This window comes from Achromobacter sp. Marseille-Q4954 (assembly GCF_943737025.1).
Taxonomy (GTDB): domain Bacteria; phylum Pseudomonadota; class Gammaproteobacteria; order Burkholderiales; family Burkholderiaceae_B; genus Achromobacter; species Achromobacter bronchisepticus_A.
Genome location: NZ_CALSFQ010000002.1, coordinates 1014152 through 1069612, shown reverse-complemented (window position 1 = coordinate 1069612; position 55461 = coordinate 1014152). Strand labels below are relative to the sequence as shown.

General features: G+C 64.4%; 55 protein-coding genes (2 of these 55 only partly in view). 23 read left to right on the top strand and 32 right to left on the bottom strand.

The genetic code is table 11. The features are described 5' to 3' along the window. The 14 genes from NGK62_RS22980 to NGK62_RS22915 all read left to right on the top strand — a co-directional run. Nucleotides 1-131, top strand: the 3' end of a protein-coding gene (locus NGK62_RS22980; protein ID WP_251880510.1) for a flagellar hook capping FlgD N-terminal domain-containing protein. It extends 568 nt beyond the left edge of the window; the window shows 131 of its 699 coding nt (coding positions 569-699); its start codon lies beyond the left edge, outside the window; its stop codon occupies nucleotides 129-131. A gap of 71 nt (nucleotides 132-202) precedes the next feature. Continuing rightward, nucleotides 203-1666, top strand: a complete 1464-nt coding sequence (locus NGK62_RS22975; RefSeq protein ID WP_251880508.1) for a flagellar hook-basal body complex protein — start codon at nucleotides 203-205, stop codon at nucleotides 1664-1666. Between the two features lie 37 nt (nucleotides 1667-1703). Beyond that, nucleotides 1704-2468, top strand: coding sequence for a flagellar basal body rod protein FlgF (locus NGK62_RS22970; RefSeq protein ID WP_059374449.1), 765 nt, complete (start codon nucleotides 1704-1706; stop codon nucleotides 2466-2468). A gap of 65 nt (nucleotides 2469-2533) precedes the next feature. Further along, nucleotides 2534-3319: a flagellar basal-body rod protein FlgG gene (gene flgG, locus NGK62_RS22965; RefSeq protein ID WP_054456673.1), complete on the top strand. Its 786-nt coding sequence runs from the start codon at nucleotides 2534-2536 to the stop codon at nucleotides 3317-3319. Further along, the gene (locus tag NGK62_RS22960) at nucleotides 3319-4008 is read left to right on the top strand and encodes a flagellar basal body L-ring protein FlgH (RefSeq protein ID WP_175180787.1); all 690 of its coding nucleotides are present in this window, start codon (nucleotides 3319-3321) and stop codon (nucleotides 4006-4008) included. Before flgG ends, NGK62_RS22960 begins: the two co-directional genes overlap by 1 nt. A 2-nt stretch (nucleotides 4009-4010) precedes the next feature. Beyond that, the gene (locus NGK62_RS22955; protein ID WP_059374452.1) at nucleotides 4011-5147 is read left to right on the top strand and encodes a flagellar basal body P-ring protein FlgI; all 1137 of its coding nucleotides are present in this window, start codon (nucleotides 4011-4013) and stop codon (nucleotides 5145-5147) included. A gap of 5 nt (nucleotides 5148-5152) precedes the next feature. Continuing rightward, on the top strand, nucleotides 5153-6130 hold the full coding sequence (gene flgJ / locus NGK62_RS22950; protein ID WP_118934107.1) for a flagellar assembly peptidoglycan hydrolase FlgJ: 978 nt from the start codon (nucleotides 5153-5155) through the stop codon (nucleotides 6128-6130). A gap of 70 nt (nucleotides 6131-6200) precedes the next feature. Next, nucleotides 6201-7868: a flagellar hook-associated protein FlgK gene (gene flgK / locus NGK62_RS22945; RefSeq protein ID WP_251880506.1), complete on the top strand. Its 1668-nt coding sequence runs from the start codon at nucleotides 6201-6203 to the stop codon at nucleotides 7866-7868. Nucleotides 7869-7915: 47 nt separating this feature from the next. Continuing rightward, complete coding sequence (gene flgL, locus NGK62_RS22940; protein ID WP_251880504.1) at nucleotides 7916-9160, top strand: flagellar hook-associated protein FlgL; 1245 nt, start codon at nucleotides 7916-7918, stop codon at nucleotides 9158-9160. Nucleotides 9161-9302: 142 nt separating this feature from the next. Further along, a complete protein-coding gene (locus NGK62_RS22935; RefSeq protein WP_251880502.1) occupies nucleotides 9303-11192 on the top strand; it encodes a methyl-accepting chemotaxis protein in 1890 nt (629 codons plus the stop codon). Nucleotides 11193-11290: 98 nt separating this feature from the next. Then, on the top strand, nucleotides 11291-13150 hold the full coding sequence (locus NGK62_RS22930; RefSeq protein WP_251880500.1) for a methyl-accepting chemotaxis protein: 1860 nt from the start codon (nucleotides 11291-11293) through the stop codon (nucleotides 13148-13150). A gap of 29 nt (nucleotides 13151-13179) precedes the next feature. Further along, the gene (locus NGK62_RS22925) at nucleotides 13180-13647 is read left to right on the top strand and encodes a hypothetical protein (RefSeq protein WP_118935242.1); all 468 of its coding nucleotides are present in this window, start codon (nucleotides 13180-13182) and stop codon (nucleotides 13645-13647) included. A 139-nt stretch (nucleotides 13648-13786) separates the two neighbouring features. Further along, the gene (locus NGK62_RS22920; RefSeq protein ID WP_187774047.1) at nucleotides 13787-15520 is read left to right on the top strand and encodes a methyl-accepting chemotaxis protein; all 1734 of its coding nucleotides are present in this window, start codon (nucleotides 13787-13789) and stop codon (nucleotides 15518-15520) included. Between the two features lie 295 nt (nucleotides 15521-15815). Further along, a complete protein-coding gene (locus tag NGK62_RS22915; RefSeq protein ID WP_251880498.1) occupies nucleotides 15816-17411 on the top strand; it encodes a methyl-accepting chemotaxis protein in 1596 nt (531 codons plus the stop codon). Between the two features lie 53 nt (nucleotides 17412-17464). On the opposite strand, the gene fliR is transcribed toward NGK62_RS22915, so the two are convergent. The 13 genes from fliR to fliF all read right to left on the bottom strand — a co-directional run bounded on the left by fliR (nucleotide 17465) and on the right by fliF (nucleotide 28826). After that, nucleotides 17465-18253: a flagellar biosynthetic protein FliR gene (fliR, locus tag NGK62_RS22910; RefSeq protein ID WP_059380382.1), complete on the bottom strand. Its 789-nt coding sequence runs from the start codon at nucleotides 18251-18253 to the stop codon at nucleotides 17465-17467. 34 nt (nucleotides 18254-18287) lie between these two features. Continuing rightward, nucleotides 18288-18557 carry a flagellar biosynthesis protein FliQ gene (gene fliQ, locus NGK62_RS22905; protein ID WP_008163193.1) on the bottom strand — a complete coding sequence of 90 codons (270 nt, stop codon included), beginning with the start codon at nucleotides 18555-18557 and terminating at the stop codon, nucleotides 18288-18290. A gap of 19 nt (nucleotides 18558-18576) precedes the next feature. Beyond that, nucleotides 18577-19368 carry a flagellar type III secretion system pore protein FliP gene (gene fliP, locus NGK62_RS22900; RefSeq protein WP_059380381.1) on the bottom strand — a complete coding sequence of 264 codons (792 nt, stop codon included), beginning with the start codon at nucleotides 19366-19368 and terminating at the stop codon, nucleotides 18577-18579. 27 nt (nucleotides 19369-19395) lie between these two features. After that, nucleotides 19396-19719 carry a flagellar biosynthetic protein FliO gene (gene fliO, locus NGK62_RS22895; RefSeq protein WP_251880496.1) on the bottom strand — a complete coding sequence of 108 codons (324 nt, stop codon included), beginning with the start codon at nucleotides 19717-19719 and terminating at the stop codon, nucleotides 19396-19398. A 10-nt stretch (nucleotides 19720-19729) separates the two neighbouring features. Then, entirely contained in the window at nucleotides 19730-20272 is a 543-nt protein-coding gene (fliN, locus tag NGK62_RS22890) for a flagellar motor switch protein FliN (protein WP_059380379.1), read from the bottom strand. Beyond that, complete coding sequence (fliM, locus tag NGK62_RS22885) at nucleotides 20265-21272, bottom strand: flagellar motor switch protein FliM (RefSeq protein ID WP_118935218.1); 1008 nt, start codon at nucleotides 21270-21272, stop codon at nucleotides 20265-20267. The genes fliN and fliM overlap by 8 nt, the downstream gene beginning before the upstream one ends. 2 nt (nucleotides 21273-21274) lie before the next feature. Continuing rightward, entirely contained in the window at nucleotides 21275-21901 is a 627-nt protein-coding gene (gene fliL / locus NGK62_RS22880) for a flagellar basal body-associated protein FliL (RefSeq protein WP_059380377.1), read from the bottom strand. Nucleotides 21902-22071: 170 nt separating this feature from the next. Further along, nucleotides 22072-23475 carry a flagellar hook-length control protein FliK gene (locus tag NGK62_RS22875; protein WP_251880494.1) on the bottom strand — a complete coding sequence of 468 codons (1404 nt, stop codon included), beginning with the start codon at nucleotides 23473-23475 and terminating at the stop codon, nucleotides 22072-22074. Between the two features lie 24 nt (nucleotides 23476-23499). Next, a complete protein-coding gene (gene fliJ, locus NGK62_RS22870) occupies nucleotides 23500-23949 on the bottom strand; it encodes a flagellar export protein FliJ (RefSeq protein ID WP_118933647.1) in 450 nt (149 codons plus the stop codon). Beyond that, entirely contained in the window at nucleotides 23942-25432 is a 1491-nt protein-coding gene (gene fliI / locus NGK62_RS22865) for a flagellar protein export ATPase FliI (protein ID WP_251880492.1), read from the bottom strand. The genes fliJ and fliI overlap by 8 nt, the downstream gene beginning before the upstream one ends. After that, complete coding sequence (gene fliH, locus NGK62_RS22860; RefSeq protein WP_118933648.1) at nucleotides 25429-26172, bottom strand: flagellar assembly protein FliH; 744 nt, start codon at nucleotides 26170-26172, stop codon at nucleotides 25429-25431. The genes fliI and fliH overlap by 4 nt, the downstream gene beginning before the upstream one ends. After that, nucleotides 26165-27175, bottom strand: a complete 1011-nt coding sequence (gene fliG / locus NGK62_RS22855) for a flagellar motor switch protein FliG (RefSeq protein WP_054456694.1) — start codon at nucleotides 27173-27175, stop codon at nucleotides 26165-26167. The genes fliH and fliG overlap by 8 nt, the downstream gene beginning before the upstream one ends. Beyond that, complete coding sequence (gene fliF / locus NGK62_RS22850; protein WP_251880490.1) at nucleotides 27165-28826, bottom strand: flagellar basal-body MS-ring/collar protein FliF; 1662 nt, start codon at nucleotides 28824-28826, stop codon at nucleotides 27165-27167. The genes fliG and fliF overlap by 11 nt, the downstream gene beginning before the upstream one ends. A 330-nt stretch (nucleotides 28827-29156) precedes the next feature. On the opposite strand from fliF, the gene fliE reads away from it, so the two are divergent. Further along, nucleotides 29157-29489 (top strand): flagellar hook-basal body complex protein FliE, encoded by a 333-nt coding sequence (gene fliE, locus NGK62_RS22845; RefSeq protein WP_054456696.1) that lies wholly within the window; start codon nucleotides 29157-29159, stop codon nucleotides 29487-29489. Nucleotides 29490-29584: 95 nt separating this feature from the next. Here the strand turns inward: fliE and NGK62_RS22840 are convergent, their stop codons facing one another. The 7 genes from NGK62_RS22840 to NGK62_RS22810 form a co-directional block, all read right to left on the bottom strand. Next, entirely contained in the window at nucleotides 29585-30388 is an 804-nt protein-coding gene (locus NGK62_RS22840; protein WP_118933650.1) for a flagellar brake protein, read from the bottom strand. A gap of 24 nt (nucleotides 30389-30412) precedes the next feature. Further along, complete coding sequence (locus NGK62_RS22835; protein ID WP_118933651.1) at nucleotides 30413-30730, bottom strand: EscU/YscU/HrcU family type III secretion system export apparatus switch protein; 318 nt, start codon at nucleotides 30728-30730, stop codon at nucleotides 30413-30415. After that, nucleotides 30730-32091 (bottom strand): flagellar hook-length control protein FliK, encoded by a 1362-nt coding sequence (gene fliK, locus NGK62_RS22830; protein ID WP_251880488.1) that lies wholly within the window; start codon nucleotides 32089-32091, stop codon nucleotides 30730-30732. Before fliK ends, NGK62_RS22835 begins: the two co-directional genes overlap by 1 nt. Further along, nucleotides 32088-32441 (bottom strand): flagellar protein FliT, encoded by a 354-nt coding sequence (locus NGK62_RS22825; RefSeq protein WP_251880486.1) that lies wholly within the window; start codon nucleotides 32439-32441, stop codon nucleotides 32088-32090. The genes fliK and NGK62_RS22825 overlap by 4 nt, the downstream gene beginning before the upstream one ends. 46 nt (nucleotides 32442-32487) lie before the next feature. After that, a complete protein-coding gene (gene fliS / locus NGK62_RS22820; protein WP_059380368.1) occupies nucleotides 32488-32916 on the bottom strand; it encodes a flagellar export chaperone FliS in 429 nt (142 codons plus the stop codon). An 18-nt stretch (nucleotides 32917-32934) separates the two neighbouring features. Next, complete coding sequence (gene fliD, locus NGK62_RS22815; protein WP_251880484.1) at nucleotides 32935-34308, bottom strand: flagellar filament capping protein FliD; 1374 nt, start codon at nucleotides 34306-34308, stop codon at nucleotides 32935-32937. Nucleotides 34309-34452: 144 nt separating this feature from the next. Further along, nucleotides 34453-34830, bottom strand: coding sequence for a flagellar protein FlaG (locus NGK62_RS22810; RefSeq protein ID WP_251880481.1), 378 nt, complete (start codon nucleotides 34828-34830; stop codon nucleotides 34453-34455). Nucleotides 34831-34972: 142 nt separating this feature from the next. Here NGK62_RS22810 and NGK62_RS22805 point away from each other — a divergent pair, with 142 nt between their 5' ends. Further along, nucleotides 34973-35710 (top strand): IclR family transcriptional regulator, encoded by a 738-nt coding sequence (locus NGK62_RS22805; protein WP_118933657.1) that lies wholly within the window; start codon nucleotides 34973-34975, stop codon nucleotides 35708-35710. A gap of 34 nt (nucleotides 35711-35744) precedes the next feature. On the opposite strand, the gene NGK62_RS22800 is transcribed toward NGK62_RS22805, so the two are convergent. Genes NGK62_RS22800 through NGK62_RS22790 form a run of 3 tightly spaced genes read right to left on the bottom strand, consistent with a single transcriptional unit; the run spans nucleotide 35745 to nucleotide 39102 of the window. Next, nucleotides 35745-36911, bottom strand: coding sequence for an acyl-CoA dehydrogenase family protein (locus tag NGK62_RS22800; RefSeq protein WP_118933658.1), 1167 nt, complete (start codon nucleotides 36909-36911; stop codon nucleotides 35745-35747). Next, nucleotides 36911-38140, bottom strand: a complete 1230-nt coding sequence (locus tag NGK62_RS22795; protein ID WP_251880479.1) for a CaiB/BaiF CoA transferase family protein — start codon at nucleotides 38138-38140, stop codon at nucleotides 36911-36913. The genes NGK62_RS22800 and NGK62_RS22795 overlap by 1 nt, the downstream gene beginning before the upstream one ends. After that, entirely contained in the window at nucleotides 38137-39102 is a 966-nt protein-coding gene (locus NGK62_RS22790) for a Bug family tripartite tricarboxylate transporter substrate binding protein (protein WP_502803188.1), read from the bottom strand. Before NGK62_RS22790 ends, NGK62_RS22795 begins: the two co-directional genes overlap by 4 nt. A gap of 78 nt (nucleotides 39103-39180) precedes the next feature. On the opposite strand from NGK62_RS22790, the gene NGK62_RS22785 reads away from it, so the two are divergent. Then, nucleotides 39181-40266 (top strand): IS5-like element ISPst12 family transposase, encoded by a 1086-nt coding sequence (locus NGK62_RS22785; protein WP_011913346.1) that lies wholly within the window; start codon nucleotides 39181-39183, stop codon nucleotides 40264-40266. Between the two features lie 245 nt (nucleotides 40267-40511). Here the strand turns inward: NGK62_RS22785 and NGK62_RS22780 are convergent, their stop codons facing one another. Next, entirely contained in the window at nucleotides 40512-40928 is a 417-nt protein-coding gene (locus NGK62_RS22780) for a cupin domain-containing protein (protein WP_118933660.1), read from the bottom strand. Between the two features lie 164 nt (nucleotides 40929-41092). On the opposite strand from NGK62_RS22780, the gene folC reads away from it, so the two are divergent. From folC to purF, 4 genes are all read left to right on the top strand, one after another. Beyond that, nucleotides 41093-42403: a bifunctional tetrahydrofolate synthase/dihydrofolate synthase gene (folC, locus tag NGK62_RS22775; RefSeq protein ID WP_118933661.1), complete on the top strand. Its 1311-nt coding sequence runs from the start codon at nucleotides 41093-41095 to the stop codon at nucleotides 42401-42403. 63 nt (nucleotides 42404-42466) lie between these two features. Next, a complete protein-coding gene (locus NGK62_RS22770; protein WP_118933662.1) occupies nucleotides 42467-43282 on the top strand; it encodes an SPOR domain-containing protein in 816 nt (271 codons plus the stop codon). Further along, nucleotides 43282-43770 carry a CvpA family protein gene (locus NGK62_RS22765; protein ID WP_054456710.1) on the top strand — a complete coding sequence of 163 codons (489 nt, stop codon included), beginning with the start codon at nucleotides 43282-43284 and terminating at the stop codon, nucleotides 43768-43770. The genes NGK62_RS22770 and NGK62_RS22765 overlap by 1 nt, the downstream gene beginning before the upstream one ends. Before the next feature lie 30 nt (nucleotides 43771-43800). Further along, complete coding sequence (gene purF, locus NGK62_RS22760) at nucleotides 43801-45321, top strand: amidophosphoribosyltransferase (protein WP_251880477.1); 1521 nt, start codon at nucleotides 43801-43803, stop codon at nucleotides 45319-45321. A gap of 114 nt (nucleotides 45322-45435) precedes the next feature. Here the strand turns inward: purF and NGK62_RS22755 are convergent, their stop codons facing one another. The 8 genes from NGK62_RS22755 to NGK62_RS22720 all read right to left on the bottom strand — a co-directional run bounded on the left by NGK62_RS22755 (nucleotide 45436) and on the right by NGK62_RS22720 (nucleotide 53953). After that, entirely contained in the window at nucleotides 45436-46944 is a 1509-nt protein-coding gene (locus NGK62_RS22755) for a tripartite tricarboxylate transporter permease (protein WP_251880475.1), read from the bottom strand. A 12-nt stretch (nucleotides 46945-46956) separates the two neighbouring features. After that, a complete protein-coding gene (locus NGK62_RS22750; RefSeq protein WP_251880938.1) occupies nucleotides 46957-47379 on the bottom strand; it encodes a tripartite tricarboxylate transporter TctB family protein in 423 nt (140 codons plus the stop codon). Between the two features lie 387 nt (nucleotides 47380-47766). Further along, nucleotides 47767-48288: a YgjP-like metallopeptidase domain-containing protein gene (locus NGK62_RS22745; protein WP_088140243.1), complete on the bottom strand. Its 522-nt coding sequence runs from the start codon at nucleotides 48286-48288 to the stop codon at nucleotides 47767-47769. Nucleotides 48289-48380: 92 nt separating this feature from the next. Next, a complete protein-coding gene (locus NGK62_RS22740; RefSeq protein ID WP_251880473.1) occupies nucleotides 48381-48866 on the bottom strand; it encodes a disulfide bond formation protein B in 486 nt (161 codons plus the stop codon). 51 nt (nucleotides 48867-48917) lie between these two features. Continuing rightward, nucleotides 48918-49631, bottom strand: coding sequence for a MarC family protein (locus NGK62_RS22735; protein WP_059380355.1), 714 nt, complete (start codon nucleotides 49629-49631; stop codon nucleotides 48918-48920). A 75-nt stretch (nucleotides 49632-49706) separates the two neighbouring features. Continuing rightward, entirely contained in the window at nucleotides 49707-52313 is a 2607-nt protein-coding gene (locus tag NGK62_RS22730) for a [protein-PII] uridylyltransferase (protein ID WP_251880471.1), read from the bottom strand. An 18-nt stretch (nucleotides 52314-52331) separates the two neighbouring features. Further along, the gene (gene map, locus NGK62_RS22725; RefSeq protein ID WP_059380353.1) at nucleotides 52332-53153 is read right to left on the bottom strand and encodes a type I methionyl aminopeptidase; all 822 of its coding nucleotides are present in this window, start codon (nucleotides 53151-53153) and stop codon (nucleotides 52332-52334) included. Nucleotides 53154-53560: 407 nt separating this feature from the next. Then, entirely contained in the window at nucleotides 53561-53953 is a 393-nt protein-coding gene (locus NGK62_RS22720) for a hypothetical protein (RefSeq protein ID WP_251880469.1), read from the bottom strand. 46 nt (nucleotides 53954-53999) lie between these two features. Here NGK62_RS22720 and rpsB point away from each other — a divergent pair, with 46 nt between their 5' ends. Both rpsB and tsf read left to right on the top strand, forming a co-directional pair. Beyond that, nucleotides 54000-54749 carry a 30S ribosomal protein S2 gene (gene rpsB, locus NGK62_RS22715; RefSeq protein WP_054456717.1) on the top strand — a complete coding sequence of 250 codons (750 nt, stop codon included), beginning with the start codon at nucleotides 54000-54002 and terminating at the stop codon, nucleotides 54747-54749. Between the two features lie 178 nt (nucleotides 54750-54927). Further along, a protein-coding gene (gene tsf / locus NGK62_RS22710; RefSeq protein ID WP_059380352.1) for a translation elongation factor Ts crosses the window boundary here: on the top strand, nucleotides 54928-55461 show its 5' portion. Its footprint extends 345 nt past the window's final position; 534 of the gene's 879 nt are visible here — the first part of the coding sequence; its start codon is at nucleotides 54928-54930; the stop codon falls past the right edge of the window.

Genomic DNA, 55461 nt, shown 5'->3' with positions numbered 1-55461 from the left:
AGGTGAACGCAGAAGTCCTGAGCTACGGCCAGGTCAAGAGCGTGGCGTACTCCACTGAAGGCCTGAGGCTGGATCTGGGCCTGGATGGCCAGACCAGCATGCTGGACGTGCGCAAGGTGATCGGCGCCTGAAGCGTGCGCAATGTATCGGTGCCGGCGCATGGGCGGCGGCTTCCCCTAGTTAAAGATTAGCGAGAATAAACATGGGTTTCGGACAAGGATTGAGCGGCTTGAACGCCGCAGCGCAGAACCTGGACGTCATCGGCAACAACATCGCCAACTCTGGCACGGTCGGCTTCAAGTCCGCCACCGCCTCGTTCGCCGACGTCTACGCCAGCTCGCGCGTCGGCCTGGGCGTGAAGGTCGCGGCCATCAACCAGCGCTTTACCGTGGGCACGGTGAATGGCGGCGGCGGCGAGTACGACATCGCCATTGACGGCGCCAAGGGCATGTTCCGCGTCACCGACCAGAGCGGTGCGGTGATGTACACCCGCAACGGCGAATTCCTGGTCGACAAGAACAACTTCATCGTGAACGCTCAGGGCTATCGCCTGACAGGCTATCCGCCGGGCTCGGTTGGAGCCAACCCGGTGGAATTGCAGCTGCCCACTGCCAACGTGGCGCCCAAGGCGACCGCAGCCGGCACTACCGTTGCCAACCTGAACGCCAATGCCAAGGTTATCTACGAAACCAATACGACGACGGATCCTGGTTCCGATGGCACTGTCACGCTCAATGGTTTGCCGTACACGTTTACCAGGAACGGGACGGGAGCGTTGGTATGGGCCGGAGCTGCCCCGGCCGACGGCACATACACGAACGGCGCCAATAGTGTCACTATCACTGGCGGAGTAGTCACCGGCGATATCAAGACCATGGCCGGTTACAGCGAATACGTGGCCCCCACCGTGGAGGTCGGCAAGCCGTTCGATCCGAAGCAGTCCAGCACCTACACGAACGCATCGCCGATGACGGTGTTCGATTCGCTGGGCAACTCGCATCAGGTCATGCAGTACTTCGTGAAGCGTCCTTCGACCGGTCCCGATATCAGCAACTATGACGTCTATTACACGATAGATGGCAAAGCCATGGCGCCGACGACCGAAGCTGGTGGTGTATGGGGCAATCCGCAGAAGTTCACCTTCAACAAGGCGGGTGTGATGACCAGCGCGCCAGTGGTGAACCTGTCGTTTGCAACCCCGGGTGAAGGCGCTGCTCCGGCCGATCCCATCAACATCGCAATGAACTACGCGGGCACCACGCAGTTTGGCAGCGCCTACACCTTGGTGGCCAAGCCGGACGGCTACGCATCCGGTGAGTTCAGCGGCATCAACATCGGCGGCGACGGCAGCCTGGTGGCAAGCTACACCAACGGCCAGACCCAGGTCGTCGGTACCATCGTGCTGGCCGACTTCTCCAACCTGCAGGGTCTGCAGCCCGTGGGCAACAACGCCTGGACGGAAACCTCCGCGTCCGGCCAGCCCATCTTGGGCCAGCCCGGCACCAACGGCCTCTCCAAGGTCGTGGGCCAGGCCACGGAGTCGTCCAACGTCGACATGAGCAAGGAACTGGTCAACATGATCATTGCCCAGCGCACCTACCAGGCCAACTCGCAGACCATCAAGACCCAGGACGAAATCATGCAAGTCCTGATGAACTTGAAGTAAGCCCGGCAGGCACGAGACGACACCGACGGAATAGGCAATGGACCGTATCATCTACACCGCCATGAATGGCGCGGCGCGCATCACCGAGCATCAGGCCGCGCTTTCCAACAACATGGCCAACGTGAACACGGCGGGTTTCCGCGAGCAGATCGCGCTGTACCGCTCCGTGCCGGTCACGGATGGGACGAGCCTGCCCACGCGTGTTTCGACGGTGGCGTCCACGCCGCGCAACAGCTTCCAGATGGGCAATATGCAGACCACGGGCCGGGATCTGGATGTGGCGCTGTCCAGCGAGCGCGGCTGGATCGCTGTGCAGACGCCGCAAGGCGAGGCCTACACTCGCGCCGGCAGCCTGCAGGTCGGCATCAATGGCCTGTTGCAGACCTCGCTGGGCCAGCCCGTGCTGTCTGACCAGGGCGGTCCCATCGACGTGCCCGACCAGGCTGCGCTGACGATCACGGCGGACGGCACCATTACCGCCATCGGCGCTGGCGACGCGCCGAACAACATCCTGAACCTGGGCCGGATCAAACTGGCCAACCCGCAGAACGAGCAGCTGGTGCACGGCGACGACGGCGTATTTCGCATGGCGCCCGTCAATGGCCAGCCTGCGCCTCCGGTACCCGCCGACCCCAGCCTGCGGCTGTTGTCGGGCGTACTGGAAGGCAGCAATACCAATCCGATGGCGGCGATGGTAGGCATGATCGCCAACGCCCGCCGCTTCGAACAGCAGATGCAGGTGATCCAGCAGTCGGACCGCAACGCCGAACGCGCCAACGGCATCCTGTCGGTAAGCGCCTGATACGGCAACTGAACTAGAAACAATTTTTGCGCGCGGCCGGGCCGCGACACCAGGAGTACTTCATCATGATGCGTTCGTTGTGGATCGCCAAGACGGGCCTGGAAGGTCAGCAGACCTCCATGGACGTGATTTCGAACAACTTGGCCAACGTTTCGACCAATGGCTTCAAGCGCGGCCGCGCCGTGTTCCAGGACCTGATGTACCAGACGCTGCGTCAGCCCGGCGCCCAGGTCGGCGACGCCACCCAGCTGCCGTCGGGCCTGCAACTGGGTACTGGTGCGCGCGTTGCCGCGACCGAGCGCATCCACACGGCGGGCAACCTGAACAACACCGGCAGCGAGATGGACATCGCCATCAACGGCCGTGGTTTCCTGCAGGTCGAACTGCCTGACGGCACCCAGGCCTACACCCGTGACGGCGCGTTGCAGCGTGACCAGAACGGCCAGTTGACGACCGTCAGCGGCTACGTGATCCAGCCGCCGATGAACATCCCCGACAATGCGCTGTCGATCTCTATCGGCAACGACGGCATCGTTTCGGTTACGCAGCCCGGCGCCGCCGGCATCAACGTACAGATCGGCCAGCTGCAGATCGCCACGTTCATCAACCCCACCGGGTTGCAGAGCGTAGGTGAAAACCTGTATCTGGAAACCGACGCTTCGGGACCCGCCAACCTGTTGCAGCCTGGCGTGGATGGCGCCGGTTCGATCATGCAGAAGTACGTTGAAACTTCCAACGTCAACGTCGCCGAAGAACTGGTCAACATGATCACCACACAGCGCGCGTACGAAATGAACAGCAAGGCCGTCAAGACCTCGGACGAAATGCTGGCTCGCCTGACTCAACTGTGATGTCCATGTCTGTCCTGCGCCTGGTATCGAGTGCGGCCCTGGCTATGCTGGTGGCCGGTTGCGCCATGATCCCGCCCGAGCCCATCGTGACCGGGCCGACGACGGCGGCGCCGCCGCCGCCGCCCACGCCCATGGCGCAGCCGACGGGCTCGATCTATCAGCCGACGACCTACGGCAACTATCCCTTGTTCGAGGACCGCCGGCCGCGCAACGTGGGCGACATCGTCACTATCGTCCTGAACGAGAAGACCAATGCTTCCAAGAACGTCGCCACCAACACTAACCGTAGCGGCAGCGCCTCCCTGGGCATCGCCGCCGCGCCGTCCTTCATGGACAGCTGGGCCAACGCCAACCTGAACACCGACGCCAAGGGCGGCAATGTGTCGCAGGGCAAGGGTGACAGCACGGCGAACAATGCCTTTACCGGCACCATCACCACCACGGTGGTGGGGGTGATGTCCAATGGCAACCTGCAGGTCGCGGGCGAAAAGCAGATCGCCATCAACCGGGGCAGCGAATTCGTGCGCTTCTCCGGCGTGGTCGATCCGCGCTCCATCACCGGCACCAACACCGTGTCGTCCACGCAGGTGGCCGACGCCCGCATCGAGTACCGCAGCAAAGGCGTCATGGATGAAGTCCAGACCATGGGCTGGCTGCAACGCTTCTTCCTGATCGCTTCGCCGTTCTGAACATGAAACAACCGAATCCGATATCCGCCTTGGTGTCCTTGTTGGCGCGCGTCTGCATTTCGGTCGGGCTGGTGGCCGGCGCGGGCGCGGCACACGCCGAACGGCTCAAGGATCTGGCTTCAATCCAGGGCGTGCGGGGCAACCAGCTGATCGGCTATGGCCTGGTCGTGGGCCTGGACGGCAGCGGTGACCAGGTGCGGCAGACGCCGTTCACGCAGCAAAGTCTGACCAATATGCTGTCGCAGCTGGGCATCACCGTTCCGCCCGGCAGCAATATGCAGTTGAAGAACGTGGCCGCGGTCATGGTCACGACCACGCTGCCGGCTTTCGCCCGCCCGGGGCAGACGCTGGACGTGGTGGTGTCGTCCATGGGTAACGCCAAGAGCCTGCGCGGCGGCACGTTGCTGATGACTCCGCTCAAAGGCGCCGACAGCCAGGTCTACGCCATCGCCCAGGGCAATATCCTGGTGGGCGGCGCGGGCGCCTCCGCCGGCGGTTCCAGCGTGCAGATCAACCAGTTGAACGGCGGACGCATCAGCGCCGGCGCCATTGTCGAGCGCGGCGTGCCCACCACGTTCTCGCGCGACGGCTACGTTTACGTGGAACTGAACAACACCGATTTCGGCACGGCGCAGAATGTGTCCATGGCGTTGAACCGCAAGTTCGGCCAAGGCACCGCTACCGCCCTGGACGGGCGCGTGGTGCAGGTCCGTACGCCGATGGACCAGGCGTCGCAGGCGCGTTTCCTGTCGCAGCTCGAAGATTTGCAGGTGACGCGCGCGCCCACCGTGGCCAAGGTCATCATCAACGCCCGGACGGGTTCGGTCGTCATGAATCGTACCGTCATGATCGAAGAGGCGGCCGTGGCCCACGGCAATCTGTCGGTCATCATCAATCGCCAGAACCAGGTGTCTCAGCCTGACACGCCGTTCACGGAAGGGCAGACGGTAGTGGTGCCCAATACCCAGATCGAGGTGCGCCAGGAAAACGGCTCCCTGCAGCGCGTGAGCACCAGCGCCAATCTGGCGGACGTGGTCAAGGGCTTGAACGCCTTGGGCGCCACGCCGCAGGACCTGCTGGCGATTCTGCAGGCCATGAAGACCGCCGGCGCCTTGCGCGCCGAACTGGAAATCATCTGACGGCCATGGCTTACACCAATGATGCGGCGCGCGGCGCCAGCCGGCAGGATTCGGTCTTCGACATGGGCCGCCTGTCGGACTTGAAGCGCGACGTCAAGAAAGATCCTGAGGGGACCGAGCAGCAGAAGCAGGTCGCCAAGCAGTTCGAGGCCCTGTTCCTGCAGATGATGGTCAAGCGCATGCGCGAGGCGACGCCCAAGGAGGGGCTGTTCGACTCGCAGCAGACGCAGATGCTGCAGTCCATGGCGGACGAGCAACTGGCCTTGCATCTGGCGTCGCCCGGCATCGGATTGTCTGGTGCCATCTTGGCGCAGATGCAGCAGGGCAAGCCCGGCGAGCTGGGCGCGGATGCCGTCAAGCGCCTGGGAGAGGGTTCGGATCTCGATTTCCGCTCGGCCGGCTCGCGCGAAGTCTCGGCCCTGTTGAATGTGATGCGCAACAACAGCGCGCAGAACCGGGCGCTGGCCGCCGCGGAAGGCGCGCCCGACCACGTGGTCTCTTTCGTGTCCAAAATGTCGCGCGCCGCCAATCTCGCTTCCCAGCAAAGCGGCGTGCCGGCCCGCCTGATCATGGGCCAGGCGGCGCTGGAGTCGGGCTGGGGCAAGCGCGAGATCAAGCACCAGGACGGCAGCACCAGCTACAACCTGTTCGGCATCAAGGCGGGTTCCAGCTGGAAGGGTCAGGTCGTCAACGTGCTGACCACCGAATACGAAGATGGCGTCGCGAAAAAGGTGACGCAACCTTTCCGCGCCTACGCGTCCTATGAGGAATCGTTCGCGGATTACGCCCGTCTGATCGGCAACAGCCCGCGCTACGAGGGTGTCACGCAGGCGCGCAACGAGATCGAGGCGGCCCGCCGGATCCAGGACGCGGGCTATGCGACGGATCCGCAGTACGCGCAAAAATTGATCGGCGTGATGAGCCAGTTGCGGGGCGCGGCATCCAAGGTGGAAATTTCTCGCCAGATGTTGGAAGGACTCTAAATTCGGATCATCTCCTGCCGTTAATTGGATATCCAGGCATATCAGCGGTTAAATACGGGGCATTGTCAGCATGAACATGTATAAATTGGCGCTGGGCGGGCTGAACGCCGCTCAGGCAGGGCTGGCCACCACCAGCCACAATATCAACAATGCCACCACGGTTGGTTACAACCGCCAGCGCGTCATGGTCTCGACCGCAGGCGCCCAGGCGACCAGCAACGGCTATATCGGCCGCGGTGTGCAGGTCGACACGGTCGTGCGCAGCTACGACAGCTTCCTGTACAAGCAACTGGTCGGCGCTCAGGGCAGCGGCGCCCAGTTGCAGACGCAATACAATCAGGTCTCGGCAATCAACAACCTGTTTGCCGACCGCACCGTCGGTATCGCGCCAGGCCTGACAAATTTCTTCACCAGCATGAACGCGGTAGCCAGCAAGCCTGCCGACCCCGCTGCGCGCCAGGATTTGCTGGGCAAGGCCAACAGCCTGGCTACCCAGATCCGCTCGGCATACACCGAGATGCAGAATCAGCGCATCGGCCTGAATACGCAGATCACGACCACGGTTGAGCAGGTCAACAGCTATCTGACGCGTATCGACGACCTGAACCAGCAAATCTCGCTGGCTACGGGCAAGGCCGGCGGCGGTCCTCCGAATGATCTGCTGGATCAGCGTGACCAAGCCGTCATGGAACTGAACCAGCTGGTAGGCATCACCACCTACGAGCAAGGCGACAAGATCAACATCACGCTGGCCAACGGCGGCCAAGCGCTGCTGTCCGGCAACACCATCTATCCGTTGCAAGCGGTGGCTTCCTCCAAGGATACGGGGCGTACCGCCATTGCCTACACGCTGCCGGCCGGCTCGGGTAAGACGGTTGCCGTGGAGCTGGGTGATGCGGAAGTGACCGGTGGGTCGCTGGGCGGCTTGCTGCAATTCCGCGCGACTTCGCTGGATGTCATGCAAAGCCAGTTGGGTCAGATGGCCGTCGGCCTGGCGCTGTCCTTCAACGAGCAGCACAAGCAGGGCCTGGACCAGAACGGTAATCCTGGCACGGATTTCTTTGGCATCGGTTCGCCGCAGGGCGTGCCGAATGCGCAGAACAAGAGCAACGCGTCGCTTTCGGGTCAGTTCACGAACGTGAACAACATCAACGCCAAGGAATACGAGATTTCCTTTGATGGCACGAACTACCGCGTGCTGCGCATGCCGGAAGGTTCGCAGGTTTATAACGGTCCGGCCACGGGTACACCGGGCACGCTGAATCTCGACAGCGAGATGGGCGTGACCCTGACCATCAGTGAACCGCCCCAGGCTGGTGACAAATGGTCGCTGGCGCCCACACGTGATGCTGCACGTGACATCACCGTGCTGATCAGCGATCCCTATAAGGTGGCGGCGGCCGACGCAGCCGGTGGTGACGCCAACGGCAAGAACGCGCTGAAGCTGGCGCAGTTGCAGAACAGCAAGGTGCTGGGTAACGGCACGATGAGCGTGAACGACATGTTCGGGCAGGTGGTGAATACGGTCGGGGTTCAGACTGCTCAACTCAAGTCCGCCGCGACCGCGCAGGCAAACCTGATTACGCAGAAGACCGCGGCGCAGCAGGCTGTCTCGGGCGTCAACCTGAACGAAGAATACGTCAGCCTGTCGCTCTACCAGGAACAGTATCAAGCCAGTGCTCGCATCATTGATGTGGCCAGCACCATGTTCGACACGCTGCTGGGTCTGCGCGGCTGATCGGATCGTTGAATCGTGACCAATAAAGAAATTTTCGGAGCTTCACCATGCGCCTGAGCACCTCGATGATGTACTCGAACGGCCTGAAGGGCGTTCTCTCTCAGGAATCCGACATGAACCGCCTGGTCGAGCAGGTCGGTAGCGGACGCAAGAACCTGACTCCGGCGGATGATCCCCTGGCCGCCGCGCTGGCCATTAGCGTGGCACAGACGCAGAGCATGAACAGTACGTATGGCATGAATCGCCAGACGGCCAACACGAATTTGGGTCAGGAAGGCAACACCTTGACGGCGGTGACAAACGCTTTGCAAGAAGCGAGGACCCGTATCATTCAAGCCGGCGGCGTGCTCTCTGATAGCGACCGTCAGACTTTGTCGGCCGCGCTCAAGAGCACGCGCGATGCATTGTTGGGCCTTGCGAACACGACGGATGGCAATGGCCAGTATCTGTTCTCGGGCAACGATGGCAGCGTGATTCCGTACTCCAAGGACGCCACGGGCAAGATCGTCTATAGCAATTCGGTAGGTGAACGGACCATTCAGGTCGATCAGAGTCGCCAGCTGTCCACCAGCGATCTGGGTAAGGATATTTTTGGTCGCGCCAATCCGGGATCGCAAGCCTTTGTCGCGTCGGCTGCCAACTCCAATACTGGCACTGCCGAGTTTGGCTCGGCATCCGTGACGCCGGGCTCGGCCAACGCTGGCAAGAAGTTCTCGGTGCAGTTTGAAACCGATGCGACTACTGGAAAGATGGGGTATCGGGTCACGACGACGAATCCCGATGGTTCCAGCACGACCGCTCCGGCGGCCGGATCACCTGCGGCTTACGCTGATGGCGCCACGATCGATCTGGGTAGCGGTGTATCCGTATCGATCAAGGGCGCCCCGAATGCGGGTGACGTGATTAACGTCGATAGCGTCCAGGCTATCGATATGGACGTGTTCGCGACCCTGGACAACGTCATCGCTGCCCTGGATGCGCCCAGCGCTGGCGACCCCGTCGCGACCGCCAAGCTGAACAACGCTTTGGCGACGGCCAACAAGAAACTGGCGAACACCTACGACAACGTTCTGACGGTGCAGGCTTCGGTGGGCGCCCGGATGAACGAACTGGACGCACTGAACGCCACGGGCACGCAGAAAGGCCTGTCTTACTCGAAGTCCCTGTCTGATCTGGAAGAACTGGACTATTACCAGGGCGCCAGCCAGCTTGCCTTGCGCCAGGTGGCTCTGCAAGCGGCGTCGGCTGCATTCATGACCATCCAGGGATCAAGTCTGTTCAGCCGCAAGTAGCACTGCGGTAGGTCCAAAAAACGCGCCCTCGGGTGCGTAGAGTTGCGCCTTTGCGGACGCTACTGGCCAGGGGCCGGGGCGTCCGTGTGTGCGTGCAGGGTAGGAAATTGTCGTCTCACATTGCTTAACGCTCGGATATTCCATGCTTGTCAACTTGAAAGTCCGCACCTGTCTCGTTCTGGTGTTGCTGCTCTTCACGGGCGCCATGTTCATATCCAATGGCGTGGCGTGGATGGGGCTGAACTCGAGCAATGAGAAGCTGGAGCGGGTCAACGACGCCTACTCCACGCAAGCCTCGCAACTGAACCGTGCCTACATCCTGTTCCTGCGCGGGCGCTTGTTGCTGGCGACTTCCCTGATGGATCTGCAACAAGGAAAGACCGAACAGGCAATCTCGCAGGCCAAGCGTGCGGAAGGCTTGATGCAGGAGGGCGCCCAGGCGCTGGATGCGTACCGCAAGGCACCGCGTCTGGAAGGCTCGGATGCTCTGAATCAAAAGCTGGAAAGCGCCTACAAACAGTTCGACGGCGTGGTCAAGCGTCAGGCGGCCGCGTTGTCGACCATGGCCGTGCAGGATTACCTGGATCTGAACGATGCCGGCAGCGCAGCGAACACCGCGCTGAGGGAAGCGGTGGGCGGTGTGCTGGCGCATATCGACTCCACCACCGACGAGCTGGTGGTGCAGGCCGAGACGGCCCACGGCGTGTCGCGCACGGTCATGATCGTGATGCTGGCGATCGCTCTGGCCCTGGCAGTTGGGTGCTGGCTGTTCATCAGCCGGACCGTGCTGCGCCCGCTGCGTGAAGCAGGGGATCATTTTGAAAAGATTTCGGCCGGCGATTTCACCGGTCGCATCGATGTGCGCAGCACCAACGAGATCGGCCAGTTGTTTGGCGCGATCAAGCGTATGCAGGAAAGCCTGACCCGCACCGTGGCGCTGGTGCGCCGTGGCGTGGACGAGATCAACGTGGGCTCGCGCGAGATCTCGGCGGGCAACACGGACCTCTCCAGCCGCACTGAGCAGCAGGCGGCTTCGCTGGAGGAAACCGCGGCCTCGATGGAAGAGCTGGCGTCGACCGTGAAGCAGAACGCGGACAACGCGCGCCAGGCCAATCAGCTGGCGGCCAGCGCGTCCGACGTGGCGGAGCGCGGCGGTTCGGCTGTGTCGGAAGTGGTCAGCACGATGCAAGGCATCTCGGCCAGCTCGCGCAAGATCTCCGAGATCGTGTCGGTGATCGACGGCATTGCCTTCCAGACCAACATCCTGGCGCTGAACGCGGCTGTGGAAGCGGCGCGCGCGGGCGAGCAGGGCAAGGGTTTCGCCGTGGTGGCGGGCGAGGTGCGTTCGCTGGCGCAGCGCAGCGCCCAGGCGGCCAAGGAAATCAAGGGCCTGATCGAGGATTCGGTGAGCAAGGTCGGCGCGGGCTCGCAGCAGGTGGAGCGCGCGGGCGCAACGATGCAGGAGATCGTGGCTTCGGTGAAGCGCGTGACGGACATCATGGGCGAAATCTCGGCGGCGTCGGAAGAACAGTCCAGCGGCATCGACCAGGTGAACCGCGCGGTGTCGCAGATGGACGAGGTGACGCAGCAGAACGCGGCGCTGGTGGAAGAGGCTGCAGCGGCTGCGGGGTCTCTGCAAGAGCAGGCGCAGCGCCTGGCCGAAGCAGTATCCGTGTTCAAGATCAATGCGGGCGAAGTGATTGAAGTCCCCGCGCAGCAATTGGCGTCGCAACGCGCCGCGCCGCGCATGCCGGCTCCGTCCGCGCCGCAGGCAGCAGCGGCAAGCAAGGTGTCCACCGAACCTGCCAAGGCAGAAGCGCCTCAGACGGCGGAACCTGCGCCGAAGGCGGCGCCTGCGCCCCGCCTGACGCAGGTCGCCCGACCCAAGCCAGCGCCGGAAGCAGCCACTACCGTTCGTCCGCTACGCCGGCCGGCCAGCCGGCCGACGAGTGCCAAGGACGCCGCGCCTGCGGCGCCAGCCGCCAGCCGACGCCCAACGCCTGCGGCGGACGACGATTGGGAGTCTTTCTGACGGAGGGATCCGTCAGCGCAGCACACGCAGTAAAGCTACCCCCTATTTACGGCTTGGCGGCATGGATGCCGCCGGGACGACTACCGGAATATACGGAAATGTTTAGCAATCTGAAGGTGCGCACGGGCTTGATGCTCGCCCAGTTGGCCGTGGCGCTGGCCGCGCTGGTGTCCATTGTCCTGGGCTGGAACAGCATGCGTTCCAACTCCGAGGCGATCAATGCGCTGGACACCTTGAGCGTGCAGCAGGCGAATCTGATCAAGGACGCTTACACGCAGATGTTGCGCGCGACCATACGCGCCGACATCGCCGCCGCGCAGCGGGCCACGGGCGACGCCAACGGCGCCAGCGAGAACACGCGCACGGTGCAGCAATTGGTCGCCGATGCCAAGAAGAAGATGGAAACCTTCAAGGCCATCCCGAAGACTACGGCGCTTGGCAAGAGCGCCGAAGGCGATCTTATTTCGTCCTTCAACGGGTTCGCCGACGCGCTGCAGGCCATGATGTCGGCCTTGGACAAGGGCGATTCGGCGGCTTACCTGGATCTGAAGAACACCAGGGCCGGCGCCGCGAGTGGGGCATTCTCGAAGCAACTGACCGAATTTGCCAAGGACATCACCTCCTATAGCGAAGAGATGGTGTCGTCTTCGCGTTCGCAGGCGGCGACGATGGCGATTGTGTACGTCGCGCTCGCCGTGCTGATCTTGGCCGTATGGATGGGAGCCTTCCTGTTCATGAACCGCGTGGTGCTGCGTCCCTTGCGCGCTGTCAGCGACAGTTTCGATAAGATCGCCGGCGGCGATCTCACCGTGCGCGTGGACGCGACCTCCACCAATGAGATCGGCATGCTGATGGCGGCGGTCAAGCGCATGCAGGAAAGCCTGACACGCACCGTGGCGTCGGTGCGTCGCGGAGTGGATGAAATCAATGTGGGTTCGCGGGAGATTTCCGCGGGCAATACGGATCTCTCCAGCCGCACGGAGGAACAGGCGGCTTCTCTCGAGGAAACCGCCGCCTCGATGGAACAGTTGGCTTCGACCGTCAAGCAGAACGCGGACAACGCACGCCAGGCGAACCAGTTGGCCGCCAGTGCCTCGGACGTGGCCGAGCGTGGCGGTTCGGCGGTGTCGGAAGTGGTCAATACCATGCAGGAAATCTCTGCCAGCTCGCGCAAGATTTCTGAAATCGTTTCGGTGATCGACGGCATTGCGTTCCAGACCAATATCCTGGCGCTGAACGCGGCTGTGGAAGCGGCGCGCGCGGGCGAGCAGGGCAAGGGTTTTGCCGTGGTGGCGGGCGAGGTGCGCTCGCTGGCGCAGCGCAGCGCCCAGGCGGCCAAGGAAATCAAGGGCCTGATCGAGGATTCGGTGAGCAAGGTCGGCGCGGGCTCGCAGCAGGTGGAACGCGCGGGCGCAACGATGCAGGAGATCGTGGCGTCGGTGAAGCGCGTGACGGACATCATGGGCGAGATCTCGGCGGCGTCCGAAGAACAGTCCAGCGGCATCGACCAGGTGAACCGCGCGGTGTCGCAGATGGACGAGGTGACGCAGCAGAACGCGGCGCTGGTGGAAGAGGCGGCTGCCGCCGCAGGTTCGCTGCAGGAACAGGCCGAACGCCTGGCCGAAGCGGTGGCCGTGTTCAAGATCAATGCGGGCGAAGTGATCGAAGTCCCCGCGCATCAGTTGGCGGGGCGACGCCCGGCGGCGCGCGTGGCTGCCCCGGTTGCTCCCTCCACCCCGGCGGCGCAGGCGGACGCGCCCGCGGCAGAGGCCAAGGCGGTACCGGCCGTGCGTTTGACGCATTCCGCGCGGGCCAAGCCGGCTGCGGCCGAAGGGGCGACTGCGGCACGGCCGCTGCGCCGTCCCACTGTGCGTCCGGCCGCTGCGCCAGCGGCGAAGCCCGCGACGACGCCAAGCCGCCGATCGGCGCCTGCGGATGACGATTGGGAATCTTTCTGACACCGGCCTTGCCGGTAAATGGGTAGGGTATGCGAGGCTATATACATCTTCTGGCAACGGCCGTGTTGGCGGTCTTTCTGGTTGGCTGCGCGGCGACCGGGCACAATTTCGACCCGGACAAGCTGTCGACCTTGACCCCTGGGCAAACGACGCTGGAAGAGGCCTCTCGTGCGCTGACCGCCCCGCCCGACAAACTCTATAAGCAGACCGACGGTACGTTGCTCGCGCTCTGGGCCTTCAAAATCACCTTCGTCGCGGACGGCTTGTACAGCCGCAAGGAAGCGCTGCTGCAGTTCGGCCCGGATGGCCGGCTGCTGCGCCTCGTCGACAGCACCAATATCTTGCTGGAACCCTGGGAACGCCAGAAGCTGCTGGGACCCGCGCCTGTGCCTGACCTGCGTCAGGATATGGCGCCGCCCGCTGCGGCCCCCGAGGTGCAGACCATCTACATACCGGGTCCGGGTGAACCGGCCGGCTTGCAGCCTCAGGGCAAATAACGCCCTGTAGTCCAGCGGGGAGCATCGCGGCGCGCGCCGCGATGTACGTCGCCCGGAGTTCGTGCCTCGTGTAACAAGGCATGTCCACCGGGTGGTTTTTCATTTGGTCAGAGTAGTTCCTGAGGGATGGGGAAATAATATGGAAGCGAGTCTCGAGTCCGGTACGAAATCCGGAAAAGTCGGCAAGAAGAAGGCCGCGCGCGCACCCAAGGTGAAGCGCAAGCTGCGGTTGCGCGATGCCCGCGTCGGCACCATGTTGCTGTGGGTCATGGCGTTTTTCGCCGTGTTGATCGCGGCGGTGGGCGGTCTGGCCGCGTATTTCCTGCAGAACAACTATGAGTCGATCCGCGAAGTCAATGCCTTGACCGAGCGTGCGAAGCAGGTCGAAGTGATCAACAGCGACATGTTGCGCGCGCGCGTTGCGCTGATGGTCGCCGCGCGCCACCTGCAGGAATCCGGTTGGGGCAGCGGCGAGAACTCGGCCCGCGATGCCGCGGCGGCCTTGAAGGGCGCCACGGACCTGCTGACCGGCGTGCGTAGCCGCTTCGCCGATTTCCAGAAGAACATGCTGCAGGACGATACGGGCCGTCAGTTGTCGATGAACCTGGTCCGTCGTTATCGTTCTTACATCGACGATGGCGTGGATACCATGGTCGAAGCCCTGCGCAGCGAAGACTATTCCACCTTCTACATGGTGAACAACGAGTACGGCACGCCGCGTAGCGCAGCCTTCATCGAGGCGCTCAGCGAGTTCGGCAAGTACATCGGCGACCAGCAGCAGGAGACGATCAACGAAGCGGAAGCCAATTTCAACCTCGCCATGGTGGCGGTGGGCGTCGCCGTCGGTCTGGCGGTGTTGCTGATGATTCTGGCGCGTCTGGTATTTGGTCGCCTGGTGGTGCGCCCCTTGGTGGAAGCCGGCCAGCACTTCGACAAGATTGCTGCCGGAGACTTGACCAGCCGCGTGGAAGTGCGTTCGCACAACGAGATCGGCCAGTTGTTCGCCGCGCTCAAGCGCATGCAGGAAAGCCTGACTCGTACCGTGTCCGCGGTACGCAGCGGCGTGGACGAAATCACGGTGGGCTCGCGCGAGATTTCCGCCGGCAACACGGACTTGTCCAGCCGCACGGAAGAGCAGGCGGCTTCGCTGGAGGAAACCGCGGCCTCGATGGAAGAACTGGCGTCGACCGTGAAGCAGAACGCGGACAACGCGCGCCAGGCCAATCAGCTGGCGGCCAGCGCGTCCGACGTGGCGGAGCGCGGCGGTTCGGCTGTGTCGGAAGTGGTCAGCACGATGCAAGGCATCTCGGCCAGCTCGCGCAAGATCTCCGAGATCGTGTCGGTGATTGACGGCATTGCGTTCCAGACCAACATCCTGGCGCTGAACGCGGCTGTGGAAGCGGCGCGCGCGGGCGAGCAGGGCAAGGGTTTTGCCGTGGTGGCGGGCGAGGTGCGCTCGCTGGCGCAGCGCAGCGCCCAGGCGGCCAAGGAAATCAAGGGCCTGATCGAGGATTCGGTGAGCAAGGTCGGCGCGGGCTCGCAGCAGGTGGAGCGCGCGGGCGCAACGATGCAGGAGATCGTGGCGTCGGTGAAGCGCGTGACGGACATCATGGGTGAGATCTCGGCGGCGTCGGAAGAACAGTCCAGCGGCATCGACCAGGTGAACCGCGCGGTGTCGCAGATGGACGAGGTGACGCAGCAGAACGCGGCGCTGGTGGAAGAGGCTGCAGCGGCTGCGGGGTCTCTGCAAGAGCAGGCGCAGCGCCTGGCCGAAGCGGTGGCCGTGTTCAAGATCAACACGGGTGAAGTGATCGAGGTCCCCGCGCACCAGTTGTCGGGCGGTTATGCCGCGCCGACGCTGACGCAGGCTTGATGCCCGTCTTCTAACGTCTGCAACAGGACCGCGGCCGCGCTGATGCGCGGCCGCGGTCCATGTGTTTTACGCCTTGGTGTGCGCAAAATTCATGCGCACGTTAAGTTTTCGAAAATTTGGTCGTTAACAACAATAACGCCTGAAAAGGGCGGTGAACAGTGTTCGAAAACGCGGGGGCCATGCCGTCCCGGAGCCTGACGAACCTGGCGGGGGAACACGTCTATGCGGGGCGTCAGATCCGGTTTGCTCGCCGATATTCATTCGCTGCTCGACATGATGTATCCGGAGACAAGCTGTGCGCGTCAACCTACCTGTCCACAATGTAGAAACCAAGCTGCGCGAGGATCAATACCTGATCTCGCGTACTGATACCAAGGGCCGGATCGTCTATGCGAACCCGGCCTTTGTCGAAGTCAGCGGTTTTTCCCGAGAAGAGCTCATCGGCAAGCCGCACAATATCGTGCGTCATCCCGACATGCCGCCCGAAGCCTACGAAGATCTGTGGGAAACGCTGCAGGCCGGAGAGTCCTGGCTGGGGCTGGTGAAGAACCGGCGCAAGGACGGCGGTTACTACTGGGTGCTGGCCAACGCGACGCCCATCGTCGAAAACGGCGAGGTCGTGGCGTATTCCTCGGTGCGGGTGCGCCCCTCCGAAGAACAGATCGAAATGGCTGAGGATTTGTATGCCCGCATTCGCGAGGGCACGGCCAAGGGCGTGCGCATCCTGCGCGGGCGTCCCGTGCGGGCAGGCTGGCGCCGCGGCGTGGACGTGCTGGCATTTCCGTTCCGGCGCAATGTCCGCAGCCGCATGCTGCGCCACGCGCTGCTGTCATCTGCAATCATGGCCGGCGCCGGTATTTACGGCCTGCGGGCCAACTGGGCGGAACTGGGCAGCTTGGGCGCGAGCGTCGGCTGCGCGGCCATCGCGCTGGGCGTTATCGCCATCTTTGGCATGGGCTGGCGCCTGTCGCGCTCGCTGCTGGATCCGATGGTGGATGCCGCCAATATGGCGCGTCAGGTCGCGGCAGGCAATCTGACCACGCAGATCGTGGCGGATTCCGATGATGAAGTCGGAAGCTTGAAATTTTCGCTCGATGTAATGCGCAAGAGCCTGATCGGGATCGCGCAGGATGTGTATCGCGGCATCGAGGGTACGACCCATGCCGCGGCGCATATCGCGCGCGGCAACCAGGAACTCGCGGGCCGTACCGAAGGCCAGGCGGCGTCCTTGCAGCAGACCGCGGCCAGCATGGAACAGCTGACCTCCACGGTGCGGCAGAACGCGGACAATGCGCGACAGGCCAATCAGCTGGCCGCCAGCAGCATGGAAGTGGCGCGCAAGGGCGGTGTGGCGGTCGGGCAGGTGGTGAGCACCATGCACGGCATTTCGGACAGTTCCCGCAAAATTGCCGACATCGTCAGCATCATCGAAGGCATTGCATTCCAGACCAACATCCTGGCGTTGAACGCTGCCGTGGAAGCGGCTCGCGCCGGAGAGTCGGGCAAGGGCTTCGCGGTGGTGGCGGGCGAGGTGCGCAGCCTGGCGCAGAAGAGCGCCCAGGCAGCCAAGGAGATCAAGGGCCTGATCGAAGACTCGGTGGAACGCGTGACCGAAGGCTCCCTGCAGGCCGAGCAGGCGGGCGCGACGATGCAGGACATCGTGGCCGCCGTGCATCGTGTCACCGACATCATTGGCGAGATTTCGCAGGCCTCGCAGGAACAGTCCAGCGGCATCGAGCAGGTGGATACGGCGGTGTCGCAGATGGACGTGATGACGGTGCAGAACACCGCGCTGGTCCAGGACCTGGGCGGCGCGGTGGTCCAACTGGGTAACCAGTCCGGCGCGCTGCGCGAGACGATCCGGGTGTTCCGTCTTACCGGGCAACAGTGATCGGGCGCGGGGCGGTGTCACACACCGCCCCGGCGGTCCCTATGAGTCCAGCCCTACTTGCCCGCCAGGGCGTCGGCGACGCGGCTCATCGCGGTGAGGCCGGATTCGAACAGCGATTCCAGGAAGGGCCCGGCGTGCGGCAGGACGACCGCCAGAATGGTGACGCCGATGATGAGCGTCACGGGAAATCCGATCGAGAACACGGATAGCTGCTGCGCCGCGCGGTTCAGGATGCCCATGGCCAGGTTGATGGTCAGCAGCGCGCAGATCAGGGGCAGGGCCAGCAGCAGACCCGATACGAATATGGTCTTGCCCCATTCCACCACCACGCCAAAGCCGTTCTGATGCAGCTGGATCATGGCGACGGGCAAGGTGTCGAAGGAGCGGACCAGTGCCGCCAGGACCAGCAGATGGCCGTCCAATGCCAGGAATGTCAGCATCGCAATGATGTTGAACAGGCGCGACAGCACCGCGGTATTGGCGCCGGAGCTCGGGTCGAAGAACGACGCGAACGACAGGCCCATCTGCAGGCCGACGAATTCACCGGCGGTCTGCACGGCGGCAAACACCAGGCGCATGGTGAATCCCAGCGCGATGCCGATCAGCACCTGCTGCATCACCATCCACAATCCGGCAAACGAACCGGGCGCAATGGGCGGCACGGGATCAAGCGCCGGACTGATCGCAACGGCCAGGACGAAGGACAGCCCGACCTTGACCTTGATGGGAATCAGCGATTCCGAGAACAGCGGGGCGGTGCCCACGAGCGCCAGAATGCGCACGAACGGCCAGAGAAACTGGCCGATCCAGCCGTTGAGCTGCTCGAGCGTGAAGGCGATCATGGGGAAAGGTCCGGTGTCCGGCGGCGGGCGCCGCTCAGGACACCAGCATGGGGATCTGGCCGATCAGCTGCCGTATGTAGTCGACCATGACGCCGATAAGCCAGGGACCGAGCAGCACCAGCACGCCGCACATGGCCAACAGCTTCGGAATGAACGACAGCGTCATTTCGTTGATCTGCGTGGCGGCCTGGAAGATGCTGATGACCAGGCCCACCACCAGTGTCACGAGCAGCAAGGGCCCAGCCATCGCAAGCACGATCTTCATTGCCTGGTAGGTCATGGTCATGACGGTTTCGGCGGTCATGGCGATTCTCCTCCAGGCGTTATTGATAGAAGCTCTGGGCCAGGGAGCCCATGAGCAGGTTCCAGCCGTCGGCCAGCACGAAAAGCATCAGCTTGAAGGGCAGGGCCACCGTCACCGGAGGAACCATCATCATGCCCAGCGCCATCAGCACGCTGGCGACGACCAGGTCGATGATGAGGAAGGGAATGAAGATGGTGAAGCCGATCTGGAAGGCGGTCTTGAGTTCGCTGGTGATGAACGCCGGCACCAGGATGCGCAGAGGCACCTGGGTAGGGTCTTCCAGGGCGGGCTGCTTGGCCAGGTTGGCGAACAGCGACAGATCGTTCTCGCGCGTCTGGTGCAGCATGAAGGTGCGCAGCGGCGCGGCGGCGCGCTCGACGGCTGCCTCGAACTGGATCGAGCCTTCGGACAGCGGCTTGTAGGCGTCGGTGTATATCTTGTCGAACACCGGCGACATCGTATAGAAGGTCAGGAACAGCGCCAGGCCGATCAGCACGTGGTTGGGCGGCGACATGGCCGTTCCCATGGCGCTGCGCAGCAGGCCCAGCACGATGATGATGCGGGTGAAGCCCGTCATCATGAGCAGCGCGGCGGGCAGGAACGACAGCGAGGTCATCAGCAGCAGGGTCTGCATGCTGAGCGAATAGGTTTCGGAACCGTTCGGACCCGGCGTTGCGGTCAGCGCGGGCAAGGTGGCCTGTGCGACGACACCTGCGGGAAACAGGGCCAGGCCTAGCAGGGCGGCGGCGCCGAGCAGGTGTAGCGCGCCGGGCCGGGCGCGGACGGGTGTCGTGCTGGTGAGCAAACTCATGGGTGTCGCTTGGAGGGCGCGGCAGCGCTAGCGGCGCTTGAGCGCCTGGCCCAGCTTGGCCGCGAAGGCGGCCGCGGGCAAGGTCGAAGCCTCCGGCAGTTGGCCGGCGGGCAGGGTATGCAGGGTATTGAGCTGGTTCGGGCCGACGCCCACCACCAGCCAGGTGTTGTCGACTTCCACCACCACGATGCTCTGGCGCGGACCGACGGGCAGGCTTGCGACCTGCCGCAACAGGCTGCCGCCGCCGCGCTGTGTCAGCCCGGCGCGGCGCGCCAGCCAGGCCGAGGCCAGGATGGCGGCCACGACCAGGATCAGGCCGGCAAAGACGCGCAGGAGGGCGGAATCGTCCATGACGCCAGGATCAGCGGCGGTTGTTCAAGCGGTTGATCCGCTCGGACGGCGTGATGATGTCGGTCAGGCGGATACCGTACTTGTCTTCCACGACCACGACTTCGCCCTGGGCGATCAGGTAGCCGTTGACGAAGATGTCCATCGGCTCGCCTGCCAGGCCGTCCAGCTCGACCACGGAACCCTGGCCCAGCTGGAGCAGGTTCTTGATGGTCAGGCGGGTGCGGCCCAGCTCGACCGTCAACTGGACGGGTACGTCCATGATCAGGTCGATATCCGCGCCCGCGCCGCCGGTGGCGCCGGCCAGGGGTTTGAATACGGATTGCGCGGCAGGTTGGGCGGCTGCGGCAGGAGCGGCAGGCGCCGCCGCTGCGGGAGCCGGCGCGGCAGCGGGCGCCGCCGCACTGGTCTGCTCGGCCATGGCTGCGGCCCAGTCGTCCTGGGGCTTCAGGCCGTCGGCCTGGGTGGGCGGATTGGCGCGGGATTGTTCGGCGAGCGCGTCGGCCCAGTCGTCGGCCGGGGACGAGCCGGTACCGGGCTCGTTCTTGTCAGTCATGGTCAGAGGCCTCGTTGGATTCTGTATCGTGGGTAAACATGTTCTGTACGCGCAAGGCGTACTGGCCGTTGAAGACGCCGTAGCCGCATTCCATCAACGGCACGCCGTCGACGCTGGCGACTATGGTTTCGGGTACGGTCACGGGAAGGACGTCGCCGACTTTCAGGCTCATCAGTTCGCGGATCGACGAGGGAATGCGGGCAAATTCCGCAACCACGTCGATATCGGCGCTGCGCACCTGGCGCGAGAGCTGCTGCGCCCAGCGCTGGTCCACTTCTTCGAGTGTGGTTTCCTGCAGCGGGCGCGTCAGCAGGTCGCGCACCGGTTCGATCATGGAATAGGGCAGGCAGATGTTCAGGTCGCCGCCGGTCGCGCCGAATTCGATGTGGAACGAGGTGACGACCACCACTTCATTGTTGCCGGTGATGCTGGCGAACTTGGTGTGCATCTCCGAGCGCACGTACTCGAATTCGATCGGGTAGACGGGATCCCAGGACTTGCCGTAGCTTTCCAGGGTCAGGTTGAGCAGGCGCCGGATGATGCGCTGTTCGGTCGTGGTGAAGTCCCGGCCTTCGACGCGCGTGTGGTAGCGGCCATCGCCGCCGAACAGGCTGTCGATGACCAGGAACACCAGGTTCGGGTCATAGGTGAAGAGGGCCGTGCCGCGCAGGGGCTTCATCTGAATCATGTTCAGATTGCTCGGCACGGGCAGGTTGCGTTCGAAATCCGCGTACTTCTGGATCTTGATCGAACCTACCGTGATGTCGGCGCTGCGGCGCATGAAGTTCAGCAGCACATGGCGCATCTGCCGGGCGAAACGCTCGTTGATGAGCTCCAGCGTCTGCATGCGGCGCCGCACGACGCGGTCCGGCGAACTCAGGTCGTAAGCGCGGGCGCCGGCGTTCGGGTCCGCGGCGGTAGTTTTGCTGTCGCTTTCGCCGGTGACGCCCGCCAACAGCGCATCAACCTCGTCCTGCGAAAGAAATGCCTCGTAGGCCATGCTTATTGCACCACGAACGCCGTGTACAGTACGTCGGTGACATACTGGCCGTCCGGCAGGGGCGAGAAGGGGCGATTCACGGCCTGCTTGATCGCGTTGGCCATGTCGGTCTTGCCTTGCTGAGTCTGCACGCCGGTGGGCGATTGCGACGACAGCACCATCAGGATGCGGCTGCGCACTTCAGGCATGTACTTTTCGAGGCGCGTACGGGTCTGCTCGTCGCTGACGCGCAGCGTCAGGCCCACATGCATGATGCGTTCCGTATCCGGATTTTGCAGCGTGACGGTAAAGGGTTCGATCGGCACGAAGATCGGAGCGGGCACGGCGACCGGGTTGGCCGGCGGCGCGACAAAGGTGGTCGGGGTGGCTTGCGGGCCTTGTTCCGGCTGACCCGGCTGGCCGGGTTGGCCAGGCTGTCCGGCGGGCACTTGACCGACGCCGAGCTGCACGGTTGCGCTGTTCTGCGGCTGCATCCGTTGGGTGATGAACCAGGTGGCGCCGGCGCTGGCCGCGGCAACGATGAGCAGGACCAGGATTGCCAGCAAGGGGCGAAGAATACGGCCCATGCCGCCGGAGCGGGAAGAAGGCGCGCCGCGCGCAGGCATGGGTGAAGGTTTGGAAGTCGCCATCTCGGTGTCGATGCGTGTTTTGCCGCTGATGAAAACGGGTTCTTAGTGGATGAAAGCATTCTGCCCCAAATGCCGCTTCCGCTTGGAGGCGAAAAACAGGGCGAAAGCCGCGTATCTCAAGCTATTGCTGCACCGCCCGCAGCCGTGGCCAGAGGCGATGCGTTGCTTTGTCAGGCGAAGGTGTCCACCAGCGCGTTGGCGTTGCGCGGGGCCGTCACTGCAGCGGGTGCTTCAGCTACGGCTTCGGCGCCAGTCTGGCTGCCGCCGGCATGGCGCTGCGAGCCGTTGCCGCCTTGCTGCGCGAACTCCTGTTGGGCGGCTTGTTCACCCACGCTGGTCTGACCCAGCGAGATGCCAGCCTGGGCCAGCGCCTGCTGCAGTTGCGGGATCGCGGTTTCGATCGCCTGGCGGACCGAGGCGTGGGCCGACACGAACGAAGCGCTGGCTACGCCGTCCGTCAGGTTCAGGCTGACGCGCAGCGGACCCAGATCGGGCGGATCGAGGCGCAGTTCGGCAGTTTGCATGCCCTGGCGTGCGCTGTGGCTCATCATGACGACTTGTTGGCCGAGCTCTGTGCCCCAATGGGTGCCGCCCACGGGAGTGGCGACCTGAAGCACCACCGGTACGACGGGTGCGGCGACAGCTGCCGGATTTGCAACCGGAGCGGCGGCAGGACGCTGCGCGGCTGCGGCAAGCGCCTGGGCCAGGTGGTCCTGGGCCGAGGCGCCATGTTGCGGCGCCTGGAATTGCTGTTGGGCGCTGGCCAGGGCCGGCGTTTCGTCGGTCTGTTCAGGCATGGCGGCGTGGTCCGCAGCCGGGCGCGCATCGCGCGCGGGACGGGGCAGCGCGACTTCCGCGGCGAGTCGCGGCGTTTCGGCCTTGACGGGCGCGGCAGCAGCCGGGGTGCGGATCGGCGCTTGCGCGACTGCCGCCGCGTCAGTGCCGGGCTTGGCTGCCGCGGTGACGACCGGCACGGCGATTTCGGCCTCGCGGGCGGCAAGCGCGGCGGCAGCCTCTGCTTGCGGAGCGGTCAGGCCGACAGCGCCAGAGGCGGCGATGGCAGCGGTCTGCGCCTGCGTTGCGGGCGCGGCGTCGGCGGCATTCAGCGCGGCGGTCAGAACGGCGGTCAGAACGGCGGCGCCGCTGCTCATCGCTGCGGCGGCAGCGGCGGCGTTGCCGCGTGCGAGCTGCACTTGTTCTGCGGCCTGGGCCGCGATTTCCAGGGCTTGCTGCGGGAGAATGACCGCGGGTTGCGCGGCCGCGACGGCCAGCGCGCCTGCCTCGGCCTGCGCGGCGGTTTGCACCGCCTCGTCGATGGCGCCGGCGGCGGCGCCTTCGGCGCGGGCGGCCGGGTCGCTGGAAGTCTTGCCATCAGCGGACGTCTTGGCGCCGTTGTTCGCGGGCCGCGAATCGGCGGCCTGGCTGGGGCGTTGTTGCGCGGGACGCTGCTGGGCCAGCACGTCGGAGAAGCTGGGGCCCTTCTTGTTTACAGGCGCGCTCTTGGCGCCGAGCGCGTCGGCGATCGACGAGGGCGCGGCGGGCGCGATGGAGGGCAGGGGCAGGGGAGCGTTCATCTGGGGCTTCCTGTGAGGTATTGCTTAATGCATGCCGGTCTGGCGTTGGACCAGGCGGGCGGAGTATTCATCGTTGGCGCGCTGTTCGCGGCGGGATTCCACGACGGCCTGGGCGCGCAGTTCGCGCTGCGCCAGGGCGTCGTAGGAGTTGAGCTTGCGTTTTTCCTGTTGCCAGTAAAGCCGGCCCTTGGCGAGGTTGTCGTCCGCCTGGCGCAACACGCTTTGTTGCTGGCTGATGGCGTCGTCCAGCGTGCTGATGAAGCGCTGGTAGTTATGGCAGTCGCTGGCCGACATTCCGCTGGTCATCGCCTGTTGCAGCCGTTCCAGGTAGTCCTGGCGGTAGTCGTGCAGCATGGATAGCTGGCGTTCGGCGTTGGTGCGTTCGGCGCTGAGCCTGCCGAGCAGGCGGGCGGCTTCGTCCGTGCTCTCTTTGGCCAGGTTGATCAGCATGTCCAAAGGCAATTGGCTAGGCATAAGCGTTCCTCAATTCGAAACTGGCCTGCAGTTGGTTGACGGCGGCTTCATAACCGACGTTTTCGCCTATGTCTTGCTGCAGGAAGGCTTCCAGGCGCGGATAGCGGGCGATGGCGTCGTCCAGCTGCGGGTCATTGCCGGCGGCGTAGGCGCCCACCGCGATCAGATCGCGGTTGCGCTGGTAGCGCGACAGGCTTTGCTTGAAGCGTCGCACCACGGCGAACTGCTCGGGCGTGATCAGCGAGGTCATGGCGCGCGAGATCGACGCTTCGATGTCGATGGCCGGGTAGTGGCCGGCTTCGGCCAGGTGGCGTGACAGCACGACGTGGCCGTCCAGGATGGCGCGGGCCGAATCCGCGATCGGATCCTGTTGGTCGTCGCCTTCGGCCAGCACGGTGTAGAACGCAGTGATCGAGCCGGCTTTGCCGGACGGTCCGGGCGCGCCCATGCCCGCGCGTTCGACCAGCGTCGGCAGCTTGGCGAAGACGGAGGGCGGATAGCCCTTGGTGGCAGGCGGCTCGCCGATGGCCAGCGCGATTTCGCGCTGCGCCATGGCGTAGCGGGTCAGCGAATCCATGATCAGGAGCACGTCCAGGCCCTGATCGCGGAAGTGTTCGGCCAGGCGCGTGGCGTAGGCGGCGCCTTGCAGGCGCAACAGCGCCGACACGTCGGCCGGCGCAGCCACCACGACCGAGCGCGCCAGGCCTTCGGGGCCGAGGTTGTGCTCGATGAATTCCTTGACTTCGCGGCCGCGTTCGCCGATCAGCCCGACGACGATCACGTCGGCCTTGGTGTAGCGAGCCATCATGCCGAGCAACACGCTCTTGCCGACGCCGGAACCGGCGAACAGGCCCATGCGCTGCCCCCGGCCCACGGTGAGCAGGCCGTTGATGGCGCGCACACCGGTGTCGAGCACCGTATCGATGGGTGCGCGCGACAGCGGGTTGATCGGCTGGGCGGACAGGGGGGCGAGTTCGGCGCCATTGAGCGGACCCAGTCCGTCCAGCGGCCGGCCGGCGCCGTCCAGCACCCGGCCCAGCAGGGCGTTGCCGACCGGCAGGTGGCGGCCCAGCTGCGGCTTGGCGTTGCCGTTCAGTTCGGCCTTGCGCGGCAGCGGGATCTGGCGTTGCACGGGAGGCTCGCCAGGCACGACGCGCGCGCCGGGCGGCAAGCCGGAAATATCCGCCTGCGGCATCAGATAGAGGGTGTGGCCGTCGAAGCCTACGACTTCTGCATCCGCCCAGTGGTCGTGGCCGCGGGCGATTTCGATGCGGGCGGCCGCCCCGACGGGCAGACGCAGGCCGGTGGCGTGCAGCACCAGGCCGGTGGCGCGCGTGATCCTGCCGCTGACGAGCCACGGGTCGGTCGAGGCCGCGCGGATCGAGCCGATCTGTAGCTGAGTCTGCCAGCGGTCGATGACCGGCACCGCGGTAGCGGGCGCGGCCGGCTGGCCGGGCAGGGCGGGAGCCGGATTGGCGCTCACACCGGCTCCTCCCAGGAGACGTTGCGGCCCAGCGAGGCCGCGACCCGGCGCCAGCGCGTCTGCAAGGTGGCGTCGATGTCGCCGAAGGGCGTTTCGGCGCGGCAGCCGCCGCGCGAGATGGACTCATCGGCCAGAACGCGCCAGTGGCCTTCCTTGAGCTCGTCCGCCAGATGCAGGCGGATCAGTTCGATGTCGTCGGGGTTGGCCCACAGGCGCATCTGGCCGCCGGCGGTGGGATTGATGTGCAGCACTTCGCGCACCGCGTTGACAACGGTTTCCGGCTGGTCGGCGAGCGTGGTGCGCACGACCTGCTGGGCGATGTCGAGAGCCAGGGTCAGCAGGCCTTGGCCCATTTTTTCTTCGAGCGAGCCTAGGGACGCGGCGCAAGCCTCTACCAGCGCATGCAGGCGCTGCGCTTCCGCGGCGCCCTGTTCGCGGGCCTGGACGAGGCCTTCTGCGTAGCCTTGTTCGCGGCCGGCGGCGAGCCCGGCCTCATAGCCAGCCTGTTGGCCGACTTCGAGGCCGGCGGCGTGGCCCAGCGCGTGGCCTTCCTCGCGGCCTTCGGCAAGCGCCTGGGCGCGCAGCTGGGCCATCACCACTTCGGGATCCGGCCCGGGGTCGGGTTCGGGTTCCGGCTCGGCTTCGACGACCGCGGGCTCGTCGAACGACAGCATCTGCCAACGCCGCCAGGCGGCGCTGCGCGAGATGAGCGCCGTGGCGCCGCTGTCGACCTCAGACATAGGTGTCGTCTCCCTGGTTGCCCAGGACGATCTGGCCGCTCTCGGCCAGGCGGCGCGCGATCTGCAGGATCTTCTTCTGCTCGGTCTCGACCTTGGACATGCGGATCGGACCTTGCGCGTCCAGGTCTTCGCGCAGCATTTCGGCGGCGCGGCTGGACATGTTGCGCAGGAACTTGGCGCGCAGCTCTTCCGGGGCGCCCTTGAGCGCAACCATGAGCGTGTCGTTGTCGATTTCCTTGAGGATGAGCTGGATGGCGCGATCCTCGACGTCGAGCAGGTTGTCGAAGACGAACATCTCGTCGATGATCTTCTGCGCCAGGTCGTTGTCGCGCTCGCGCAAGCTGGCGACCACGGTTTCTTCCTGGGTCGAGTTCATCATGTTGAGGATCTCGGCCGCGGTGCGCACGCCGCCCATCTTGCTGCGCTTTGCGCCCTGGCCGGCCAGGACCGAATTCAGGACTTCCGTGAGCTCGGACAGCGCTGCTGGCTGCACGCCGCCGAAAGTGGCGATGCGCAGCATCACGTCGTTGCGCAGGCGGTCCGTCAGGAGCGCCAGCACGCCGGCGGCGCGGTCGCGCTCCAGATGCACCAGGATGGTCGCGATGATCTGAGGGTGTTCGTCGCCGATCAGTTCTGCGACGGTGTTCGGATCGAGCCAGTTCAGCGCATCGATGCCGCTGCCGCCTTCGCCGGCTTCGAGGATGTCTTCGATCAGGCCGGCCGCGCGGTCGCTGCCCAGGGCCTTGGTCAGCACGGTGCGGATGTAGTCGTCCGAACCCAGCGTTACAGCCATGAACTGGTCGGCCTCCTGGCGGAATTCTTCCAGCACCACCGCAACGTCGCTGCGCGTGACCTGTTTGAGGCTGGCCATGGCGGCGCCGACCTGCTGGACTTCACGGGCGCCGAGGTACTTGAAGACCTCGGCTGCCGCATCTTCGCCCAGCGACATCATCAGCACGGCGCTGCGCGTCATGCCGTCCAGCGGGGTGGAATCATTTTTCATCTTTGTTCATCCAGGTGCGCAGAACCATCGCGACGGCGCGCGGATCCTTGGTGGCCATCGTGCGGGCGCGTTCCAGGTTGTCTTGGTAGCGGTCCACTTCCTTGGCGCGGGCCGCGTCCTGGGCCTCGCGTGCGGCTTCGATGCGTTCGGCTTCAGCCTGTTCCGGATCGACCGGCGGGTAGAGGTAGTCGCCCACCGTGCGGCGCAGCAGGCGATACAGCCACAGCGCCAGCACGCCACCGATCAGCCAGGCCAGGATCGTCTTGAACAGCGAGATCATTTCCGGATCGCGCCACATCGGCACCGGCGGCGGGCCGTCGTTGAATTGGCTGTTGACCAGGTTGAGCGAATCGCCGCGGGTCTCGGAGTAGCCCATGGCTTCGCGCACGAGGTTGGTCAGCTTGTTCAGTTCTTCAGGCGGCAGGGGCTGCAGTTCGCCGTCCTTGTCGCGCATGTAGTTGACGACCACGGCGACCGACAGGCGCTTGAGGTTGCCAACCGGCTGCTTGATGTGGCTGATCGTGCGGTCCACTTCGTAGTTGGTGGTGGCGTCGCGGCGTTCGTTGAGGTTGCCGGTGACCGCCTGCGTGCCGGTCTGCTGCTGGGCATTGGCCGGTTGCTGCGGCTGGCCGGGGCGGGGCGGCTGGGGTTGCGGCGGGTTGGCGATGGGAGCCTGCGGATTGGCCGGCGCCTGGTTCGACAGCGCGCCAGGCACGCCTTGCGCGGGATTGATGCCGCGCTGGGTCGAGTCGCTGGTTTGCTGGCTGCGCACGGCGGCCTGGCCGGGCTCCTGGTTCGGGCGGTAGACCTCGGAGGTTTCTTCGCGGCGGGCGAAGTCGACGTCGGCGCTGGCCTGGGCGTGCACATTGCCCGGGCCGACCAGCGGATTGAGGATGGTGAGGATGCGTTCGACCGTGCGCTGTTCCATTTCGCGCACGAAACGCATCTGGTCGGCGTCCATGCCGCGGCCTTCGCCCATCGGCGCCGACAGCAGGCGGCCGTTCTGGTCCACGATGGATACGTTTTCGGCGGTGAGTTCGGGGACGCTCGAGGCCACCAGCCAGGAAATCGCGGAGACCTGGGCGTCGCTCAGGCTGCGCCCCGGATGCATGTTCAGCAGCACCGAGGCGGTGGGCGCCTGGCGTTCGCGCACGAACAGCGACTGGCGCGGCATGGCCAGGTGCACGCGGGCGTGCTGCACGGTGTGCATGGCTTCGATCGAACGTGCCAGCTCGCCTTCCAGGCCGCGCTGGTAGTTGATTTGTTCCGTGAACTGGCTGGCGCCGAAGCGGGCGTTGTCCATCAGTTCGAAACCGACGGAGCCGCCGCGCGGCAGCCCCTGGGACGCCAGTTGCAGACGGGCGTCGTACACGCGGTCGGCCGGAACCAGCACGGCGGTGCCGGTTTCGTTGTAGCGGTAGGGCACGTTCATCGTGCCGAGCGCCGCCACGATGGCGCCGCCATCGCGGTCGTCCAGGTTCGAGAAGAGCACCTTGTACTTGGGCTCGCTGCTCCACATCGCCACGGCGACGATGACCGCGACGAGAGCCGCCGCCGCGCCCAGCAGGACAGGCTTGGGCAGCGCGCGCACCTTCTCCAGCACGGGGAACTTCGTCAGCAGCGACGAACTCAGGGTGGCCTGCTGGTTCATTGGCGGCCCCCGCTGGCCACGCGGAGCTGGAATTGGGACTTCATGTCTGGGTAGGGCAGATTACACATGCAACGTGCTTCTGGTCTGGGGAGAGCGTGGATTATTGCCCCTGAGACGTCCATCCCAATCGTTGAAAACGGCCGGTTTTTGGCGTTACTTATCTCCTATGTCCCCGACAAGGCGGACAAAGCCGCGGCCGCCCTGACGGCAAGCGGCTGCATTCGTGGAAATGTCGGGTTTTTTGGCGGTTCTTGTCGGCTATGAACCGGCGGAGTTGGCGTTACGCTGTGCGCACAATTGGTGTAATCCCAACCAGCAAGGAATCAGGTAATGGCTGTATCAGGCTTGTCCGGCATCGAAAGCATGCTTCAGCAGATGCGCGCGGTAGTGAGCAAGGCGGAGACCGGTAATCTCAGCGCGGGTGAAATGGTCGGTCAGCCGGACGGCTTCGCCGCGGAGCTGCAACGCTCCATCCGTCGCGTCACTTCCGCCCAGAATGCCGCCACGGCCCAGGCCAAGGCGTTCGAGCTGGGAGCGCCCGATATTTCCCTCAACGACGTCATGATCGACATGCAGAAGGCCAGCATCGGCTTCCAGACGGCGGTGCAGGTGCGCAACAAGCTGGTTGCGGCTTACAAGGAAATTTCCTCGATGGCGGTCTGAGTCCCGTCGCGGGAACAGCGCTTGCGTGTACGCCGCAAGCGCAGCAGGCATCAGGGGCGGGGCGCTTGCAGCGCATGGCCCCGCCAAACCAGGTATCAATTGCGCTGGGCGCCTCTTTCCAGGCGCCAGACTACCTGCTGCAGCCAGTTTTCCTGGCGCGCATCCAGATTCAGGAAGACGGCTCCCAGGTGGCTGACGGGCGGTTCGCCAGTCAGCGAAACATGCCTTGCCGCCGGTTCGTCCGGATCGGCGGATGAGACCATGGGCTGGCCGGAAACCGGGTATACATTGCGCACTTCCAGGCTGGCGTTGAGCTTGCCCTGGTCGCCAAAATCCAGTTGCACATTTTCCAACACGGTGCCGCGTTCCGGCAGGGCGGAGACCGCGAGTCCTGCGCGCAGGCCTACGCCGTCGACCGAGATGTCGCGTATCGTGAACGCGTAGGGCTTGTCGTTGGGCGTGGCTTGCCAACTGGCGCGGCATACGTTGGCGGCCGCGATCAGGGACGCGCGGAACATCTTGCGGCGCTGGATGCGGGCCAGGCGTTCCGGGAACGGCGATACCAGCGCGGCGCTGCCGTCGTCGAAATGAATGATCTGGGGCCGCTGCACGCGAAAGCGGATCTGCACGCCGCCATAGGCGGTGGCATGGAAGTGGAAGGTGGTGCCGCTCAGCAAGCCCATGGAGTCGGACTGCTCGAAGTCCGCGCCGGCGTAATCGCGCGGCCTCCAGAAGAATTCGCCGGCCTGCTTGTCCACGCCGAGGATCAGCACGGCCATCTCCCGGTCCGCGGCGTCGCGTACCAGGATGTGGCTGTCGGGGTGGGTGAGTTCGAACAGGGCCGAACGCATCTCGTCAGGCCGGGTCAGCAGGAACTCCGGGTCGCTGGCATCCAACACTTTGGTCTTCCTCAGGTAATAGGGTCAGGCGGGTGGGGCGGGTTCGGGGAACTCGCGCGATTCCAGGCGGTAGAGCCAGGCCAGCAATTCTGCCACCGCTACATAGAGTTGGGGAGGAATATGTGCGTCCAGGTCCACCTGCATCAGCAGGCCGACCAGTTCGCGCGACTCGTGGACGTAGAGACCGTTTTCCTGCGCGGCGCGGACGATGGTGTCCGCGAGCTGGCCGTAGCCCTTGGCGACGACGCGCGGAGCGCCGTCCTTTTCTTCGTAGGAAATGGCGACCGCCGCGTTGCGGCCGGCGTTCGGGTCCGATTCCGGATGGGGGGTGAGGCGGCTCATCAGATATCGGCGGGAATGTCGAGGCGCGGTTCGACCACGCTTACCGACAGATTGCTCAAGGTCAGGCCGGCTGCCAGCAGGCGCGAACGCAGCGCGTCCGAGGAGTCATTGATCTCGGCCGCGCTGTGCGGCGCGACGAGTTGCAGGACGATCTGATCGCCGGCCAGGTTCAGTCGGGCATCGACCAGGCCCAGGCGGGGCAGGTCCAGCTTCAGGCGCGTGGCCCAGGTGGAAACTGTCGACTCGGGGTCGCCGCCGTAGGGGTCGCGCTCGACTTCCCATTCCATGGGCGCGCCGGGCCAGGCTTCGCCTTGCCAGGTCAGCGCCTGGTTGGCCAGCACGTCCAGTTGCTGGCGGACGAGTACGGTCAGGTCCTGGTGTATGCCGGTGATGGGCGTGCCGGGGGCCGATGAGGTAGAGGAGGCTGCGCCGCCCGGCGCGGGGTCGGCGCCTGCGCGGCCGCTGGGGGCGTTGCCCGCCCGCGGCCGCGAGGGCGCGGCATCTTGCGCTGGCGGATTCTTGCCGAGCACGGCCTGCGGTTCGTTGCGCAATTGCTCAGGGTTGGCGCGACCGAAGACCATGTCGGTCAGATGGGACTCGTAAAACAGGCCGCTGCCTTGCAGCGCCTGGCGCAGAGCCTGTCCCAGCGCGCGCGCGGAAGGTCCGCCAGCCGCCAGGGCGGCATGCGCTGCGGCGTCGGGTCCTTTGGCTGCGCCGGGATTTACGCCGGGTCCGGCGGGCCGATCCTGTTTGGCGCCGGTCGCCGGCGTGTCGCCGTCAAGGGTTGCCGCGGCCGAGGCGGCGAGCGCGGAGGCTTGCTGGGAGGGAGCCTGTGCCGATGTCTGGCCAGGCATCGGCTGGAGGGTTTGCGTAGCGGTTTGCGCTGTTTGTTGGCCTGCTTGCGGTGCGGGCGTGGGGTTGGCGCTGGCGGCGGATTGGCCCGGCTGCGCATCGGCGGTCCACAAGGGCGCGCGGCCCTGTACCGCTGGCGCGGCCTCCGGAAATTGGGCGAGCAAGGCAAGAATCGTGCGCGCCGTCGTGCCCAGCGTGGTTGGGGCCGAGGCGGTGGTGTCGCTGCTGGTGACCAGGCCACGCGCGGCCAGCGCCAGCGCCGCGGCGATTTTGGGGTCGACGACAGTATTGGGGCGGTCGCCGCGGGCGCCGCCGGGCTGTATGCCTTGCCGCGGATCGCGTGTCGATCCGTCCGAAGCGCCGGGTTTCTCCAGGCTGCCAGGCTGGCTGACTGCGTCGGGGCGGGCGCCGGATACCTGGTTGGCGCTGGCGGCGGACATCGTCGTGCCCAGCACGGCGTCCAGCCGCTGCACCAGGACGTTACCGAGTGCGGCGGGACCTACGCTCATTCTTCAGGCGCCTGGTAGCCGTAGGCGGACAGCAGGGTTTGCTGGCGCTTCATGCGTCCCAGCAGGTCGCCCAGGCGGGCCAGTTGCGGTAGCGCCAGGTCGCGGGTGAGCGCGTCGTTTTCGAGGATGCGCACGAGCAGGTCGTACTTCATGGCACGGCCGGCTTCGTCCAGCGGCACGGAATGTTCGGTCTGGCGCAGGCGTTCCACCAGCTCGCAGTATTGCTGTCCATGGACCATGGCGCCATCCCAGTCGCCGGCTTGCGCGGCCACTAGCATTTCTCCCGTGATGAGAGCGATCTCCTGGTAGTGTTCCAGGATAGGGGAGGTGTACTGGGTCGTGGACGTCATGGAAATCTCGGGCGTTCGATGGCTGGCTGGGGCGTATGCGATGCCGTCAAGGCTGCACGCCCCCGGCAGGGCGATCAATGGATGTTTGCCAGGCCTCGGCCAGATCGGCCAAGAGACGGTCTGCCGTTTCGAGCGCTTCCGCGTCTGCTTTCAAGTTTGCTAATAGCAGCGTGCGGATGATGTAGTCGTATAAGCGGGCCAAGTTCGCCGCGATCTCGCCGCCAGCCTCCATGTTCAGGCCCATCTTCAGGCCTTCGTCGACGATTTTGATCGCCTTCGAGATGGCTGCTCCCCGTTCGGTGATTCTGCCTTCCTGGAGGTGCAAGCGAGCCTGCCCGATTGCCGCCCGCGCGCCCATGTACAGCAGCGAAATCAGCCGTTCAGGGCTGGCCCCAAGGATTTGGGTTTCCAGGCCGATATCGGTGTAGGAACGTACGGAGTGAGATCCGGTCGGGCGTCGGGCGGCGTAAGTCATCAATACATCTTCTATAAATTACTTGGACTTGTTCATGGCCGCGAATTGCTGGGTCAGGTAGTTTGCCGTGACGGTCTGTTGCGAGACGAACTTGTCGAGCGCGACGAATTGGGCACGCATGGCGGCCATGGATGCGGCGCTGGAAGCCTTTGCGCGCACCAGTTGTTCCTTCACGTCCTTGATCGATTCACTCAGGCCGTCTTGGCTGATCTTGATCGACCCATTGGTGCCGAGAATGCTCTTGGTCGCCGCTTCGAACTTGGCGGCGAGGCCGTCGGGCGAAGTCATGATGCGCTTGATGTCGGCCGGGTTGGCCGCCAAAGCCTTGTTCAATTCCGTTTGATCAAGCTTCAGGATGCCGGTCTTGGGGTCCATGGCGATGCCAAGGTCTGCCAGCGAGCGCAGCGAGCCCTCACCGGTTACGACCTGAAGGGCGCTGGACATGGAGGACTGTATGCTGCGTGTCGTACTGTCGCCTGTCAGCGCCTGGTTCGTTTGTGCGGTGACGTCGAAAGCAGTCAGTTTGGCAATCGTGCTTTGTAGCGAGTTGTATGCGTTGACGAAGTCCTGGACCGCCTTGGAAGCGACGCTGGTGTCGCTCTGCAGCTTGAGAGTGATCGGCTTGTCGGCGGGCGTTTTGGCGGTGAGGTTGAGCGTCACGCCATCGATGGCGTTGGAAATAGTATTGCTGCCGCTCTTGACCACGATACCGTTGATCTCGATTTCGGCATTGGCAGCCGGCGTCTGCTGCGTCATCTGCGCGCCAGTGCCAGAGTTGTAGCTCAGGATGTCCTTCAGTTTCTGGTCGCCCGTTACCGTGATCGAGCTCACCGACGCTTGTACGCCCGTGTCCTTGGCGCTGAGCATCAGGTAGCTGCCGCTCTCATTGGTAATGATGGTCGCTCGTACGGCTGCTTTGTCATCGCTGTTGATCGCTTTGGCGATACCGTCCAGCGAGGTGTCGCCCGTCAGATCGATAGTGTGCTTATCGCCGTTGGTCAACTCGATTTCAAACGAACCCGATGCGCCGTTGGAGATCTTTCGATCATCGACCTTGCCAGATTGCAGGGTCTGGGCGGTCGCCAGAGCATTTATCTTTATGGCGTATTCGCCCATCGTGGCGCCGTTTTCACCGATCGTCGCCGTCAATCCATCACCCGTCACATTGGGTTTGACCGCATCCAGCGTGGATGTCTTGCCCAATGCGGCGGCAGCTTTCTGCAAGGCTTCAACCGCACTTTGAATCTGGCCATAGGCGCTTACACGGGCCTCGTAACTGGCCTGGCGAGTCGTGTAGAGGCTGAGCTTCTTGTCCTCGGCCGCCTGCAGATCGGTCAGGATCTTTTCGAGGGGCAAGCCGGTGGTCGAGCCGAGGTTGGTGATAGAGGCCATGTGAAATTCCTTCCTAGCGATGCGATTCTGTCAAAAATACGGTGGCGGCGATTGGCCGGGTAAGGGCATTAGGCGGGCCTATTTCGACGCTTCCATGGCCGGTCCGCACAGTTGCAGCGGACGGAGCATGAAATAAGGGTCGAATCAGGCTGTGGTTTTGATGCCATTTCCTTGCATGTTCACGATCATTTTGGCGATTTTCAGCACTGTTTCACTGGGAATGGTGCGAATGACCTCGCCCGATTCCGCATCGAGCACTGACACCACCACTTGGTGCACGTCGGGGTCGATTTCGAACTGAAGCTGGGTGGACCAGGCTTTCATCTGGTCGTTGATTTCGTTCAGCGCCTTGTCCAGCGGGGGCTTTTGCGAATCGGACTGCTCCGATGTCGCGCTGTCTGAAGCCCCGCTGTTTGTTGCTGCGGCTGCGGGCAGGACGCTCACGGCCGGAGCCGGCGCGATGGGTCCTGCCGCGGCCGCCGCCGGTGCAAACGATGGGGGAGCTATGGGAATTACGGCCATGATCACTCCAACGGCGATGTGGGCGTCTCGGAGGAACGCGCTGTTTTCAGGGAATTCTCAGCTACGATAACGGCAGGCCCGTAGGGAACTTTAGCCACCGGCGGTCCAGATGTTTCACGTGCTAAATAGTTCGGATCGGGTAATGAGTGTCAAGACGGCGCTGCGAGTCATCGAAATCATCGAAACCTATGCCCGCGAAAAGCGCGCGCTGCCGCTATCGGAACTGGCCCGGCTGCTGGATGTGCCGGTGTCTAGCTGCCTGGCCCTGATCCGTACCCTGACGGGGCTGGGCTATCTGTATGAAACCGGCCGACGCCAGGGCTACTACCCGACCGGCAGGTTGCTGGCCATGGCGCAGCGCATCGCCCGCGCCGACCCGGTGCTGGACCGGGTCTATCCCAGCCTCACGGAATTGAGGGACGCTACGCGCGAAACGATTGTTTTCGCCAAGCTGAGCCAGGACGGGCGGGTGGTCTACCTGGATGTGCTGGACTCCCCGCATACGATCAGATACGCGCCGGTTGCGGGTGAATTCAAGGACGTACACGCGAATTCGCTGGGAAAGGCGCTGCTGTCGCTGTTGGACGCGCCGACCCGCGACGCCATGCTCGCGGACATGACCATGACCCGCCACAACGAGCGCACCCTGGTCACGCGCGAGGCGCTGCTGGCGGATCTGGAGCTGTCGCGTCAGCGCGGCTGGTTCATGAACAGCGGTGAATCCATTGCGGACGTGGGTGCGATCGCCTGGCCCGTTACGCTGTCCGGCGAACACTATGCAATTTCGGTGGGCGGGCCGATCTACCGGATCGAGCCGCAGCAGGAGGCCTACGCGCGTATCCTGCGCTCGGCCTGCACCGCGCTGGAGCAGCAGGCCTGACGGGCAGGCCTGGGCGCCTATCGAGCGCCGCTACTCAGTAGGACTTGGGCAGCCCCAGCACTTTTTCCGCAATGAAGCACATGATCAGCTGCGGGCTGACCGGCGCGATGCGAGGAATGAAGCTTTCGCGCAGCAGGCGCTCCACGTGGTATTCCTTGGCGTAGCCCATGCCGCCCAGGGTCATGACCGCGGTCTGGCAGGCGTTGTAGCCGGCCTCGGCCGCTAGGTACTTGGCCGAGTTGGCGTAGGGGCCGCAGGGCTTGCCGGCGTCATACAGGCTGGCGGCCTTGAATACCATCAGGTCGGCGGCTTCGAGCTGCATCCAGGCTTGCGCCAGGGGGTGCTGGACGCCCTGGTTCTGCCCGATGGGGCGTCCGAACACGGTACGCTCGCCGGCGTATTTCACCGCTCGGTCCAATGCGGCGCGACCGATGCCCACCGCTTCGGCCGCGATCAGGATGCGTTCGGGGTTCAAGCCGTGCAGGATGTATTCGAAGCCGCGGCCTTCCTCGCCGATGCGGTCGGCCACGGGGATGCGCAGGCCGTCGATGAACAGCATGTTCGAGTCCACCGCCTTGCGGCCCATCTTCTCGATTTCACGCACTTCTATCTTGCTGCGGTCCAGATCCGTATAGAACAGCGACAAGCCCTGGGTGGGCTTGTCGACGTCTGACAGCGGGGTGGTGCGGGCCAGCAGCAGCATCTTGTGGGCGACCTGGGCGGTCGAGATCCAGATCTTGCGGCCATGCACCACGTACTCGTCGCCCTGGCGCACGGCGCGGGTGCTGAGCTTGGTGGTGTCGAGCCCGGCGTCGGGCTCGGTGACGGCGAAGCAGGCCTTTTCGCGGCCGGCGATCAGGGGGCCGAGCCAGCGCTGGCGCTGCTCGTCGCTGCCGAAGACCACCACCGGGTTCAGGCCGAAGATATTCATATGGACCGCCGAGGCGCCGGTGAAGCCTGCGCCGGAGGCCGCGATGGTCTGCATCATCAACGCCGCTTCGGTCATGCCCAAGCCTGCGCCGCCATATTCCTGCGGCATGGCGATGCCCAGCCAGCCGTCGCGCGCCAGATCGGCATGCAGGGGTTCCGGAAAGCCGCCTTCGCGGTCGCGTTCCAGCCAATATTCGTCCGGATAGCGTTCGCAGATGCGGGACACGGCGTCCCGCAGCGCCAACTGGTCGGGGGTGAATTCAAAGTCCATCAGTCGTTTCCATTCAGGGTGATGCCGCGGGCCGCCATGGCGTCGATCCGGGCGGGGTCATAGCCGGCTTCGGCCAGCACCTCGCGGCTGTGCTGGCCCAGCCTGGGAGCGGGGCGGCGTATCGAGGTGGGGGTGCATTCGTATCTGCCCAGCGGCGCGGTCGTGCGTATCGGGCCCTCGCTGGGGTGGTCCATGGTCCGGATGAAGCCGGTCGCGGCCAGATGCTCGTCCTGCAGCAGGTCGTCCACGGAATAGAGCGGCGAGGCGGGAATGTCCGCCTGCGCCAGGCCTTCCAGCCAGTCCTGGCTGCTCCGGGTGGCGATGACGTCGGCGACGAAGGCGTAGACCTCGCCGATATGGGCGGCGCGTGCGCCGTGAGTGCTGAAGCGCGGGTCCCGCGACAATTCGGGCCGGTTGATCAGGTCGAAGAAGTTGCGCCAGTGCTTGTCGTTATAGATCAGCAGGCTGATGTAGCCATCGGCCGTGGCGTAGGGGCGGCGATGCGGCGCCAGCAGGCGTGCGTAACCAGTGGGGCCGAGCGGGGGATCGAAGGTGGCGCCGCCGAGATGGTCTCCCAGCACGAGGTGGGCCATGCCCTCGAACATGGGGATTTCCACCTGCTGGCCTTGCCCCGTGCCGCGCGCATGCAGCACCGCTGACACCAGCGCGATGCCGACGTGCAACCCGACCGCGCGGTCGGCCAGGGTCAGCGGCGCGTAGCGCGGCACGTCTCCACTGTGCTGGGCAGAGAGGGCGGCGATGCCGGTCTGGCCCTGGATCAGGTCGTCGTAGGCGGGACGCCCGGCGTACGGGCCGGCCTCGCCATAGCCGTAGGCGCCCAGGTAGACGATGCGCGGATTGCGCGCCGCGACCGTCTCGTAGGACAGGCCCAGCCTGGCCATCGCCTGCGGGCGGATGTTGTAGAGCAGGGCGTCGCAGCTTTCGGCCAGCTTCAGGCAGGCCTCCAGTCCCTCCGGCGTCTTCAGGTCCAGCACGACCGATCGCTTGTTGCGGTTCAGGTGCAGATAGATATGGCCCATGCCGGGGTTGCGCATGGGGCCGACGGCCCGCATGTTGTCGCCCGCCGGCGGCTCGACCTTGATGACGTCGGCGCCCAGGTCGGCGAGAACCTGGGTGGCATAGGGGCCCATCACGACGGTGCTCAGGTCCAGGATGCGCACGCCCGCCAGCGGGCCGCCGGGGGTTTCGGATTGCGGCCGCTCGTTCATTGCTGTTCGATTCCCGCGTCGCGGATCAGCTTGCCCCACAGGTCCAGCTGGGCGCCGACGAACTGGGAAAAGGCCTCGGGCGTGCTGGAGAAGGCGTCGAATCCCAGGCCGGCCAAGCGCTTTTTCACATCAGGCTTGGCGACCACCTGGTTGATCGCGGCATTCAGCTTGGCCACGATCTCCGGGGGCATGCCCGCCGGGCCGAAGTAGCCGTTCCAGGAGTTCAGGTCGAAATCCTGCACGCCGGATTCGGCCATGGACGGCAGGTCCGGGACGATGGCGCTGCGTTCGGCGGTCGATACCGCCAGGGCGCGCAACTGGCCCGATTGCACGAAGGGCAGGCCGGAAGCCAGGTCGGTGAACATGAAATCGACCTGCCCGCCGACCACGTCGGTCAACCCTTGCGGCGTGCCTTTATAAGGTACGTGCAGGATGTCGATCTTGGCGCGGTTCGCCAGCGTGGCGCCGGCGACGATGCCCGTGCTGTTGCCGCTGGCGTAGGTGATGCGGCCGGGACGCTGGCGCGCGTCGGCGACCAGTTCGCCCACGGTTTTCCAGGGGCGTTTCGGGTTCACTACCAGGATGAAGGGCAGGTTGCCGCCGCGCGCGATGGGGGTGAAATCCTTGACCGGATCGTAGGGCACGTTCTTCATCAGCCAGGGCGCGGCCGAATGCGAGGTATTGGTGGTGACGAAAAGCGTGTAGCCGTCGGGCTTGGCGCGCGCCACGTAGTTGGCGGCGATGGTGGCGTTGGCCCCGGGCTTGTTCTCCACCACGACCTGCTGGCCGAGGATGTTGCCCAATTCGGCGCCGAAGATGCGGCCCACGGCGTCGGTGCCGGACCCGGCGGGAAAGGGGACGATCAGGGTAATGGGTTTGGCTGGGTAGTCGGTGGCGTGGGCGGCGGGGCCGGCGAACAGCGCCGCGCCGCCGATGAGGGCGGCGCCCAGCAGGCTTAGCAGGCCGTTGAAAAAAGCCAGAGCCCGCGTGGCTCTGGCAAAATGGCGGCCATCCTCTTCTGCCGAAGCCAGCCCAAGCCGATGCGTGGACTCGACCTCAAACAAAACGAGCTGTTCAGTTATACGACGCTGGAGCAGCGCATCCCGAACGATCACCCGCTGCGTCCCCTGCGAGGCCTGGTCGATACCGTTCTGGCTTCGATGGATCGGGACTTCGACGGGCTGTACTCCACCCTGGGACGGGCCTCGATTGCGCCGGAGCGGCTGCTGCGCGCCTCGTTGCTGCAGGTGATTTACACCATTCGCTCCGAGCGGCAGTTGGTCGAGCAGATTGATTTCAACCTGCTGTTTCGCTGGTTCGTCGGCTTGTCGATGGACGAGCGCATGTGGGATCACTCGACCTTCAGCCAGAACCGTGACCGCTTGTTCAACCAGGATGTAGCGCGGCTGTTCTTCCAGCGCATCAAGTCGCTGGCCGCATGGTCCGAGTACGCCAGCAACGAGCATTTCAGCGTCGATGGCACGCTGATCGACGCCTGGGCCTCGCACAAGTCCTTTATCAAGAAGGATGGCGGCGACCCACCGGAGGATGGCACGCGCAACCCCGATGCCGACTTCAAGGGCGAGAAGCGCAGCAACGCGACCCACCAATCGACCAGCGATCCCGAGGCCCGGCTGGCGCGCAAGAGCAATGGCGATGCCAGTCGTCTGGCGCACATGGCCCACACGATGATGGAGCACCGCAACGGTCTGATCGTGGATGTGGAATGCACCGAGTTCAATGGACGTGCCGAGGTAGAGGCGGCGCTGGAGATGCTGGAGCGCACGGCCAAGCCGGGCAGCACGGTAGGTGCAGACAAGAATTACGACCAGAAGCGTTTCGTGCAGAGGGCGCGCGAGCTGAAAGTGACACCGCATGTGGCGCAGAAGCGCAAGGGCAGCGCCATCGATGGGCGCACCACGCGGCATCCGGGGTATGCCGCCAGCCAGAAGATCCGCAAGCGGATCGAAGAAGGTTTTGGCTGGCTGAAGACGGTTGGCGGCCTGCGCAAGACCAAGCTGATCGGTCGCGCCAAGCTGAGTGCTCAGTTATTGCTGGGTTTCTCGGTCTACAACCTGATCCGACTGGGTAGCCTGTCGGGTTGGTGGCGAGGATCGCATGTATAGGGCGAGTTACGCCCAAAAAACGCCGAAAGGCGTGAACGTGGTGCTGAAACCTGTCAAAAAGGCCTGAAGTCAGGCCTTGTGTGGACTCCGTTAGGCCAAAGCGCTTGAAAAAGCGCCAAACCGGACGGGTTGGGGCAGTTGAAGCCGAGTTTTTCAACGGCCTGTTAGTGGTCTCATGGGTTTGTCTCCTGTGTGCTTCGGGTCCAGGCGCGGTTTCTGCGTCCGCTGCCCGGGGCTGCGCCGCGTCAAGCGGCTGGGGATGGCGCCGGAAAGCCGCGTATCACGCGGTCTGGGGATTCTTCATAAGGGGGCGTGTAGATCACCAACAGGCGGGCGGGCTCGTCGCTGGTGACGGTGAAGACGTGCGGAATGTCCGGAGGGAAGTAGCAGCAGTCGCCGGGTCCCATGTCGGCCCATTCGTCCTGCACCTGGGCGCGCGCCGTGCCGGACAGCAGATAGCAGACCTGCTCGATGCCGGGGTGGGCGTGCGGCAGGGCGCCCTTGCCCTTGTCGATCACGCCCAGCAGCACTTCCACGCCCCGGGAGCCGACGGTGTCCGGGCCGATCAGGCGCCGGTTCAGGGTGCCGGTGTGATTGGCGGGGTGGTAGCCGGGCACGTCGGCCTCGCGCACCAGCCAGGCGGGGGTCTTGCCTTGCGTCATGGTTGATCCGTTTAAGTTTTCATACGTGAAATTATTTTTATGTATGAGAAAAATAGTGGCAAGCAGTTTTTCGCTGCGGATACCTTGCCGCTCCCTGGGGGATTAGGGAAAACACCGGGCGCGGACTGCTAAAATCGAAGGCTGACCTCACTACCGGCTTTGTCATGTCTTCTGCCCGCACGCCCGACGTTTCCGCCACCCTGTCCGATTGGCTGCAGTACCTGGAATCGATCCACGCCACCGCCATCGACATGGGTCTGGACCGGGTGCGCGAAGTGGCGGGGCGCCTGGGGCTGGAGCTTTCTGGCGTGAAGTTCGTGGTCGGCGGCACCAACGGCAAGGGTTCCACCTGTGCCATGCTGGAGGCAATCCTGCTTGCGGCCGGCTACAAGGTCGGGCTGTATACATCCCCGCACCTGATCAATTTCAACGAACGCGCCCGCATCAACGGCCAGATCGCCACGGACGAGGCCCTGATCGCCCAGTTCCAGGCGGTCGAAGCCGCGCGCGGCGACGTGTCGCTGACCTATTTCGAGTTCACCACGCTGGCGATCCTGCGGCTGTTCTCGCAGTCGAAGCTGGACGCCGTGGTGCTGGAGGTCGGCTTGGGCGGACGGCTGGATGCGGTCAATATCGTCGATGCCGATTGCTCCATCGTCACCAGCGTGGACCTGGACCACACCGACTGGCTGGGCGACACACGCGAGAAGATCGGCTTCGAGAAAGCGCACATCTACCGCAGCGGCCGGCCGGCCATCTGCAGCGATCCGATGCCGCCGCAATCGTTGCTGGACCACGTCCAGGAAATCGGCGCGGACCTGTGGCTGTTCGGGCGCGACTTCAACTATTCCGGCGACCGCCAGCAATGGGCCTACGGCGGCCGCGAGCAGCGGCGCAATTCACTGGCCTATCCGGCGCTGCGCGGCGCCAACCAATTGCTGAACGCCTCGGCCGCGCTGGCCGCGCTGGAATCGGTGCGCGACCGCCTGCCGGTGCCGCAGCAGGCCGTGCGCCTGGGCTTGCTGCAGGCGTCCCTGCCTGGCCGTTTCCAGATCCTGCCGGGCCAGCCCGCGGTGATCCTGGACGTGGCGCACAATCCGCATGCCGCGGCGGTGCTGGCGCAGAACCTGGACAACATGGGCTTCCATCCCTACACCCACGCGGTGTTCGGCATGCTCAACGACAAGGATCTGGCCGGCGTCATCGCCAAGCTCGGCACGCGCATCGACAACTGGTACTGCGCCGGCCTGCCGGGTCCGCGCGGCACCTCTGGAGACGCGCTGGCGGAGCAGGTCGCCGCCGCGCTGCCGCCTGCGCCGGCGGATGGCGAAAAACCAGGCATCTCCGCTTATCCGGATCCCGCCCAGGCCTTTGCGGCAGCGCGCGAACGGGCAGGGGAGAATGATAGAATCGTGGTGTTCGGCTCGTTTCTCACCGTAGCCTCGGTTTTGCAGGCTCTGGGTCGCAAGGCATAGGCAGCAGCGGGTCAGTCGCGTCCAGGCGGCCCGCCGCCATATCGCCGCAAGGAATTCTCCTCCATGGGTTTTTTCAAACGCAAAGATCCTGCCGACCAGGCGCAGTCCTCCAAACGGGCGGCTGTGCCCAGCGAGGTGCAGGCTGCGGAGCTGCGCGGCCGCGCGCGGCGCAGGCTGGCAGGCGCTGTCGCGCTGGTGCTGGCAGCCGTCATCATCCTGCCCATGGTGCTCGATTCGCAGCCCACGCCTGTGGACGACAACATTCCCATCAGGGTGCCGGACCGCAATACGCCGTTCCAGCCGCAAGTGACCGAACCGCAAGTCGCCGCGCCGCAGACGCCCGCGCCGGGCAGCGCCACGCCGACGGATCCTTCGGCCATTCCCACGCCGCCTCCGGTCACCTCCGTGCAGCCGCCGGCAACGACGACGCCTCCGGCCGCTCAGCCCGCGACGCCGCCCGCGACCGCTGCCGTCACGCCGCCCAAGCCCGAGCCCAAGCCGGCCACGCCGCCCAAGCCCGAACCCAAGCCCGCGACGCCGGCCAAGCCCGATAACCGTTCGGATGACGGCGCGCGCGCACTGGCCTTGCTGGAAGGGCGTCCGGCGCCCGCGGCTTCGGCGCCCGCGCCCAAGCCGGCCGCCAAGGGCAATTTCGTGTTGCAGATCGCCGCCTACACCACATCCGAGGACGCCCAGTCGCGGCGCAGCAAGCTGCACCAGGCTGGCGTCACCAACGCATTCGTGGAACAAGCCACCATCAATGGCAAACAGCAGTACCGTCTGCGGGTGGGGCCGTTCCCCTCGCGCGAGGCGGCGCAGGCGGCCCAGGCGCGGTTGCGCACCCTGGGCTATGACAATGGTTTCATCGCCGCCCAATAGTGACCGGCTTCGACTTCGTCGTGCTGGCCATCCTGGTGGTTTCGGGTGTGCTGGGCCTGGTGCGCGGCCTGCTCAAAGAGGTGCTGTCGCTGGTCGCCTATCTGCTGGCCTTCGTGGCCGCGATATGGTGGGGGCCCACGGTCTATGCCTGGCTGGAGCCCTATATTGAAACGACGCTGCTGCGCATGGGAGTTTCGTACGCTGCGGTGTTCATCATCGTGCTGCTCGGCGTGGGCTTGGTCAACATGACGCTTGCCGCCCTGATCCGCAGCACCGGACTGAGTCCCGCCGACCACGGCCTGGGCGGGATGTTCGGGCTGGCCCGTGGCCTGTTGATCGTGCTGGCGCTGGTCGCCGCCGCAGGCTACACGCCGCTGCCGCAGGAGCCGTGGTGGAAGGACGCCATGTTTTCGCATTCGGCCATCGAGGCCATCAAACATATCAAGACGTGGCTGCCGCCGTCCCTGGCGACGTGGCTGCCGTATTGATTAGCTTTAAATCAACCAGGAACTCTCACCATGTGTGGAATCGTAGGGGTCATCGGGCGCGGGCCGGTCAACCAGCTGCTCTATGACAGCTTGCTGCTGTTGCAGCATCGCGGGCAGGACGCCGCGGGCATCGCGACATCGCAAGGCAACCAATTCAATATGTACAAGGCGCACGGCCTGGTGCGCGACGTCTTCCGTACGCGCAACATGCGCGCGCTGCCGGGTACGTCGGGCGTCGGCCAGGTCCGCTATCCCACCGCGGGCTCCAGCGCCAGCGAGGAAGAGGCCCAGCCGTTCTACGTCAACGCGCCGTTCGGCATCATGTTGTCCCACAACGGCAACCTGACCAACTGGCGCGAGCTGCGCGAATCGCTCTACCGCGTCGACCGCCGCCACATCAACACCAACTCCGATTCCGAAGTCCTGCTGAACGTGCTGGCGCACGAGCTGCAATCGTCGGCCAACGGCGTGTCGCTGGATGACGACGCGATCTTCCGCGCCGTCTCGGCCCTGCACAAGCGCGTGCGCGGCGCCTATGCCGTGGTGGCGCAGATCTCCGGTTACGGCTTGCTGGCCTTCCGCGATCCCAACGGCATCCGTCCGCTGTGCATCGGCCGTCAGGAAACCGAAGAGGGCGTGGAGTGGATGGTCGCGTCGGAATCCGTGGCGCTGGAAGGCAGCGGCTTTGCCTTCGTGCGGGACGTCGAGCCCGGCGAAGCCGTGTTCATCGACCTGGACGGCCGCTTCGTCAGCCGCCAGTGCGCCGACAATCCGCAACTCGTGCCCTGCATTTTCGAATACGTGTATTTCGCGCGTCCGGATTCGCTGATCGACGGCGTGTCGGTGTATGACGCCCGCCTGCGCATGGGCGAGTACCTGGCCGACAAGGTGGCGCGCAACATGCGCCTGGGCGATATCGACGTGGTCATGCCGATTCCGGATTCCTCGCGTCCCGCCGCCATGCAGCTGGCCGCGCGGCTGAACCTGGACTATCGCGAAGGCCTGATCAAGAACCGCTACGTGGGCCGCACCTTCATCATGCCGGGCCAGGCCGTGCGCCGTAAGTCCGTGCGCCAGAAGCTCAATGCCATCGGCATGGAGTTCAAGGGCAAGAACGTGTTGCTGGTGGACGACTCCATCGTGCGCGGCACGACCAGCCGCGAGATCGTGGACATGGCCCGCGCCGCCGGCGCCAACAAGGTCTACTTCGCCTCGGCGGCGCCCCCGGTGCGCTTCCCGAACGTCTACGGCATCGACATGCCCACGCAGAGCGAACTCATCGCCACCGGCCGCAACGACGAGGAAATCGCCCGCGCGATCGGCGCCGACTCGCTGGTCTACCAGGACCTGCACGACATGCAGCAGGCGGTCCGGGATATCAATCCCAAGCTGTCGCGCTTCGAGGCGTCCTGCTTCGACGGCCAGTATGTTACGGGCGACATCACCCCCGAGTACTTGGCTCGCCTGGGCCAGTCCCGTGGCGAACCGGGCGAGGAAGGCGGGGCCAGCGGCCTGCAGTTCAACATGGGCTACGCCGCCAGCGACGCCTGACGGTATTGCAGCGGTCGGATGCAATAAAAATGCCGTCCCGAGGGACGGCATTTTTTTGCCCGGCAATTTCGTGCGCCCCTGCCTTTTGGGCGAGCGGCGCGGAGCGGTCGTGTATCAAGGGGCGGGCGTGGCTTCCGCCATCTTGGGTTGCCGCAGGCTACGCACGAAGTTGACGAACTTCCAGACGATCACCAGTCCGATGACGCCCAGCAGGGTGGCGCTGATCGGCCGCGTCACGAAGACGTCGAACGATCCTCGGCTCAGCAGCATCGCCCGGCGGAAGTTCTCCTCGAGCATGGGTCCCAGGATGAAGCCCAGCATGAGCGGCGCCGCGCCCATGCCCAGCCGCAGGAAGGCGTAGCCTATCAGCCCGAATACCGCCGTGATGTAGATGTCATCCAGGCTGTTGTTGATGCTGAAGGTGCCAACGATGCAGAAGAACAGGATCGACGGGAACAGGACCGTGTAAGGGATCTTGAACACCGAGAGCCAGTAGCGCACCAGCGGCACGTTCAGGATCAGCAGGAAGCAGTTGCCCACCCACATGCTGGCCACCAGGCCCCAGAACAGGTCCGGGTGCGAGCCGATCATGTTGGGGCCGGGCTGCACGCCTTTGATGATGAACGCGGCCAGCATCAGCGCCATCACGGCATTCTCGGGAATGCCGATGGCCATCAGCGGGATGAAGCTGGTGCGGGCGGCCGCTTCGTCGGCGGCAGCCTGGCCGGCCACGCCCTCGATCGCGCCATTCCCCATCTCATGCTTGTACTTGCTGAAGCGCTTGTCGGCCGCGTAGGCCGCAAACTGCGCAATCGTGGGACCGCCGCCGGGCAGGATGCCCAGGGCCGCGCCGATTGCGCTACCGCGCAGGGCGCTCGGGATGATCCGCTTGAACTCGGCCCAGGTCGGCATGAGCTTGATCTTGCCGTTGAATGGGGTGAGCTCGTTGCGGTTATCCAGGTTCTTGACGATTTCCGCGATGCCGAAGCAGCCCAGCGCAATGCTGATCAGGCCGATCCCATCCTGCAGGAAGGCGAAATCCATGGTGAAGCGCGCAGTGCCGCTGTTGACGTCGGTGCCGATCGACGCCAGCAGCACGCCGACGATGGCCATCGCCAGGCCGGTCAGCATATTGCCGCTGCTGACGAAGCTGACGCAGAAGAAGCCCATCAGCATTAGCGCGGTGTAGTCCGCCGGGCCGAACAGAAAGGCGGCTTCGCCGAGAATCGGCGTCATGGTGGATAGCACCACGATAGCTACCGTGCCTCCGATAAAGCTGGAGACGCCCGCAGTGAACAGGGCCAGGCCGGTCTTGCCATTGAGGTTCATCTGATAGCCGTCTATGCAGGCGACGATACTGCTTGCATGCGGGATCTTCATGGTAATGGCGCTGACGCTGTCGCCATACTGCGCGCCGTAATAAATGCCGGCCAGCATGATCAGCGCGCCGCCGGTGGGAATGGAATAGGTCAACGGCAGCAGCAGGCTGATCGTGGACAGCGGACCCAATCCGGGCAGCAGTCCGACCAGGGTGCCGATGACGCAGCCCATCGCGCAATAAAGCAGGTTTTGCCAGGTCAAGGCATGCTCGAAGCCGAGCATCAAGTTATCTATGATTTCCATCGCGCGCTCGCTTCAGAGTAAGGGCAGGTTAAGGCCGAGAAAGCTCTTGAATGCAAAAGCCACGGCGATCAGCCCTCCTGAGATTTTCAGGTTTCTCAGGGTTGAATATGAAGTGGCGGCGAGCGAGGCGCAGAAAACCAGGAAAATGATCCCGACGATCATATTGACTGCGCCAGATATGGCGGCGCAGCCCACCAGGCTCAGCATGATGATGGAAATGTTCTTGATGCTGTGGCTCATGGGAACCGGCGGCGTGAAGAACGAGGTGATTACCGTGATCAGGCCGATGACAAATAGCGCCGAGCTTGCCATCAGCGGAAAGAGGCCCGGTCCGCCCCTGGAAAATGTACCGACTTGATATTTGAGTGCTGTCACTCCGAATACAAGGGCGAATATCATCATGAATACGCCCCTGACAAAATTCTGGTTATTCATATGTCTATGAATACCCCTCTCCACATTTATATTGCCGCTGCTTTCTTGAAGCACCATGCTCTCCTTGTTATATGAATACGCTTACAAGGAGCTGGAATTTTCGACCCCCTTACAAACGCCTGAGAGAGTCTAATAACGGCCACTTTCACTCCGCTTTCGGTTTTTAGCGAGAAATTTCAGATTTCATCCTCGCTAACCCTAAGGGGGGTGTAAATTTTTTCTGCCGAAATGCGATATTCAGCTTTTATTAAGTGGAGAGAAAGGAGAGTTAAAGAAATCAGTCAGCATGGCGTCAGATTTCGTTCAGAAAATATTCAGAATATGGTTTCAGAAAAAAACCAAGAATTAATCGATTCGCATGGCCTGGGCGATATTCGATGCGATTAACTATGCCTTTGAATCCCACAAGGGCTGGCGCGTCGCTTCCAAGTGCGTCAGGTACAGGCGCAGGTCGAACTCATACTGGTGGTACTGCGGCTCCATGCGCAGGCACATGCTGTAGAAGGCCTTGTTGTGGTCTTTTTCCTTCAGGTGGGCCAGCTCATGCACCGTGATCATCTTCAGGAATTCCGCCGGCACGGTCTTGAACAGCGTCGCCACCCGGATTTCATGTTTGGCCTTGAGCTTGCCGCCTTGCACGCGCGAGATATAGGTGTGCTGGCCGAGCGCATGCTGGATCACGTGGATCTTGCTGTCGAAGGCGACTTTGTTGATCTGGTCGCCATTGCGCATATAGGCGTTCTTCAGATCCGTCACATATTGGTAGAGCGCCCGGTCGGTACGCACGTCGTGAGGGCCGGCAGGATAGCGTGCCAGCAGCGCAGGACCCAGCTTGTCTTGGTCGAGCAGCTTTTGGGCCTGGGCGAGCAGGGATTCCGGGTATCCGGTCAGGTATTTCAGGGTGGACATGATCGATGCGGGAGCGGCCTGCCGGGCGCGGCCAGGCTACCCGGCGTTCGGCTGCCGCCCGCGAGGCTGCGGGCGGCATTGGGAAGGGGCTGTTACTGGGTACCGCCGCGCCGGAATACGACCGGCAGCGCCATGAAGAAAATGATGACGAAGAGCGCCAGGCTCCAAAGCGCGTATTCGATGCCCAGCACCGGCACCTTGGCGTCCATGCAGGTGGCATAGATGCCGAACAGCCACGGCACGGCGCTTTCCAGGCCGATGCCCGTCATGAAGCGGTCGGCGAAGGTCTGGTCGCAGGACAGCATGTTGGCCGCTACGCTGTACTGATACCAGGCGGCCGCGATGCCGCCCAGGGACAGCAGCGCGGCGAGTGCGCCGCACAGGCGCGTCAGCGCGCGTCCGCCGCCGAATCCGCCCACCAGCGCGATGAGGCCGATCACCAGGTAGATCAGGCGCTGCATGACGCACCAGGCGCAGGGAGGCATGTCGAAGACATGCTGGGAAACCAGGGCGAGGCCGACGGCGCCGAAGCAGAAGAGGGCGATCAGGCGGAGCAGGCGTTCTGAGCGAGAGGTCATTGTTGCTTTGCAAGGGTTGGAAAAGGGGGCGGACTCGGCCCCGAGCCAGGCTTAGGCCTTGGGAATCGGAATTGGTTGCATCACTTGCTGCAACACGCCCAGCAGTAGTTCGCGCGAACCTTCCCAGAAGATCTGCACGCCCAGGCACAGCATGATGAAGGCCGACAGGCGCATGAACACGGCGGTGCCATTGTCGCCCAGGCGGTGCAGCATCTGCGCCGCAAAGCGCAGGCAGATGTAGAGCGTGACCGACACGACGATGATGCCCGGAATCGATCCGCCCAGCCGCAGCAGGCTCAGCACGTGGTTCTGGTCGCGCAGCGACACCCCCACGGTGATGGCCGCGGCGATGGATCCGGGGCCGCAGCTGATGGGGAAGGTCAGGGGATAGAACGCGCGGGCCTTGGCCATTTCCGGAGTGAAGGACTCGGCCATGCGCGCCACGCGTTCGGTGTCGGCGTCGGGTGAATTCACCAGCCGCCAGGCGCTGGCGATCACGAGCATGCCGCCGCCGACTCGCACGATGGACAGCGAAATGCCGAAGAAGCTGAGCAGCACGTTGCCCGCGACCATGGCGACGATCAGCATCAGGCAGACATTGATGGCCACGCGCTTGGCCAGCACCATCCGGGTGGACGACGACGCGCCCTCGGTCAGCGACAGGAAGATCGGCGCGATCGCGGGCGGGTTGAGGAACGGCAACAGGGTAGCCAGCGCGAAAAAGAAGCTGGTACCGAAAACGCGCAGATAATCGTTTAGCTCCATGGGGAGGGCATCGCCTAGCCGAAAACCGGGATTGTATGCGGTCCCGGCGGCGCTGGCGATGCCGGGCGCCCGCGGTCAGGCGGCGCGCTGCTGGGCTTCCTCGCCCGCCAGGGCGTCCAGGACGTCGCGCTCGAACTGCATCTGGCTGCGCGGGCGCGTCAGCGCGGTGCCGTCGACGATGAAGACGTCTTCGACCCGGTCGCCCAGCGTCATGATCTTGGCCATCAGCAGGTTCACCTCGTGGCTGGCAAAGACGCGGGCCAGGGCGTGCAGCAGGCCGGGCCGGTCGGTGGCAGTCACGGACAGGCGCCAGGAGGTGCTGCGCTCGTCGGGCTGCAGTTCGGCCTGCGGCATGACCGGGAACACCCGCGACACGCGGGACTGGCGGCCGCGGCTGTAGTAGCCGCCGCGAGCGGGCTGCTGCAAGGCGGCGGCGTGCGGGTCCTTGAGGCGTTCGGCCAGTTCGTGTTCGACCAGGGTGGCCTGGGCGCGCAGGTCGCTGGCGCCTTCCGGCAGCAGCACGATGAAGCTGTCCAGCGCCCAGCCGTGGCGCGTGGTGTGGATGCGGGCATCCTGAATGGAAAGCGACTTGGCGTCGAAATAGCCGCAGATCGCCACGAACAGGTCGGGCGCATCGCGGGTGTACACCATGATCTGCAGGCCTTCGCCGTGTTCGGTCGGGCGGGCCTTGACCACCGCCTGCGCCGGCGCGACCTGGTGGTATAGGTGGCGGGTGTGCCAGGCGATGTCCGAGGCGTCGTGGCGCAGGAAGTACGCCACGTCGAGCTGGTTCCAGAAGGCCTCACGGGCGTCGTCGCGCAGGCCCGCCAAGCGGGTCAGGCGGGCGGCTTCTTCCTTGCGTTCGGTCAGGACAGTGTGGGCGTCGGCATGGGCGCCGCCCAGGGCGGCCAGCGTCAGCTTGTAAAGATCTTCCAGCAGCTTGCCCTTCCAGGCGTTCCAGACCTTGGGGCTGGTGCCGCGGATATCGGCCACCGTCAGCAGATACAGCGCTGTCAGATGGCGCTCGTCCTTCACGGTGGCGGCGAAGTCCTGCACCACGGTCGGATCGGACAGGTCGCGCTTTTGCGCCACGGCCGACATCAGCAGATGCTGGCGGACCAGGAACTCGACCAGCTTGGTGTCCTCGGGCTCCATGCCGTGGTCTTGGGCAAACTTGCGCACTTCGCGCGCGCCCAGCTCGGAGTGGTCGCCGCCGCGGCCCTTGGCGATGTCGTGGAACAGCGCGGCCACGTACAGCAGCCAGTGCCGGTCCAGGCCGGCGATCAGCTGGCTGGCCAGCGGATATTCCTGGGCGTGCTCCGGCATGGTGAAGCGGCGCAGGTTGCGCACCACCGCCAGCGTGTGCTGGTCCACCGTGTAGGCGTGGAACAGGTCATGCTGCATCTGGCCGACGATGCGGCGGAATACCGGCAGATAGCGCGGCAGGATGTTCAGCATGGTCATGCGCCGCAGCTCGTGCACGATGCCGCGCGGCTGCTGCAGGATTTGCAGGAACAGCTTGCGGTTGACCGGGTTGCGGCGGAACTGCGCGTCGATGCGGTGGCGCGAATGCCAGATGGCGCGCAGCGTGCGCGCCGACATGCCGGTCAGTTCCGGGTGCTGCTGCATCACCAGGAAGGCGCGCAGCAGCAGGGTGGGATTGCGCTCGAAACCGTCGTCGCGAATGATGTCCAGGCGGTCCCGCAGATTGCGGAAGTCGTCGTCGATGTCGCGCGCGTCGCTGTCCGGGCGCGGAAACAGCCGTTCCTCGATGTTCTGCACCAGGATGCCGTTGAGCTGCGTCACCAGACGCGCCGCCCAGTAGTAGCGCTGCATCAGTAGCTCGCTGCCGCGGCGGGTGGCGGTGGCGTGGATGCCGTAGACCTCGGCCAGGGCGGGCTGCAGGTCGAACAGCACGCGGTCTTCGCGCCGGTTCGCCAGCAGGTGCAATTCAATGCGCAGGCGCTTGAAGGCTTGTTCGGCCTTGCGCAGGTCGCGCGCCTCGGACGAAGTAAGCAGGCCGGCCTGCGCCACGGAGCGCCAGCTGTTGCCAAAGCCGGCCGCCCGGGCCATCCACAGGATGACCTGCAGGTCGCGCAGTCCGCCCGGCGACTCCTTGCAGTTCGGCTCCAGCGCATAGGGCGTGTCTTGGTAGCGCGCGTGGCGCTGCTGCATTTCGACGCGTTTGGCGCGAAAAAAAGCGCGCGGGTCCAGGCGGGACTTGGTCGCGGCTTCGAAGGCCTTCATCAGCGTGCGGCTGCCGGCCAGCCAGCGGGATTCCAGCAGAGCCGTTTCCACGGTGATATCGGCATCCGCCTCGCGTTCGCAGTCCTCGATGGTGCGTACGCTATGGCCGGGCTCCAGGCCCAGGTCCCACAGCGAGGCCACCAGCTTCTCGATGGCCGACTCGTCCTCGGGCGTGGGGGCGTGCGGCAGCAGGATCAGCAGGTCCACGTCGGAGTGCGGGTAAAGCTCGCCCCGGCCATAGCCGCCCACGGCCGCCAGCGTGGCGCCGGCGGGCAGCGGGCAATGCTTGATCAGGTCGCGCAGCGCGGCGTCGACGATGCGGCGCAGCTCGGACAGCAGGGTGTCCGGCCGCAGGTGCGTGCGGAATTGCGCCACCGCGGTCCGCCGGGCTTCCTGGATGCGTTCGCGCAGGGCGCTGAGTATGGCGGCGGTCATGGTGGCTAAGCTTGTGTATCAGACGGCTGGGATGACCAGGGGTTCGGTGACGAAGGCGGGCGGCTTGGGCATTCCTGGCGACAGGGTCAATACTTCGTAGCCGGTCTCGGTGACACAGACAGCATGCTCCCATTGGGCCGACAGGCTGTGGTCGCGGGTGACGACCGTCCAGCCATCGGACAGCTGGCGGATCTCGCGGCGTCCGGCATTGATCATGGGTTCGATGGTGAACAGCATGCCCGTCGTCAGCTTCACGCCCGTACCCGGCTTGCCATAGTGCAGCACCTGCGGGTCTTCGTGGAAGCGCTGGCCGATGCCGTGGCCGCAGAACTCGCGCACCACTGAAAAGCCGTTGGCCTCGGCGTGCTTCTGGATCGCGTTGCCGATGTCGCCCAACGTGGCCCCGTTTTTCACCTGCTGGATGCCCTTCCACATGCATTCGAAGGTGATCTCGGTCAGGCGGCGCGACAATATGGACTGTTCGCCTACCGCGTACATGCGGCTGGTGTCACCGAACCAGCCATCCTTGATGATGGTGACGTCGATATTCAGCGAGTCGCCGTTTTTCAGCACCTTATCGCCCGGGATGCCATGGCAGACCTGGTGGTTGACCGAGGTGCAGATGGCGCCGGGGAAGGGCGGATAGCCCGGGGGCGCATAGCCCACCGTGGCGGATTTCACGCCCAGTTCATCGGTCAGGTACTCCAGGCAGAGGCGGTCCAGCTCCCCGGTGGTGACCCCAGGCTTGACGTAAGGCGTGATGAAATCGAGGACTTTGGCCGCATCCTGGCAGGCGGCGCGCATCTTGGCCAGGTCGGCTTGATTGGTGATAGTGCCCATGGAATAGCTTGGCGATGTCTCGCTTGAATGTCTGCTTGAAAGAATAGTAGAATTATAGGCTTCCCTAAAATTTTGGGGAGCAATCGGGTTACGGCAAAGGCTGAACCCGGCGGGTGCAGGCAGCGGAACCGATGCCTCGCAAACCCGGCAGTTGTTCTGGCAGCGGGTCCTTTCATAGTGATCGGCGGCGCGCCCTGAAGTTTCACCGCAAGCGAAGGTTGTGGAGCGAAATCGGGCAGGCCGTTGATTCCGTGGGTGGATACGCGAACAGGAAACCAGTCGGGCGGGCGGGGACAGCGGCAAATCCGGAGCAGGCGCCAGGCTGGGGACGCGGCGTGCTTGTAAGCCCGGTCATGTTTTAGAGCGGCGATGCAGGCTCAGGGTTTGGACTCGGTGTGGATGTCGGCTTAAGTTCTTGAAAACGTTCGCGTTTTCTTAAGAAATGCCCCGATGGTCTGATGCGCGGTCGAACTGAAGTCTGGGTGTAAAAACCCCTGCTTGAACGCGAAGAGCTGGATTTTCCAGAGCTGGATTTCGCCGCCAACAAAACAGGTCCGGGTGCGCTTTCGGGAAACCGCCGGAAACTTCCAGGAAATTCCTGGTGGGTCTGGAAAAGCGCCTGCAAGCAAGCGGTGCAAGGCTCTTGGTCGTGGCGGCCGTCTGGGTTTATCGCGGCAGCGTAGTAGAAGGCGCCCCAGGGCGTCGTAGTTATTGCGGCAGTGATCGGTCGGCCCGGTTAAAATTTTGTCATCCCGCATTTGCGGGAAATCGCGCGCAACACCACCCAGGGTGTCAGTCAAAGGCTGATGCAGGTGCGGCGCAAGAAATCAACCCTTGGAGAAAGTTATGTCTTTGATGCGCGAAATGCTGGAAGCGGGTGTCCACTTTGGTCACCAGACCCGCTACTGGAACCCCAAGATGGCCCCCTTCATCTTCGGCCATCGCAACAAGATTCACATCATCAACCTGGAAAAGACGGTTGATAAGTACCAGGAAGCCACCAAGTTCGTGAAGCAGCTGGCTGCTCGCGGCGGCAACATCCTGTTCGTCGGCACCAAGCGCGCTGCCCGCGAGCTGGTCGCCGCTGAAGCCTCCCGTTGCGGCATGCCCTTCGTCGACGCCCGCTGGCTCGGCGGCATGCTGACCAACTTCAAGACGGTCAAGACCTCGGTCAAGCGCCTGAAGGACATGGAAGCCGTTGTCGCCGAAGGCGGCGCCGAGCGCATGATCAAGAAGGAAGGCCTGCTGTTCCAGCGCGAACTGGAAAAGCTGAACAAGTCGATCGGCGGCATCAAGGACATGAACGGTCTGCCTGACGCCATTTTCGTGATCGACGTCGGCTACCACAAGATCGCCATCGCCGAAGCCAAGACCCTGGGTATCCCCGTGGTCGCCGTGGTTGACACCAACCACTCGCCCGAAGGCATCGACTACGTCATCCCCGGCAACGACGACTCGGCCAAGGCCATCGCGCTGTACGCCAAGGGCATCGCCGACGCTGTGCTGGAAGGCCGCGAACAGAACCTGAACGGTCTGGTCGAAGAACTGGGCGAAGGCCAGGAAGAGTTCGTCGAAGTGCAGGACAACCAGGCCTAAGCCTGTTGTCATGTCCGGCGGTTAGCGTCTGGGAGCGGTGCCGAAATCGGTCCGCTCCCGCCTCGCCGGCAATGCGAAGGTGGGCTCCCATCTTCCTGATCCGCTAGTCGCGGATGTCCCATCGAATCAAACCACTGTCCCGGTGCGCCGGGGCATGTTCTAGCAAATTGGAGCAAACATGGCTGAAATTACCGCTGCCCTGGTCAAGGAACTGCGCGAAAAGACCGACGCGCCCATGATGGAGTGCAAGAAGGCCTTGACGGAAGCCGAGGGCGACCTGGCCCGCGCCGAGGAAATCCTGCGCGTCAAGCTGGGCAACAAGGCCAGCAAGGCTGCCGCTCGCGTCACCGCTGAAGGCCTGATCGGTCTGTTCATCTCCGCCGACGCCAAGAAGGGCGCCGTCATCGAAATCAACTGCGAAACCGACTTCGTCGCCAAGAACGACGACTTCGTCGGCTTCGTGAACAAGCTGGCCGAACTGGTCGCCACGCAGAACCCCGCCACGGTGGAAGCCCTGTCGGCGCTGCCCTACGGCGACGGCACGGTTGAAAGCACCCGCACCGCCCTGATCGGCAAGATCGGCGAAAACATCTCGATCCGCCGCTTCGAGCGCATCGAGACCCCGAACGCGCTGGCCAGCTACGTGCACGGCGGCAAGATCGGCGTGCTGGTCGAATACACCGGCGCGGAAGAAGTGGGCAAGGACCTGGCG

Coding starts and splice junctions, on each gene's coding strand:
- NGK62_RS22975 (WP_251880508.1), top strand. CDS start 203: ATGGGTTTCGGACAAGGATTGAGCGGCTTGAACGCCGCAGCGCAGAAC.
- NGK62_RS22970 (WP_059374449.1), top strand. CDS start 1,704: ATGGACCGTATCATCTACACCGCCATGAATGGCGCGGCGCGCATCACC.
- flgG (WP_054456673.1), top strand. CDS start 2,534: ATGATGCGTTCGTTGTGGATCGCCAAGACGGGCCTGGAAGGTCAGCAG.
- NGK62_RS22960 (WP_175180787.1), top strand. CDS start 3,319: ATGTCCATGTCTGTCCTGCGCCTGGTATCGAGTGCGGCCCTGGCTATG.
- NGK62_RS22955 (WP_059374452.1), top strand. CDS start 4,011: ATGAAACAACCGAATCCGATATCCGCCTTGGTGTCCTTGTTGGCGCGC.
- flgJ (WP_118934107.1), top strand. CDS start 5,153: ATGGCTTACACCAATGATGCGGCGCGCGGCGCCAGCCGGCAGGATTCG.
- flgK (WP_251880506.1), top strand. CDS start 6,201: ATGAACATGTATAAATTGGCGCTGGGCGGGCTGAACGCCGCTCAGGCA.
- flgL (WP_251880504.1), top strand. CDS start 7,916: ATGCGCCTGAGCACCTCGATGATGTACTCGAACGGCCTGAAGGGCGTT.
- NGK62_RS22935 (WP_251880502.1), top strand. CDS start 9,303: ATGCTTGTCAACTTGAAAGTCCGCACCTGTCTCGTTCTGGTGTTGCTG.
- NGK62_RS22930 (WP_251880500.1), top strand. CDS start 11,291: ATGTTTAGCAATCTGAAGGTGCGCACGGGCTTGATGCTCGCCCAGTTG.
- NGK62_RS22925 (WP_118935242.1), top strand. CDS start 13,180: ATGCGAGGCTATATACATCTTCTGGCAACGGCCGTGTTGGCGGTCTTT.
- NGK62_RS22920 (WP_187774047.1), top strand. CDS start 13,787: ATGGAAGCGAGTCTCGAGTCCGGTACGAAATCCGGAAAAGTCGGCAAG.
- fliR (WP_059380382.1), bottom strand. CDS start 18,253: ATGATCGCCTTCACGCTCGAGCAGCTCAACGGCTGGATCGGCCAGTTT.
- fliQ (WP_008163193.1), bottom strand. CDS start 18,557: ATGACCGCCGAAACCGTCATGACCATGACCTACCAGGCAATGAAGATC.
- fliP (WP_059380381.1), bottom strand. CDS start 19,368: ATGAGTTTGCTCACCAGCACGACACCCGTCCGCGCCCGGCCCGGCGCG.
- fliO (WP_251880496.1), bottom strand. CDS start 19,719: ATGGACGATTCCGCCCTCCTGCGCGTCTTTGCCGGCCTGATCCTGGTC.
- fliN (WP_059380379.1), bottom strand. CDS start 20,272: ATGACTGACAAGAACGAGCCCGGTACCGGCTCGTCCCCGGCCGACGAC.
- fliM (WP_118935218.1), bottom strand. CDS start 21,272: ATGGCCTACGAGGCATTTCTTTCGCAGGACGAGGTTGATGCGCTGTTG.
- fliL (WP_059380377.1), bottom strand. CDS start 21,901: ATGGCGACTTCCAAACCTTCACCCATGCCTGCGCGCGGCGCGCCTTCT.
- NGK62_RS22875 (WP_251880494.1), bottom strand. CDS start 23,475: ATGAACGCTCCCCTGCCCCTGCCCTCCATCGCGCCCGCCGCGCCCTCG.
- fliJ (WP_118933647.1), bottom strand. CDS start 23,949: ATGCCTAGCCAATTGCCTTTGGACATGCTGATCAACCTGGCCAAAGAG.
- fliH (WP_118933648.1), bottom strand. CDS start 26,172: ATGTCTGAGGTCGACAGCGGCGCCACGGCGCTCATCTCGCGCAGCGCC.
- fliG (WP_054456694.1), bottom strand. CDS start 27,175: ATGAAAAATGATTCCACCCCGCTGGACGGCATGACGCGCAGCGCCGTG.
- fliF (WP_251880490.1), bottom strand. CDS start 28,826: ATGAACCAGCAGGCCACCCTGAGTTCGTCGCTGCTGACGAAGTTCCCC.
- fliE (WP_054456696.1), top strand. CDS start 29,157: ATGGCTGTATCAGGCTTGTCCGGCATCGAAAGCATGCTTCAGCAGATG.
- NGK62_RS22835 (WP_118933651.1), bottom strand. CDS start 30,730: ATGAGCCGCCTCACCCCCCATCCGGAATCGGACCCGAACGCCGGCCGC.
- fliK (WP_251880488.1), bottom strand. CDS start 32,091: ATGAGCGTAGGTCCCGCCGCACTCGGTAACGTCCTGGTGCAGCGGCTG.
- NGK62_RS22825 (WP_251880486.1), bottom strand. CDS start 32,441: ATGACGTCCACGACCCAGTACACCTCCCCTATCCTGGAACACTACCAG.
- fliS (WP_059380368.1), bottom strand. CDS start 32,916: ATGACTTACGCCGCCCGACGCCCGACCGGATCTCACTCCGTACGTTCC.
- fliD (WP_251880484.1), bottom strand. CDS start 34,308: ATGGCCTCTATCACCAACCTCGGCTCGACCACCGGCTTGCCCCTCGAA.
- NGK62_RS22810 (WP_251880481.1), bottom strand. CDS start 34,830: ATGGCCGTAATTCCCATAGCTCCCCCATCGTTTGCACCGGCGGCGGCC.
- NGK62_RS22805 (WP_118933657.1), top strand. CDS start 34,973: ATGAGTGTCAAGACGGCGCTGCGAGTCATCGAAATCATCGAAACCTAT.
- NGK62_RS22800 (WP_118933658.1), bottom strand. CDS start 36,911: ATGGACTTTGAATTCACCCCCGACCAGTTGGCGCTGCGGGACGCCGTG.
- NGK62_RS22795 (WP_251880479.1), bottom strand. CDS start 38,140: ATGAACGAGCGGCCGCAATCCGAAACCCCCGGCGGCCCGCTGGCGGGC.
- NGK62_RS22785 (WP_011913346.1), top strand. CDS start 39,181: ATGCGTGGACTCGACCTCAAACAAAACGAGCTGTTCAGTTATACGACG.
- NGK62_RS22780 (WP_118933660.1), bottom strand. CDS start 40,928: ATGACGCAAGGCAAGACCCCCGCCTGGCTGGTGCGCGAGGCCGACGTG.
- folC (WP_118933661.1), top strand. CDS start 41,093: ATGTCTTCTGCCCGCACGCCCGACGTTTCCGCCACCCTGTCCGATTGG.
- NGK62_RS22770 (WP_118933662.1), top strand. CDS start 42,467: ATGGGTTTTTTCAAACGCAAAGATCCTGCCGACCAGGCGCAGTCCTCC.
- purF (WP_251880477.1), top strand. CDS start 43,801: ATGTGTGGAATCGTAGGGGTCATCGGGCGCGGGCCGGTCAACCAGCTG.
- NGK62_RS22755 (WP_251880475.1), bottom strand. CDS start 46,944: ATGGAAATCATAGATAACTTGATGCTCGGCTTCGAGCATGCCTTGACC.
- NGK62_RS22750 (WP_251880938.1), bottom strand. CDS start 47,379: ATGAATAACCAGAATTTTGTCAGGGGCGTATTCATGATGATATTCGCC.
- NGK62_RS22745 (WP_088140243.1), bottom strand. CDS start 48,288: ATGTCCACCCTGAAATACCTGACCGGATACCCGGAATCCCTGCTCGCC.
- NGK62_RS22740 (WP_251880473.1), bottom strand. CDS start 48,866: ATGACCTCTCGCTCAGAACGCCTGCTCCGCCTGATCGCCCTCTTCTGC.
- NGK62_RS22735 (WP_059380355.1), bottom strand. CDS start 49,631: ATGGAGCTAAACGATTATCTGCGCGTTTTCGGTACCAGCTTCTTTTTC.
- NGK62_RS22730 (WP_251880471.1), bottom strand. CDS start 52,313: ATGACCGCCGCCATACTCAGCGCCCTGCGCGAACGCATCCAGGAAGCC.
- map (WP_059380353.1), bottom strand. CDS start 53,153: ATGGGCACTATCACCAATCAAGCCGACCTGGCCAAGATGCGCGCCGCC.
- rpsB (WP_054456717.1), top strand. CDS start 54,000: ATGTCTTTGATGCGCGAAATGCTGGAAGCGGGTGTCCACTTTGGTCAC.